The organism is Catellatospora chokoriensis (assembly GCF_011297315.1).
GTDB lineage: Bacteria > Actinomycetota > Actinomycetes > Mycobacteriales > Micromonosporaceae > Catellatospora > Catellatospora citrea.
In genome coordinates, this window is sequence record NZ_JAAOTI010000004.1 from 344,267 (window position 1) to 401,937 (window position 57,671).

Below are 57,671 nucleotides of genomic sequence, written 5' to 3' on the forward strand. Positions count from 1 at the left end.
ATTGGTCATGCGGACTCTCGCGACGGTGCTCGCCCCGGTGCTGGCCGGGGCGAGCTACCTGCTGTTGATCCCGTGGGACCTGCGCAACCGGCCAGAACACCCCGGTGAGCTGATCGAGACGACACCGGTGCGCACCTGGGCCGTGATCGTGTTCGTGCTGGTGCTGCTCGTGCTGGGGGGCTGGCTGGGCCGTGCCGGCGTGCCGCCGTGGCAGGCGATGCCGCTGGTCGCGGGCGTGCCGTCCGCGCTGCTGCTGGCGTCCTACCTGACGCATCGTGCGCCGGATGCGAACCCCTGGCCCCTGGCCTGGGTCTGCTTCACCGTGCTGATGGCGGTCGCGGCACTGCTCGCCGCGTTCGCGGGCCGGGCCTCGGTGCGATGACGGCGGCAGGATCGGCCGGTGCCGTACGCAGCGGGGGCCGGAGCCTTCCGGCCCCGGCCCCCGACAGCGGCGTAGCCGCCTACCGCAGTACGAACACCTTGCTCGCGGTCGCCGGGACGAGCACGGTCTTCGCGTGCTCACGGTCGGGCCCGCCGTACCAGTGCCACTCCGGGCCCTCGTTCCAGCGCACCCGCACGAGCTGCGGGCCGAGCACCCGGAACGTCGCGCCGTGCTCGAACGAGTCCTCCGACCAGATGCCGCCGGCGAAGTCGCCGGTGACCGCGTTCTCCATCGCCACGTAGCCGTTGCCCAGCTTGCCGGGCATCTTCACGGTGACCGCGGTGCCCCGCACCACGCGGTAGTCGTACCGGGTGGTGCTGCCGGTCTTGACCTTGACCTTGTCGGCGAGCAGGCGGTTGCCGGTGGTGCCGCTCCACTGCGGAGCGTGCCCGTCGACCTTGAAGAACAGCGGCCACTCGTACGGACCCAGGAAGTCGATCGTGTACCGGCCGTCGGCCTCGAAGCTCGCGTAGCCGAAGCCGCCGCCGGTGTTGTACGCCTCGTCGACCACCCGGATGGTGCCCCCGGACAGCGCTCCGGTCTCGCTGGTCACCGTGCCGGAGATGACGCCCGCCCGGTCCATCCGGATCGTCGGCGTCGTCGTCACGGTGCCCGCCGTGAAGGTGAACACCTGGGCGCGCGGCTGCACGCCGGTGCCGCCGTTGCGGCCGACCCACTGCGCGCCGTAGCCCTCGGCGCCTTCCGGGAACGCGAACAGCTGCCGCTTGCCCGACTCGACCGGGATGTCGACCACGCCCGAGGCGTCGGTCTGCTGGCAGCCGTCGCCGATGGTCGGAGCCACCAGTTCGAGCGCCAGCACGCAGACCCCGGCCAGCGGCTGCCCGGTCGCCCGGTCCACCACCGTGGTGTGGAGCCGGGCCATCGGGGTCAGGTCGAAGGTCAGCGAGGTTTCGGCACCCGCCGTGACGGTGATGGTGGCGGAGGTCGTGAGGTAGCCGTTGGCGAAGATGTTCGCCTGGTAGGTGTCGGCCCGGACCGCCGGCATCGAGATGACGCCGTTCTCCGCGTTCGGCGATTGCGCGCCGAAGGAGGCGTAGAACTGCTCGATCGGCTGACCGGTGATGGCGTCGCGGGCCCGCAGCGTCAAACTGCCGGTCGGCAGCCGTACGTCGTCGACGACCGCGTTCTGCCCGGCGGTCACGGTGATCCGGTCCGCGGCAGCCGCGGTGACCTTGCCACGCGCGTACTGGTCGACGCCCTGCGTGCCGTCGAAACGCACGATGTACTCGCCCGGTGCCAGCTCGGGGAAGGTATACCCGCCGTCCTCGCCGGTGTACGTCCACTGCCCGGTCGAATCGCCGTTGGAAAGCGTGAGGCCGACCTGGACCCCGCTGAGCCCGGCGCCCGCGGCATCGGTGAAGTGCCCGCTCATCGAGCCGGTGGCCAGCAGTTGCTGGTCGATCGGCAGCACCACGCCGGGCGTGACGGTGACGGTGGCGGCGTCCTTCTCGTTCCAGGTGTTCGGGTACCACTGGACCAGGCCGTTCTCGCGGGTCACCCGCAGCCGCCAGGCACCGCCGAAATCGGTGATGCGGTACCGGCCGTCCTGGTCGGTGATGGCGAGCGGGCCGCCCATGCCGTCCCGGTCGACCAGCTCGACCCGCACCCCGGGAGCCGGCGCGCCGTCCGCGGTGGTGATCTGGCCGGCCACGCTGCCGACCGGCAGCTGGGTCTCGTTCACGGTCACGGTCTGACCTGCGGAGATCTCGAACACGGTGGCGTCGTCGGCGCTGCGCGCACCCGGCGCCCACTGGGGCTCCTCGAAGTCCCGCATGAACTGCAGCCGGTAGCGACCGGGGAAGACGCCCAGCGTGTAGGTGCCGTCGCCGGCCCAGACGCCCGAGGTCTGCCCGGTGTCGCTGATGGCGCTGACGTTGACCGACAGGCCCTCGCCCGAGGCGTCGGTGAACCGGCCGGTGAAGGTGGCGTAGGGGAGCAGCTCGTCGTCGACGGTGGTGACGCCGCCCGCGGTCACCGGGATCTCGGCGGCCGAGCCCCAGTCGGTCGCGCCGTAGGCGAACTGCTCGGGCCGCCCGGGAGCCCGGAAGACCACCCCGTACGGGCCCGGGCTGAGCCCGGTGATCTCGTAGGCGCCGTCAGCGTCGGTGAGCGCGCTGCCCCAGGAGTCGCCGTAGGTGTCGACCTGGACGCCCGCGACGGGCTGGCCGTTCGAGGTGAGGTGTCCCTTGATGGTGCCGGTGTCGGGTTCGGCCTGCGCAGGCACGGACAATCCCAAGGTGGTGATCGTCACGGCGGCAAACACGAGCCCGAGCCGGCGCAGTGGTGTCCTGCGCATGTGTCCTCGGAGGGGTGAGAGGGATGGCTGAGCACGCTCCGGGGAGAGTCCCCGGTGTGCGACACGGTAACCGTTTTGCTCTAGGCCGTGGGGGCACGGTATTCTTCTGCGTCGGTGGTCAACGGGGCAACCCGCGGACCGCCATGGAGGCTTCGCCTAGTTCGGTCTATGGCGCCGCACTGCTAATGCGGTTGGGGTCTTAAAGCCCCTCCCGGGTTCGAATCCCGGAGCCTCCGCGCAGGACCACCTGAACGGTCGGGAAACCGGCCGTGTATGCTGATCCAGCACCAAGCGCCCGTAGCTCAATGGATAGAGCATCTGACTACGGATCAGAAGGTTAGGGGTTCGAGTCCCTTCGGGCGCACAGCTGAACGAGGGCCGGTCTTCCGTCACGGAAGACCGGCCCTGTCTCGTTTCCCGGCCCGAGCCGACGGCTGCGTCGGCGGTGGATCGCGGCGCAAGACCGAGGGAATGCCGTGGGCGCATACGCCGTCGCGCCCGCACCACCGTGGCGGCGCGGGCGTGCAGGCAGCGGCGGAGGGGGTCAGTCCTTGCGGTTGGGGTCCTTGACGAAGACTCCGTCCCCTTGGCGTCCCTCGATCAGGCCCTCAGCCTTGAGCACCAGCATCGCGCCACGGACCGATCCGTAGCTGATCTGGTACTCCTCTCGGATCTGGCTGATGGACGGTAGTTTGTCGCCCGGCTTCAGCTCCCCCGAGCGGATCTTCTCGCGGATGGCGTTAGCCAGCCGCTCGTACTTCGCGGTCATACCATCTCCCATGGCTCGCTTCAGTAGTAGATCACCGTCACTCGCCCCGAATCAACTCTTCAGCCGGATATCTAGACATAGTCAACTAGCTCGTTTATGGTGATGACGGTCTCTTCCCATGGCTCGCACCCCACGGGTCGAGACCGATGGTGTGCCGACTGCTGCGAGGGACGCGTAGGCGGTACGCCGGGCGCGGCGGCCGCATCCAGCGTGTGCCGTGAGCCGCCGCGCCCTCCACGACGCCGACGTCACCGGCTCGGCCGCGATGCTCGATGGTCGGCCGTCCATGTTCGACCGGGTCGTCGATCGGGTCCGGCCGTTCGGCTGATGGGTTCCGCCGGCGCAGATCGGCGTTATCAAAACGTTACTGATCAGCAAATGTCGACGCTGCGTGAGGCCGGACACCGGCAAGGCGGACAGTGCGTGTGAAAAACGGGGCCCCCGGCCACGGTCTGTCACCACAAATGATCGTGGCGACCACCCCCAGTTACTGGTCAGTAGCTTGACCCTTGTGGTCCGCGTCATAAGGCGGAAACATCGTCGGCACCCCGAGCGCGGTCTCACCCTGCGCACGGCGAAGACAGACCCCGCAGGCGGTGCGCCGCGGGGCAAACCCCATCGCGAGGAGGTCCCTGTGAAGGACTCGCAAGGCAATCTGGTACTGGGGCGTACCAGATGGCGGCGCTTCGCCGCCGTGGTGATCCCGGCGACCATCGCGGTCTCCGGCCTGATGGCCGGCGTGGCCAACGGCGCCGTCCCGGTCACCTTCCACGTCTCCGGGCAGACCGCCAAGATCTCGGCGGACGTCCTGGTGGCCGAGGGCTTCAGCCAGTACGGCGGCGTGGTCACCGAGAAGAACGGCACGCCGCACCCGGTGGCGATGTCGGCGATCAAGGACGCCACGCTGACCAACCTGTGCCAGTCGGTGACCACGCCGATCCCGGGCCTGGGCGCCGTCACGCTGTTCATCCGGGCCGGCCGCGAGAAGGGCGCGCCGGTGACGGCGGAGAACCTGCTCATCGGCATGGACAAGCTGGAAGGCGACGCCGTCTTCACCAACATCAACATCGGTGCGGACGCATCGGAGCTGACCGCCGGCGGTCCGCACCACGGCCAGGCCGGCCTGTTCGGCCAGGAGGCCGACCGCGCCGACATCGCGGGCGTCAAGCAGGTCGCGCGGCTGACCCAGGCCGGCACGTTCTCGCTGCACGGCCTGTCGCTGACGGTTTCCATGGACAGCACTGGCTGCTTCGCTGACTGAGCTGGTCGCGACCGGGGACGTGTTGGCTAGGCACGTTCCCGGTCACCTGGATTCTTGGAGGCACCAGTGACCCTGTGGCAACGGTTCACCGCTTGGCGGCGCAGCCGCCCGTTCTGGGGTGGTCTGCTGGCCGCACTGGCCGGCGTGGAGATCATCGCCAGCACGAAGATGACCCTCGACGGGGCCACTCTCAGCGTCGGCATCAACGGCTTCCAGGCGCTGCTCATCCCGCTGATGCTGGTGCTGGCGGGCCTGCTGGCCTGGTTCACGCCCGCGCAGCGGATGTTCTACGGCCTGATCGCCGTGTTCGTGGCGACATACTCGCTGCTCGCCGTCAACCTCGGCGGCTGGTTCGTGGGGACGCTGCTCGGCATCGCCGGCGGTGGCCTGATCTTCGCGTGGAACCCGGCCGACGGCGACCCGGCAGGCGACGGCGAACCGGAGTCCGGTGACGACGGTGACCAGCACGCGGACATGGACGGCCTGCTCGACGGGCCGATGACGGACACCCTGCCGCCCGCGGCGAACCCGCTGCGCGACGGAGTGCCCGCCCCGCGCCAGCCGGCCGAGGACCAGACGGCCGCCGACGAGCGGCACCACGGCGGCCCGCGTCACGCCGCCATGGTGATCGCCGTGGCGACACTGACGGCCAGCGCGCTCAGCCTGGTCGTGGCGCAGCAGCCCGCGCGGGCCGCGGACTGCGGCACGCAGTCCACGGCCCGGACCGGGCCGGTGCGCGAGGTCGTCGGCGGGATCCTCGACGCGGTCGGCGGCCTGCTCGGCGCCGACCAGGCGTCGCCGAGCCCGGCGGCCTCGCCGGAGCCGTGCCCCTCCCCGGAGGAGCCGGACCCGTCGCCGACCGGGGGTCCGAAACCGTCGGCCTCCCCGAAGCCGGAACCGTCCAGCAGCCCGGAGCCGTCCGGCAGCCCGATGCCGTCCGGCAGCCCGGCGCCGAGCGGGTCGGACTCGCCCGAACCGTCCGGCAGCCCGACCCCGTCACCCGCGCCGACCCTCAAGGCCGCCCGCGGCCAGCAGGCGGTCGCGGAGCGGCCGGGGCTGATGACCGGCAGCCGCGTGTCGATGGTGGGGCTCACCTTCGACGGGATCGTCGAGCTGCCCACGAAGGACGGCGGGACCGTACGGACCCTCCGCTTCTCCATGGACAGGTCGGACACCAACGACTTCCGGCTGCGGGTGTACGGCAAGGACGGTGCGGTCACCGACATCACCACGCCCCGACTCACGGTGGCGGGCGACCGGGTGTACTTCTACACCAGCCGGTTCCGGGGCAAGGCCCTCGGCGTGCTGGACGTCGACTACACGCCCGACGCGCCGCCGGTGCTGACGCCACCGCTGGTCTTCTTCACCGACCCGGTGATCGACCTGGTGTACGTCGACTCGCCCGAGCTGCGGGCACCCGACATGAAGATCGTCGAACACACGATCTGAACAGATCGAAGGCCCCCGGCCGCGGAGCGCTCCGCGGCCGGGGGCCTTGTCGTACGTGCGGTGGGGGTCAGGCGGCGACGACGGTGTCGAGCGCGATCTCGACCATCTGCGAGAACGTCTGCTCGCGCTCCTGCGCCGTGGTGGCCTCGCCGCGCTTGATGTGGTCGCTGACGGTGAGGATGGTCAGCGCGCGGGCGTCGTAGCGGGCCGCGATCGTGTACAGCGCCGCCGACTCCATCTCCACCGCGAGCACGCCGTAGTCGGCGAGGGTGTCGTACAGGTCGGGGCGGTCGGTGTAGAAGGCGTCCGCGGCCAGGATCGGGCCGACGCGCATGGTGACGCCGCGCTGCTCGGCCACCTCGACGGCCTTGCGCAGCAGCCCGAAGTCCGCCACCGGCGCGTAGTCGATCAGGCCGTCGAAGCGCATCCGGTTCATGTTCGAGTCGGTGCTCGACCCGATCGCGGCGACCACGTCGCGCAGGTTCAGCGACTCGGCCAGGGCTCCGCAGGACCCCACCCGGATCAGCGTCTTCACGCCGTACTCGTTGATCAGCTCGTGGGCGTAGATGGACGCCGAGGGCATCCCCATCCCCGAACCCTGCACCGAGACCGGGGTGCCCTGGTAGGTGCCGGTGAAACCGAACATGTTGCGGACCGTCGAGTAGCACTTGGCGTCCTCGAGGTAGTTCTCCGCGATCCATTTGGCCCGTAGCGGGTCGCCCGGCATGAGGACCCGGTCCGCGATCTCACCGGGCTTGGCGCCGATATGCGTACTCATAAGGGCGATCTTCCCACGCTGCGGAACGGCCCAGGCGGCAGATCACCACTCGGAGACGGGCTTCACGACCTCCACCTCGCCGCGCAGGGCGATGAACTCGGCACGCGCCGTCGCGGCGGCGGACCCGTACCAGAGGAGGGTCCCGACGCTGTCCTCGTCGGTCCAGGCGCACACGGCCGTGGCGTTGTGCTCGCCGCTGTTGACCTGCCCGCAGGCGGCGTATCCGCCCCGCGGCCCGGCGGGGCCTGTGCGAGCACAACGCTCCTTCGTCGGAGGGTGAGGCGCATCATAGGCGCGGCGCACCGTGTCCGGAGGCCCGAAAGTCCTGCGGGAAAAGGAGAACGCCCGGCTGTCCGTGGCGGACTGCCGGGCGTTGCACCGTTGGCGGTGGCGGAGGGATTTGAACCCTCGGAGGAGTTACCCCCTCACACGCTTTCGAGGCGTGCTCCTTAGGCCGCTCGGACACGCCACCGCCGAAGACTCTACACGAGGATTCAGCAGGCCCCGAAACCGGTATTGAAGAGGCGGGTCAGATACTCGCCGTAGCCGGCCACGGCCTTCTGGACGGTGGCTCCGTCGTGCAGGAACAGGTAGCCCCGATCACCCCGGGTGACCAGCAGCCCGTCGAAGCGGTGGCTGTCCGCGGGGGCCGCCAGCACCTCGGCATCCGGGTATGCGGTCCGGGCCTCCTGCAGCGAGCTGCCGGTGTGCACGCCCTCCGGGGTGCGCAGCGGCGCGTCGAACCACATCATCACCAGGCGGTCGTCGGCGGCGAAGACCAGGTTGCCCTGGGGCATGCCGGTGACCTGCGTGCTGCAGCCGGAGCGGGACCCGTCCAGGCGGGGCTCGAGGTCGGCGCGCTTGGTCCCGAACCGCACGTCCCGCACGCCCTGCAGGTGGACGATGTCCGGGCCCTGCGCGACCGGCGTGGCGCTGACGACCGCCCCCTGCTCGGGGGTGGCCGGCGTCTGGGTCGCCTGCGCGCACGCGGCACCCACCATCATGACGGTCGCGAGGGCGAAAGCTCCGCGCATGGCTGTCCCCCTAAAGACACCGGCCTGTGAGGCGACTCCCACCGGGGGTGAGGTCGTGCCCTCGACTATACGACTACATTCCGTGACTGCCACCTCACGCTGAGGCTTTCTCGGGTTGGTTGAGCAGCATATGCATCCGTTCCTGCACCGTTTTATGCATCGGAAATGCCCCAGGCGCGCATCATCGGAACATCTCGCCGCCGGTAAATTTCAGATCCGTCGCCCCGCTGCTGTGCGGAAGGCGCTGACCAAGGGACAACGGTCCGTCGGCGCCGACCGCTATGGCGTCGGCGTGCCCGGGAGCCGGACATCACCCTCGGGCGTACCCCGGGCGTGGGCGCAGGGCCCCGAAAACGACAGAAGCCCGGATCGTGGCGATCCGGGCTCCGGTACGTTACTGCTCGTGAGAGCGGAGGATACGAGATTCGAACTCGTGAGGGTTTTATCCCAACACGCTTTCCAATGCTGCCGAGTGCCGTACGGCGCGGTGTATAGCTGACGTTCTGGCAGGCCGGCCACCCCTGCGTCCATGTCCGAACGACTCCGTACGGCCACGAATGAGACCAAGACTGAGACCGAGACTGCGCTGGACCCCAGCCAGGGCTGAGTCAGCAGCTCCAGTCACCCCACCGCCAGACCTTCCACGTGGACTTCGGACGACCGTGATACTCGCGGCCGGCAGCGCCAGCGCTCTCCGTGCCGCTTCCGCCGACACCGCTCGTGCTGCGCCATGGCCTGGCGTAGGTCCCCAGTAGGGCACCGCACGACTTGACCGCGGCTCTAAATAGGCTTCGACCTGGTTGCTAGCCCGTGCTAGGTTCCGAATGCGCGTCTGCACCCCGAAATCCGGCAGCAGCCACACTCCTAAGAGCGGCGCGCAGAGAGGGCTAGCCATGCCCAGGGTTTCCTACCCGTACGATCTCCCGGCTCACCCCGTCGACTACGGCGTCGAGGTCGCTGTCGACAACCTGAAGATCGATACCGAGGCGCAGCGTTCGCTCAACGAGAAGCGAGCCCAGGCCATGCACGGAGAGCTTGTCCGCGAAGCCGTCGGAGCGATCATCGTCTCCCAGCGTGCCAACGGGGACATGTACATCGTCGACGGACAGCACCGTTGGCGCGCGTTCCAGCTCGCCGGCATCTCCAAGATGCACGCCGAGGTCCACCACGGCCTCAACCAGCAGCAGGAGGCCACGCTCTTCCTGATCAAGAACCGGGAGTCCTACAAGCCCAACCCGCTCGACCAGTATCGGGTCGGTCTGACGGCAGGGCTTCCGCTGTACGTCGACACCGAGGCGGTGCTCAAGAAGCACAGCCTCGGTCTCGGATCAACCTCTACGAACAGCGTCGGCGCAGTAGCTGGTGTGCTTCGAATCACGGAGATGTACTCCGCGGCCGTCCTGGACCGCACCCTCTGGGTCGCGGAATGGGCGTGGGACCGGAGCGCCGACGCGTGGGATGGCATGCTGCTCGGCGGGATCGGCACGTTCCTCGGCAAGCATGGTGATCTAGTTGATGACAAGATCCTGGCGACGAAGCTGCTGAAGGTCGGTGGAACGGCGCAGAAGTGGCGCGCGACCGTGTTGAGTAAGTCCTCCAGTGGCGGCTTCCACAACAGCGGAACCGGCTCGCGGATTTCGACCGCCTACCAGCTCGTTAGGGACTGCTGGAACCACGGGCTTAAGAAGAACAGGATCGAGGGCTAGCAGCCTGGCTGAGGCAGTGGGGTGCGGACCCAGTCGTGTCCGCACCCCACTGCCTCTTTGTGGTTTTCAAGACCAGATCATGAAACGGCACTGAGCTGCGGCAAGGTTGATCTACTCGACAATCTGTCCGTGCATAGTCCGGGAGTGATGCGAGAGCGGTCACGGTTGCCTGACTTTACGCGCGCATATAACCAAGTTGATTAAGTATCGCCCCTGTGCTCTACAGCCTTCAACCCATGCTGAAACACTTAGGGGGTTTCGCAGGCGTCGCGCCAGCTGGACACAACGCATCGTCGTGGGTGTTTCAGCGAGGGTGAACGCCTGGCCCAAGCCATCTGTCCCGGTTGTACGTGGCTAGCGCCGACCCGACCTGCATCAGAGCGTGTGGCAGCGAGCACCCACAATGGCCTGATGGGTATGAGGCCGAAGCGCTATGGTCCGGCATGGCGGAAGATCACCAAGCGACGACCGGCCAAACCGCAATCTCACTGGACGCAACATTGGGTCGCCGTAGGCGCGATCTTGCTCGCCATTGGCACAATCGCCGGCCCCTTGGTCGCCATCTACGCCATCACGCGCTCGGACGCCGCCAACCTCGAACAGCAGCGCATCGGGCTGGAGCAGCAGCGTCTAACGGAGAGGGGTCAGATCACCGACCGTTTCACCAGGGCAAACGACCAGCTCAGCTCCGATAAGCTTGAAGCTCGCCTTGGCGGGATCTACGCCCTTGAACAGATCATGAAGGACGCAACCGAAGTCTACGAAGACCCCACCATCGAGATCATCTCTGCTTACATCCGCAGCCACTCCCCCCGCCCCTCGGCGGGAACGGCCGAGCCCTCCGCAAGCCCTCGCCTCGCAGACGGACCAGTTGCGCGACCCGTCGATGTTCAGGCAGCTCTCACGGTGCTGAGCCGACGTCCCGGCCCTGACTCCCACCAGCGTATTGACCTCACAGGCGCGAACCTGGTCGGCGCCAATTTGTATAAGGGGAATCTCAGCCGGGCCTTACTGGTCGGCGCCGACCTGCGTTACTCGTTCCTGATCGACGCGGACCTCCACCACATCTCCCTGTTCGCGGCAGACCTGCGCTGGGCAAATCTGAGCGCTGCACTTCTGACGGGCGCTTTCATGGCTAAGGCGGACCTGCGCGACGCGGTGCTCAGCAACGCGGACCTGAACACCGCAGAACTGCTCGACGCGGACCTGAGCCGCGCGAACCTGAGGGCCGCGCACTTACGCGGAGCGAATCTGGCCGGTGCGAATCTGGCCGGTGCGGACCTGAGCAGCGCGGACCTGACCATCGCGGATCTGGCCGGCGCGGACCTACGCGGTGCGAACCTGAGCGGCGCGAACCTGGCCGGCGCGGACTTACGCGGTGCGAACCTGAGCGGCGTGGACATGAGCCGAGCAGATCTGACTGGCGCAGTCCTCACCTAAGACGGGAACGGCACGAGCGACAAGCAGAGCGCCCAGGGCGCTGCTCAGTGTTTCAGCAAGGGTGGAAGGCCGCGCCACGTCGCCGCGCAATCGACCGCGAAGCGTCCCGAAGGATGAGTCTCGCGAAGCGAGTCCCTTAAGCCCTTGCCTTGACCGTAGAACCAGCCCCGGCGGTGACACGGTGACAACCGCCCCCTCGCGGTCGCACCTGCCCAGCTCAGACCCCTCCGAAGCTGTCACCACTCGCCGGTGACAGGCGATGACAACGGTGACAGCGAAGATCACCCAGGGCGCGGGCGGTTGTTTGGTGGACATGAACGCTGGCCGGCCTCACCCCTGCTATCTTGATCGAACACATGTTCTAACGGCTCTTCCCCGCCGCCCGCCGAGCAGGGAGTCCGCCATGCCCGCACCAAGTTCACGCGCCGGAGTCAGGATCGCCGACGCTGCCGACGTAGGACGCGCGCTGTCGCTCGTCCGCGACAACGTTCCCGAGCGCGCGAACACCACGGACATGACTCACCCGGTCGCCCGCGCCGCCGGGCTGGACCAGACCCGCCTAGCTCCCGCGTTGCCCGTGCATGACGCGCTGCGCGGTCTGCTGCCCTCGCAGGGCCTGCGGCGCGGGACGGTGGTGTCGGTGGTCGGCTCCACGCTGCTGGCGCTGGCCATGCTCGGCGCAACGTCAGAGCAGGGCTCATGGTGCGCCGCCGTCGGGATGCCCGATCTCGGCCTGGCCGCCGCCGCAGAAGCAGGCGTGGAACTGAGCCGCTTCGTCCTGGTCCCACACCCCGGCCCGCAGTGGCTGGAGGTGGTCGGCGCGCTGCTGGACGGTTTCGAGGTGGTAGCGGTCCGGCCGCCGACGCGGCCGACTGATCGTGTGGCGTCGCTGCTGGCCGCTCGTGCCCGCCAGCGTGGTGCAGTCCTGCTGCCCGTAACAGCGGACTGGCCTACTAGCGACGTGACGCTGTCCGTCACCGCCCGGCAGTGGCACGGCCTGGGCCAGGGCCACGGCCGCCTGCGCTATACCGATATCACTGTCGACAGTCGCGGCAGAGGATCGGCGGGTAAGCCCCGAGGCGCTGTCGTCCGCCTGCCGTTGGGGGCCGGTCCACTCCTGGAGGAGGCCCCGACCGCCCCGCGGCACCTACGTGTCGTGTAGGTCGCCGGTGCCTGCTGTTCGCAACGCTCCACCTGCCGCAGCCGTGGCCAGCGCCGCTCGGAGTGGCCTCGCCGACGACTCCCACAGCATCCCGCCGCCGGACGCCTTGGGCATCCTCCCTGTGCGGGTCTCCTGTGGATAACTGCTCGCTTGTGGATAACTGCCTGATCAAGCTGTCGTCTGGTACATGCCGGGCGCGGTGACAGCGGTGACACGGTGACAATCGCCCTGCCGCACCGGTGTAACCGCATGTCATCCCGCCCAAATGCCTGTCACCGGGCTGCGGTGACAGGCAGTGACAACGGTGACAGGAGCAGATCGTTCGACTAGAGCTGGCCCAGTGAACCGCTGCTAGCCGCGACCGACCTATACAAAATTGACCTAGTCACTTATGCTAAACGCGCGAGCCATGGAAGAAGCCGTGCCCCGCCCTCAGGGAGGGCGGGGCATTGCTCGTTCCGGCAACAGGCGAAACTCCAACAATATGCACGACACACCCAAAATGACTGCTGTGCAATAGATTAAAAGAGAGGCTATGTTGCGCTGATGGTAGAGAAAGTCTCACTTGATCGCGCCACCTGGGAATTCTCCGAGCAGATCAGTGACCCGAGTGGCTTCGGTGCGGTGTATGCAGCCAGTTCGGATGTACTGACTAATGCGGTTCTAAAGTTTGTGCCCAAAGGCAGGGGCGCGGACAGGGAGTTGTTGTTCGTCAACCCTGTGGGCGTAAGGAATGTCGTGCCCATCGCCGACACCGGCGAGACTGATACACATTGGGTGCTGGCGATGCCGCGAGCAGAAAAGTCGCTGAAAGCCCACCTCGCGGAGCAGAGCGGCCCCCTCAATCTAGACTCCGTTATCGCAGTACTAGCCGACGTTACATCCGCGCTCATCGACCTTGAGCGCGCTCAGATCGTTCACCGCGATATCAAACCGGCGAATACCCTGCTGTTGGATGGCACGTGGTGCCTCGCAGACTTCGGGATCTCGCGCTATGCGGAGGCAACGACGGCACCCGACACTCACAAATTCTCTGCAACGCCCCAGTATGCCGCGCCAGAACGCTGGCGCAGCGAACGCGCTACATCTGCGTCGGACGTCTACTCTCTGGGGATTATGGCGTACGAGATGGTGGCCGGGCGGCTGCCATTTACCGGGGACGAGTTCGAAATTCGCAATGGACACCTTCACCTAGAGCCATCACCGCTGCACGGCGTCCGGAACTCGTTCGCCGCCTTGATCGAAGACTGCCTATCAAAGTCCCCTGGGGCACGGCCGACCCCAGAGAACCTGCTTAACCGCCTCGCTAGGGCCGCGGCTCCGCCGCCCGCAGGAGGACTCGCCCGCCTCGACGAGGCGAACCTGGCGGAGGTTAAGCGTCGTGCCGCAGTGGCGCGCGCGGAGTCTGAGGCAACGTCGGAGCTAGAGCGCCGCGTCACAATAGCGAAAGACGCCGCCAGGACGCTGCGCCGCATCAACGACGCCTTACGCGAAGCAGTGCTGGATGTCGCGACAGCGGCAACAATCGCCAACGAAGGGAACGGCCGCTGGACGATCTCCCTCAACCGCGCACATCTCACGTTTAGCGAGGTCGCCGAACTTCGCCAACGCCCGTGGGGAAATCGCCCCGCATTCGACGTCCTTGCCTACGCCTCCATAGGTGTCCGAATTCCAGGCAACTCCCGGGGATGGGAGGGGCGGAGTCATGCTCTCTACTTTTGCGACGCAAAGGAAGCCGATAGATTCGGATGGTTTGAGACCGCGTTCATGCACAACGCGTTCTCCCGATCCATGCCCTCGATAGACCCTTTCGCCCTTCCTCCCGATCAGGGAGCCGCAGCGCTCGGCGGCGGAATGGCAGGAATCCAGCTCGCGTGGCCATTCATGCCGGTCACCTACGACGATGTGGAGGAATTTGTCAATCGCTGGACCAGCTGGTTCGCGGAGGCCGCGACCGGTGTCCTGGGTAGGCCGGGAACAATGCCCGAACACCCAACGCAGGGGTCATACCGCACTAGTTGAAGATCAAAATAGGCGATCTTCCTACCGGCTTCAGCTCCCACGGATGTACGGCTCTGGCCGGCGTTCTACGGCTAGCCGTGGGCTAGCTTCCGCACCTTTACCCAGGCCATCGCCTGTGTCCTGCACGGCATCGGGCGAAGGCCAGTCCTTCAACAAACATGCCATAAGACTCGCAGCAACGCCGAACTGTTGGGAAGGGATGTGGCTGTGACAGAACAGCAGTTGACGATCGTTAATCGGAGTCCTCGGCCCCGGATGCTCATACGTGGATTCTATGAAGAGCCCGAATTGGTAGCTTCCATTTCAGAGCTCGCCCCGACATTCCAGGTTATCGAGGACTTTGGCGAGGTGAGGCAAGAGGAATGGGATATGGTCGTTACGGACCAGAACATTACCGACTGCAAGCCTCATCTGTTCGTAATCTACTTCGGCGGGTTGCAAGAGAGGGAGCTTGTCGACACCGGCTACTCGTGGGCAAATAACGTTGTTTGCGAGACGGGTTTTGTTTCACGTGAGTATGCGCGCGTAACGGGACTTTCTGAAGCTATTAGTGCGCTTGTGCACGAGCAGTTGGAGCCCGTGCTCAAGGCGCGTACTAGTCACATCGTCTTCACCGCAGAACCGAAGATGTCCTTTGCCTCCGGTATGGATTTTGGCCAGGGCCCGATGCCGAAGCGCGTGGAGCGGCCGAAGGTTGTTATAGATCCATTCATTCTGGCTGGAGACGGCGCGCAAATTCTGGCAGGCCGTTATAAGCGGATGTCTCAGCCTTCAGAAGTTTGGCTGGTGCCACAAGATGTTCCCGACTACCTCGTGTGGGTTCAGGGGGCAATGGCCGAGTGGTATCGGCTCGATTCAACGCGATTTCCCGGTGTTCCCGACTGGACCCGAGATTCGCGGTGGCTGACCTCTGCCGAGCTCGAAGTTCGTGAGCGCCAAACTCGCGTCACTGACCGCCGTACCAAACTCCTCGCGGAGTTGGAGGCCGAATTGACCGATCTCAAGCAAGAGATGGCTGAGGCTCGGGAACTTGCTGACAACTACGAGCGTGCATTGCTTACGACTCAGTCTGAACCTCTCGTTGAGGCAGTAGCAAAAGCTTTCACCGAATTAGGTTTCGACGTAGTGAACGCTGATGAAGCGGCCGAATCGCGCGACTTCCTGGAGGATCTTCACATCACAGATCCTGATGATCCAGGCTGGATCGCGATTGCCGAGGTTAAGGGATACACGAAGGGAGCCAAGACGGAAGCCCTGGTTCAGTTCGTGAGGTTCAATAATCGCTATCACCAACGTTACGGACGGCTGCCAACTGCATGTTGGTACGTCGTCAATCAGTTCCTCGCGCGTGACCCTGGCAGCAGGCAGCCCGTGCTCCACGGTAAAGACGACGACGTCAAGGCGTTCGGCGAGTCGAATGGTCTGGTCATTGATACAGTGATTCTCTTCGGCTTGCTGAGGTCAGTTCGGCAGGGTGCGTACACGGCAAGTCAAGCTCGGTCGGCTCTGCGTGCCAGCACTGGACGGCTTAGTGAAGCCGCTATTGAGCAAGCGTTGCCGAATTAGTCTCCCCAGGATTAAGGCGGCGCTGACGCGCCGCGCCGTGGCCGCTCGCCCTTTCCGCGCTCCGCCTTCGGCCGCGCGGGTAGGGCGGCGGCCCGCTCAAGGTGTTGTCTACGTTGCAGTTGAGGTTGTCGCACCGAACGGCTAGAAACCTTGGCATGGTGAGCACCCCCGCCCGAAACGCACCCGCCCACTGGTGGGTCAACCAGCGCCACACCTTCGATGCTGAGCGCGCCGAGGGGATCATGTGGGCGCCGAAGCTCAGCCAGAACGGGCGCCAGCAGTCGCACTGGGAGACGATGCGCGACGTACAACCCGGTGATCGGATCGTCCACTACGTCGACGGCGTAATCATGGCCGTCGGTGTAGCCGCGACCAGCGCTTTCGACTCGCGGCGGCCACCGGCGCTCGGCGACGAGCGATGGGAGGACGAGGGGCGGATGGTGCGGGTCAACTACACCACCCTGACTCGGCCGATAGGCATCGACGAAATCCCGGCCGAGCACCGCACGGCGTCGCCGTTCAACAGTGCGCATAAGGTCCTTCAGGGTTACCTGTTCCCCATCGACCCCGAGGTGCTGGCTTACCTGACGAGCACGTTCGCGGAACTGACGTGGGACGTGCCGTACGCCGCGCGCTACGTGCCTGACGAGGCCCGCGAGGATGCCGCCGAGCTGCTGAGAGGGCTATTGGGTGTTCAGCTGTGGACGCCGGCTGGACAGCCCAACACGATCCTGGAAATGGGCCCGGGCGACGTGCTCGTTGCCACGGGGCGCACGCCTTCAGGTACACGTGTTCCGATCAAGTGGGTTGCTGAAGCGCTGGAACGGCTCGCAGACGAAGGCGCCCTGACGATCTCCGTTGATGAAGTCGGCTATCGCAGCGCGTTCATCGGTGCGGTGCTGCGCACGTTGCCTGGCGCTCGACTCGTCGGGAACCCACCCACGATCACATTCGAGCCCGAAGACGGCGAGCCAGAGCCGGAAGCGCCCGCGGCCGAACCGAGCGGGCCGCCCGCCGGAGCCGGCTACGAGGGACCGCTGAACAAAGCTGTCAGCAGCACCGCGCGAGCCGAGCAGCCAAAGCTGCGAGCCAAGCTGCTGGGCGCTGCCAAGCAGGCCAGTTGCGCCATCTGCGATGTCACCTACCCCGTGAAGTTCGTCTGGGCAGCCCACATTAAGAAGCGGGCGAACTGCACCGAAGACGAGGCACGCGACCTCGACCACATCGCGATGATTGCCTGCCTCTTCGGATGCGACGTCCTCTACGAGGCAGGGCTCATCGCCGTCAACGGCCAAGGCCGAGTCATCACCAGCCCTACCGTGCAGGACAGTTCACCTCTCGGGCAGCAACTCGCCCCACTGCGGGGGCGGCTGGTGGCAGCTTTCACCGACACCAGCCGCAAATACTTCGAATGGCACCGAACGAACACATTCCTCGGACCAGCCTGAGCGATCGCGGACAAACGTCGCAGGCTGGTCAGTCGCCGACCAGCCTGCGACGTCATCGGCGTGAGCTTTGCCGTGACCGTGGGCCAGGCTCCTGTCGAATGTCGGTCGGCCTAGGGTCGGCACCCGCGGGGCCGGAGGCGAAGCGATCGTTGCGGGTGCGACGCGCTCAGGCTAGCTGGACCAGCGTTCGATGAGCGCCTGCATGATCTCCTCCATGCTTGTCACCACGACGTCCGCTCCAGCCGCAGCAAACCGGGTTGCCTTGTGTCGTCGGTTGGCGTAACCGATCACCGGTACGCCAGCCGCACGGGCGCCCTCGATGTCGGCGATTGAGTCGCCGATAAGCACGCAGTCTGCCGGCGCGACACCAAACGAGCGCACGGCGCGAAGAATCGGCGCTGGATTGGGCTTCATCAGGTCCGGCTCAGCGAACGCCCGACCGACAATCGAGAGAACGTAGTCATCTAGCTGACGTTTTTCAAGATATGCATATATCGCGGCCGCTGAGTTGTTGCTCACGATCGCAATCCGCAGTCCGAGATCAAACGCAGCAACGAGCACCTCGCGGGCGAACGGAGTTTCTTCCGCTGACTCGACTGCCTGCATCTCAGCAGCACAAAGAGCCTCCTCGACGGTGCGAACTTCGGATGGCGTGCCGTTCGCGCCAACCCAGCGAAGAACCTCCAGAGGATCACTTTCTTCCGCCAGGGACTCTGGGACAACCAGCGGCGTCTGACGGACCAGCGATACCAGTTCGTTCGCGATGGTAGGTGCCGGGTACCCAGCAAAGATGCTGCACACCGGCCCGTCAAAATCCAGCAGTAGCCGCCGACTCGGCGCCAGTAGGTTGGCGAGCCCACCCGGCCCTGTCATTGGGTGTACCCGTAGGCAATGGTGCTCCACATCGAGTCGAACCACGCCTTGGACGACTCCACGAACTGCGTTCCGTGTGAGGCGTCTTCGTCCGTGACCGCATAGTGGAACAGAGGCACGTCCTTGCCCAACAGGTCGAAGATCGAAATCGGCTCGCCCTGGATCGAGACGGCGCGCTCAACCACGGGGTAGTAGCCGAAGAACACCTCGTCCGAGTTGAGCACATAGAGCTTGAAGAGCGGTGCAGCGCCGTGCATCCGGACTTCCACGGTTGCAGAGCGGACAAGCCCGAGGTCACCGACTTCGGTCACTTGTTCCACTATCGCGTCCACGACGCGCCGCGTGATGCGCTCTGCACGCTCGCGTACTGCAGGATCATCTGCCTTCGTCTCCGCGCGTGCTGGCAGCGCCATGGGCACGCTCATATCAGAGATCAGTAGCCGGACCGCGATCGTCTCAGGTGCGATGCTGCCATCGCGGATCTTGTCCAGCGCTCCGGCGATGGCGTTTCGTAGGGTCTCGCCTGAGAACCCCGCAAAGTCCACGGTCACATGCGGCCGGCCGAAGGCTTCCTCGATATGCGGTCCCAGCTCCCTGGCCTTTTGCGTCTGGGCGCGAACATAAGCACCGCTTCCCTGTCGGCTCACGATCAAGCGTTCGCTGCGCAAGATCTCCATCGCCCGCTTCACGGTCTCCCGGGCTACTCCGTAGCGCGCTGATAGCTCTGGCTGAGACGGCAGCTTGTCGCCGGGGGTCAGCCGGCGGGTGAGGATCGCGGCCCGCAGCTTGTTCGCGATCTGCTGCGACGACTGCGTGGGGTCATCGGGGTCCAGCTCGCCGAGAAAGTCAAGGTTCTTCGCCACCCCAGAACCATAACGCTGACTAGCCAAGTTAGGAAAGTTCCTTCGGGTGGGTTGACTTGGCTAGCCAGGCTCCCCTACGGTCTTTCTTGACCGACATGGCTAGCCAGGTTGGTCGCTAGCTCGGCAGAGTCCGGACTGCGGGGTGGCCTCGGCTGCGCCGTGCGCGACGACGAACCGCTGCGACTTGTGCCTTGAGAACTTCATAGCGACAGGAAAAGGCGCTGGCTACGGCCGCTCCGAGACTCCCTGCCTTGAGCCACACGGTGGCCGACCCCGGTAGATCCCGGGCGAGCGGGGCGAACGAGCGGATAGCGAGCGCTGATTGCACAGCTCATCTGGCCGCTTGTCGGTCGAGTGTTTCGGCTTGTCCGGGGCGTGGTCCACGCGCCCGCGCCCCGGCTGGCACTTGTCCCCGTACCGCATCTGATCTGGAAAAGGTGGACGTGATGACCCTCGCCGCGTGTGTTCGTGTCTCGATCCGTTCGTCGGCCGCGTGGCGTGAGTGCCAATGCGGCCGCCTGGTAACGCAGCCCGCCGACGACGGTCGCTGCGACGACTGCCGTAAGCCCCGGTCCCGCCGGGTTCGCGTGCGCTGACGGTTTCCGTGCGGCCCCGGGCATCTGCCCGGCCCGCGCGGTGGCCGCCAGACAGGCGGACAGCAAGTGGCCCCAGCGGGCTTGCCTCCCGCTGGGGCCTTCGCACCCATCCCACCTGTGGAAAGGAAGTCAGCGATGCCTGTTCAGGCTATCGCGTCGGCCCCTGCCGACGAACCGGCACACGACCGGTTGACCATCGCCCACCCCCTGGCCGCCGTCGCGGCCCGCAACTGCGCCGACCACACCCACGACCTGGCCGACCTGGTCGGCGGTGTCGCCTGCGGCGCGGCCTGGGCACAGGCGCTGCACGACGACTTCATGTTCGCCCTGGAATGCGGCCTGCCCCTCGACCTGGAGGCGGACCCGTCCTACGTCGACGAGGTCGCGGTGCGCCGGGCGATGCGCGGTGAGGCGCTGGAGCTGACCGAGCTGGAGCGCGCGGAGGTCAAGCGCCGCCTGGCCGAGATCACGCGCCGCCGCAACCAGCCCTACCGGTTCGCATGCTCCCGCGCCGCAGCAGCACGCCGGGCGGCGGCGCGGTGAACGGGCAGCTTGACCTGTTCACCGGCGCGGCCACCGACCGGGCCGCTGCACCGCCGAAGGTGCGGCGGGCGGTCAAAGCCCCGCTGGAGCGCGGGCAGGTCCGCTACGCCTCGTTCGGCGGGCAGCGCGACTGTGACGACTGCTGGCAGACCCAAGCCGCCGCGAACGCGGCCGGCACGCCCGTGCCGCTGCGACGCCGGGCCAGCAGCAGCCGCGAGACCACCGCTGGCAAGGCGTACCTGTGCGAGCCGCACAAGCTGGACCGCCAGGCCTCCGACACGGAGGTGCAGGTCTGATGCCCCGCACCCGTGTAGGCCGTGCCATCGGTGACATCGCCCGCCGCGCCGCCCGCGGAGAGCTGAGCGCCGCCCAGGCCGCCGCGCTGATCGCACGGCTGCGCGCCGGGCAGCGACACGCCCTCTACCGCGCCGCCCTCGACTCCCTGGCCGCGCCGGGCGAACCGGTGCAGGTGCGGCTGATCGGCCCCACGGCAGATGTGGCCAACCTGCTGACCGTCCTGGACGACGCCACCACGCTGACCGGTGTCTCCGACCCCTACCCGACATCCCGGCCCGGTGTGGTGCGCGTGTACGCGACCGCCGAGCGCCGCCACCCACTCACTGGAGGCTCGAAATGACCGCACCCACCAGCGTCTACCCGCCCGCTGTCGCCGCCATGATCGACGACTTCACCGCGTGGGCTGCCGAGCTGGGCACCGCCCCGTCGCGTAACGCCACGATGAAGCGGTTCCGCATCGGTGACGAGAAGGCCAAAGCGCTCCTGGCCACCCTCGCCGCGCCCGCGCCGGACGAGCGCCTGACCACCGGCCCGGCCCCGCAGCAGCAGCCCGAGCCGACCGGCCCGGACCTGGAGCCGGAGATCACCCCGGAGCCGATCACGGTCGAGCCGTCGCCGCTGACGGCGGTTGACGTGGCCCCGGAGCCGAAGATCGCCGCCGGGCCGGTCGAGCGGCCCGCCGCCGACCCGATCCCCGTCGCGGCACCGCCGCTGCCCGTCACCGCGTCGGCCCCGGTGCCCGCACCGGTCCGGCGCAAGCTTCAGATCCGGACCTGGCCGATCCTGGTCGTGGGTCTGGGCGCGTTCATCGCGATCTGGGCCGGGTGGGTCGAGCTGGGACGGCTGACCGGGTTCGGTGTCGTGCACCCCCTGCCGGGCATCTGGGACAGCTTCAAGATTGACACCGCGATCACGCTGCCGCTGGGCATGGACGCCTACGCCGCATTCGCGCTCAAGGTGTGGTTCACCCCCGGCATCTCGGCCCGCGCCCGCAAGTTTGCCCGCTGGTCGACGATCGTGTCCCTGCTGGTCGGCATGTGCGGGCAGGTCGCCTACCACCTGATGGAGGCGCAGGGCATCACCACCGCCCCGTGGCAGATCACCACCGCCGTGTCCTGCCTGCCCGTCATCGTGCTCGGCCTGGCCTCCGGCCTTGTCCACCTAGTCCGCGCCGACATCGAGGAGGACGAGCAGTGACCTGCTAACGGATTGAGCGTGTCAGTTCCGCGGTCCGTTGCCTGATCGGCGGCTACGCAGTTGCCGCTGAATCCACGGGATGACCCAGGCCCACAGGCCCCCGAAGATTGCGAACACAGTCAGCCAGTACCGCCATCCGTCCTCACCTGGATAGATGAGGCTGACGCCGAGTTGGACGGCTAATCCCGTGAGCATCATGCCTAGCAGCTCGCCCAATCCTGGCCGGCTTCTGGAGCCTTCCTGCCCGCTATCGGGCATCACCCCTCCTCTCCTCGTTGTGCCGGAACTGTAGTGCGCGCTGCCAAGCGCACTGAACATGCGCCCGGCAGGGCACACCGCTGCCTGGCCCTCAGAACGTGCCATCACGCCGCTGACCGTCTCCGTGCGGGCCAGGGCTCATCACCCCTGGCCCGTCGCGGTGGCCGCCAGACCGGCGACCAGCTCACGCGGGACACGGCCCGGCTTCTCTACGGACAGGCCGCGCCCCGCTACCCCTCACAGAAGGAGCGCACCAAGTATGTCCAGCACCTTCACCCCGAACGTTGGGGGTCGCGCGTGAGCGACGGGCAGCCGTGCGGGCAGTGCCCGATGCTGCACGCCGAGATCGTCCGCCAGCGTGCCCTGATCGACCAGCTTCAGCAGATGTGCACGTGGCTGAGCAACCGCCTGGCCGAGCTGCGCGGCGCGGTCGCCGCTGCTGAGGCGCTGATGCGCGCCGAGGCTGAGCGGCCCACGATGCCGCCTGGCCGGCTGCTGACCCAGTTGCACGAACGCTTGATCACCGCCCTGTTCGACGCTGACCGGAGGTAGCACGATGGCACTGACCCCTGTCGTTTTCAGCGACGACGACGAGCCCACCCGCGTCACGGTGCCCGCCCCGGGCGGCCCGGTCGACGCTGAGTCGTACACCGTCTACAAGCCCGACCAAGGCGTTCCTGTTGACGCGCCGGACACTGCGGCCACGCTGACGTGGTCGGACGTGTCCAGCGGCGACGCGCGCCGCCGGGTGCCGCTGGTGCCCGCGTGGCTGGTGTCGGCGCACACCCGGCGCGCGACGCTGCGCGCCCTGGCTGACAACGTCGGCTACTTCGCCGCGTTCCACGCGCTGCGCGGCCCGAAGTACGCCATCAAGACGGCGCTGTACGCCCCCCGCGGCGCGGCCCGCATCGTCGGGCGGATGCTCTGGTGGGCCAGCGCGGAAGAGGGCAACTGGTCGCTTCGCCAGCACGCCGCGACCAGCAACGACGCCTACACCTGGCAGTCGCTCAACCGCACCCGGTCCAAGGAGTCCAAGCCCCGATGGATGCTGGTCGGCGCTGCGGCCCTCGCGGCGTGCGGCGGGGGTTCGGCCCTGGCGGTGTCGGACGCGGTCCCGCCGATCGGCTGGTACGCCGCCCTCACCGCCGCGGTGCTGCTGGCGGCGCGGGTCGGCCGACCGGCAGACAAGCCGATCACCGACCGCGTCAGCACCTCACCGCGGTTCACCCGCCTGACCGCTGACCAGGTGCGGGCGGCACTGGTGTCGCTGCGCCTGCCCGGCCTCACGGAAGGCTCGCAGGTCGAGTTCGTGCACCCGGGCATCCACCGCGACGGACCAGGCTGGCTCGCGCGGGTGAACCTGCCCGCCGGCATGGAGGCCGTGCGGGTCCTGGACCGGCGAGGCAACCTGTCGTCCGCGCTGCGCCTGCCGGTCGACCAGGTCTGGCCGGGCGCTGGCCCCGACCACGCCGGGCAGCTCGACCTGTGGGTCGGCTACCAGCCCGCGTCCAAGATGGGCACCCCGCGGTGGGCGCTGGTCGCCTCGAACGCGCAGACCAGCGTGTTCAAGGAGGAGGAGTTCGGCTCCGACGAGCGTCAGCGGCCGGTCAAGACCAGCCTGTTCGCCCGGTCGTTCCTGATCGGCGGGCAGCCCGGTTCGGGCAAGAGCTACGCTGCCCGGGCGCTGGCGCTGATGGCGGCGCTCGATCCGACAGTGGAGTTCAAGATTGCCGAGTTCAAGGGCACTGGCGACTTCATCGACTTCGAGCCGCTGTGCTCCACCTACGTGGTCGGCGTTGACGACGACGCGATCCGGCAGGGCGGGGCGATCCTGGCGTGGGCGCTGGGCGAAGCCGAGCGGCGCGGTAAGCGCATCCTGGCCGCCAAGCAGGCCGGGCTGGCCCCGGAGGGCAAGGTCACGCCCGAGCTGGCGCGCAAGCGCGGGTCCGGGCTGCACCCGATCCTCATCGTCATCGACGAGGCGCACGAGCTGTTCGCCGCCGACAAGGACGCCGCCGACGCGGCAGAGCGCCTGATCAAGCGGGCGCGGGCGCTGAACATGGTCGTCATCCTGGCGACCCAGATCCCGGACAAGACCAGCCTCCCGCCCAACATCACCCGGTGTGTCACCAACCGCTGGTGCCTGTCGGTCGCTGGGCAGGTCGAGAACGACATGATCCTGGGGACCGGGGCGTACAAGCGCGGGATCACCGGCACCGTGTACCGGCCAGTGGTTGACGCGGGCTGGGGCGTCATGACCGGCGGCCCGACCCCGACCGCCGTGCGGTCGCAGTACCCGACGCCCGACCAGGCCGCCGCGATTCTCGCCCGGGCGCTGCTGCTGCGCGGCGGCAGCCGGCAGGCCACCACGGCGCAGGCACCGGCCCGGGATCTGCTGGCCGACCTGGTTGACGTGGCCGCCGGCAACGGCCAGCACTGGACCGCCGCCGCCCCGGCGCTGGTCGAGCGCTGGCCCGAGGCGTACCCCGGGCTGACCCCCGACGCCCTGTCGGAGATCGCCCGGTCTTTGGGCGTCGCGTCGGTGGACGTGAAGGTCGGCGGGAAGGTCCTCAAGGGCTACCGCCGGACCGACATCGGCAAGATCCTCGCCGCGCGAACCGGCCCGGACGGGCGGTAGCGCGACAGGTAGCGGCACACGACCGGGTAGCGCTGGCGCTACCCGGTCCGCTACCTCCCATCCGGCCCACTACCTGCGACGACGCGACCAGGTAGCGGGTAGCGCCATGCCCGAAACCAGCCCCGAATCGGCCTGGGGAGGCCCCTCGTGACACCGGAACTGATCGCTACCTTGATCCTCGCCGCCGTGACAGTCGTCTATGTCTGGCTCTGTTGGGCGCTGCCGTTCGGTCGCTGCCGCTGGTGCTCGGCAACGGGCACCGCCAAGACCCTGATCATGCGCAGGCTCCGCTCCTGCCGGATGTGCGGCGGCTCCCGCAAGCGCCTGCGCATCGGACGCCGGATCTACAACGCCGTCCACAACGCCAACACCGACGCGGCCCGCGCCGCCCGCGCCAAGAACCGCAACGCGTCATGACACGCGCACTGACCGATGGACGGCCCCGTCGCGTCAAGCGCGACGAGAGCGCCGGACACCCCGAGTGGTGCGAGGGCGGCCACCACTGCACCGCGTTGACCATGCCGACCGGCGAGCACGTCTCCCGCCCGGAGATCTGGATCACCGATGTCGGTCGCTTCGTCGGCACCCGCCGCCGCGACCGGCACGGCAACGACCGCATGGAACTGCGCGTCCTGCTCGACCTCGCCGACGACGAAGACATCGCCCAGGCCCAGGCACGTCACCTGCTGGCCGTGACCCGCGTGGTTGTCGATCGGGTGTTCAGCCACGGCGACCTGGCCGCGGGAGGCCCGCGGTGAGCGCAATCCGTTCCGCCGTGGCGGAGCACGACGCGTCGCGCCCAGCTGGACACGACGCCTACGAGCCGTCGCGTGACACCGGCGTCACGCGACGGCTGTGCGCCTGGTGCGAACTGGCGATCCCGCCCAGCGCGCGCCGGGACGCGGTGTGCTGCTCGACCAGGTGCCGCCAGGCCCGGCACCGATTCGCCCGCACGGTCGGCACGCCGGCCGTAGCCGTCGACCCCGGCCGCCCACTACGGCTGGCGTACGCCGATCCGCCGTATCCGGGCAAGGCCTGGCTCTACCGCGACCACCCCGACTACGGCGGGGAGGTAGACCACGCTGAGCTGATCGCTCGCCTGACCGGCTATGACGGATGGGCGCTGTCCACCTCCGCCCGCGCCCTGCCCGCCGTGCTGGCCCTGTGCCCGCCTGGCGTGCGGGTCGCGGCCTGGCACCGCGGGGAGCGGCCCACCGCCAGCCGGTGGCCGCTCAACGCCTGGGAGCCGGTCATCTACCACGGCGGACGACCCGCCAACCCCGACGACCGCGGGCCACGGCGCACGGACTCCCTGGTGCATGGGGTCGCGCCGATGACGACGCTGCCCGGACGCGTGATCGGCGTGAAACCAGCCGCGTTCACGCGCTGGATGTTCGACCTGCTCGGCGCGGCCCCCGGTGACAGCTTCGATGACCTGTTCCCTGGTTCCGGTGCGGTCGCCCGCGCCTGGACCGCGTTCACCGATCCGTCGCGCGTCGACGCGCGACGGCTGGCCGCAGAGTCGTCGCGTGTCGACGCGGCGCTGCAGACACGACGGCTCACCGCCGACCCGTCGTGCGAGGCCTCACACGACGCGTCGCGACAGACGTCGCCCGCGACACCTCACCATGGGAAGGAGCACGCCTGATGACCAGCACCAACACCGCCGCGCGGCTGCTGGACGCCGCGCTGACCGCCGCCGAACACGGGTGGCGGGTGTTCCCCGTGACCCCCGACGACAAGACCCCCGCCGTCCGGGCGTGGGAGCAGCGCGCCACCACCGACCCCGACCGCATCCGGCGCTGCTGGTCGGCCGGTCCGTTCAACGTCGGTCTGGCGACCGGCCCGTCCGGGCTGGTCGTGGTCGACCTGGACAAGCTCAAGGGAGGGGAGCTGCCCGCGCCGTGGGAGTGCTGCGTGCACGGCGGTGAGATCCTGGCCGAGCTGGAGCGCCGCGCGGGTGTCTCCCCGGTCCGCACGTACACCGTGACGACCGGCAGCGGCGGCGCGCACCTGTACCTCCGCCACCCCGACCAGGGCGAGCAGATGCGCAACACCGCCGGGAAGCTGGGGCCGCTGATCGACACCCGCGCCCATGGCGGCTACGTGCTGGCCGCCGGCAGCGTCGTCAACGGCCGCCCGTACCAGGCTGTATCTGAGGTTCCGGTCGCTGACCTGCCGGAATGGCTGGTCACGGGGCTGGCTCCGGCGCCCTTGCCGGAGCAGGCCCCGGTGACAGTCACGCTGGGCGCTGACCGGGTGGGCCGGTACGTGGCCGCCGCGATCGACTCCCAGTTGTCGCACCTGGCGAAGGCCGCCAAGGGCGGGCGCAACGCCGCCCTGTACGCCTCCGCCGTCGCGCTGGGACAACTCGCCGCAGGCGGCGCGGTCGCGGCGCAGGACGTAGAAGGTCTGCTGACGCAGGCTGCCTACCAGGCCGGCCTGCGGCCGGCAGAGACCGCCCGCACGATCGCTTCCGGCCTGCGCGCCGGAGCGGCCCGCCCCCGGACGGTGGCCGCATGACCGCGCAGGTTCGCCACCTGGCCGCCGTCCCCGCCGACCAGGCCGCACGGGCAGGCTGGGACGTGCCCGTACCGGTCGGTACCAACACCGCCTCGCCGCCGCCGTTTCCCCTCGACGTGCTCCCCGGTTGGGCGCGCGACATGGTGGAAGGCGTCGCGACGTTCACCCAGACCGATACCGCCATGGGCGCGGGTGTGTTCCTGTCCGTGCTGTCGACGTGCGGGGCGCGCCGCCTGGTCGTGGAGGGCAAGCCCGGCTGGCGCGAGCCGGTCAACAGCTACGTGGCCACCGTCGCCGCGCCGGGTGAGCGCAAGAGCCCGGTGCATGGGGCGCTGGTCCGGCCGCTGTACCAGGCTCAGCAGCAGATGGCCGACCAGGTCCGGCCGCTGATCGAGCAGGAGGCGGCGCGGCGCGACATCGCCCAGCGCGCCGCCGAGCAGGCCCGCGCCAGCGCCGCGAAGGCCGACGCTGACAAGCGCGACGCGGCCACCGCCGAAGCCCTGGCCGCGGTGATGGCCGTGGAAGAGATCACCGTGCCGACGCTGCCACGGCTGATCTGCGACGACCACACCCCCGAAGCCCTGGTCAGCATGATGGCCGCCAACGGCGGACGCATGGCAGTGATCAGCGATGAGGGCGGCATCTTTGACACCCTCGCCGGCCGCTACTCCGGCACGCCCAACCTGGACCCGTACCTGAAGGGCTACAGCGGCGGGCACCTGTCCACCGACCGGCAGACCAGGGCAGGCGAGACCATCGAAGACCCCGCCCTCACGGTCGGTGTGATGACTCAGCCGGCCGCACTACGCAAGTTCGGCAGCAACGCCGAACTGTTCGGCCGTGGGCTGCCCGCGCGGTTCTGGTTCATCCTGCCGCGCAGCCTGGCCGGATACCGCGACCAGGACTCGCCGTCCGTGCCGGTCTCCGTGGCCGCGCGGTATGAGTCCACCGTGCGCATCCTGGCCACGACCCTGGCCGAGTGGGACGGGCCGCGCGTGCTGACCCTCACCGACGAGGCCAGCCGCGTCCGCGCCGCCGCCGCCGAAACCATCGAGGAGCAGCTACGCCCTGGTGGCGCGCTGCACGACGTGCGCGAGTGGGCCAACAAGCTGTTCGGTGCGATGCTGCGCCTGGCCGGCCTGCTGCACCTGGCCCACTACCCCACCGACGCATGGGAGCGCCAGATCAGCGGCGAGACCATGAGCCAGGCGGCGCAGGTCACCGCGTGGCTGATCGCGCACTACACAGCCGCCCTCGCCCTGGTCCACGGCGACCCCGCGGGCGAGACCGCTCATGACGTGCTGGCCGTACTGGTCACCAAGGACATGCGCACCTTCACCCGGCGCGAATTGCACCGCCGCGTGCAGCGCAAGCTACCGCGCGCCGAGCAGGTCATGACAGTCCTGGCCACCCTCGCCCAGCACGGATGGGTCCGCACCACGGCGGAAGGGGACTACGAACTACACCCCGACGCGCCGGACTACGTCACCAGTGCTGCGCCGAACGGCCGTTGATCTTCCCTGTCACCGTTGTCACCGCCTGTCACCGCAGGGCGGTGACAGCATTTCTGGCCCCCTGAGCAGCGCAGACATTCGCTCAGGGGGCCGATTGTCACCGTGTCACCGCTCCCGCGGACACGTTCGACCAAGCCAGGCGTCCGGGAGCGAGTTTGAGCGGGCACCAACATAGAGACATGGACATTGCTGAGATCAATCCTGGTTCAGGAACGCTCTCAGGCTGCTTTTCGAGGGAGGAACGGAGCATGACCACCCCTACCGCCATCGACCCGAGCAAGTTGCTGCTCAAGCCCGAGGAAGCCGCCGCCGTGCTCAGCATCGGCCGGACATCGCTCTACGCCCTGGTGCGCGAAGGGCTCATTGAGTCAGTCCAGGTCGGGCGACTGCGTCGCTTCCGGCGCGGGGACCTGGAGACCTACGTCGCTCAGCTCTGATCATCGGCCAACAGGAGGAACGACAGAATGCCCAGGAAGCGCGCGGAGGGCACCCGCGCACCGAACATGGCGGCGACCATCTACCAGGGCAACGACGGCAGATGGCACGGCCGCGTGACCATGGGAACGCTGGACAATGGCAAGCCCGACCGGCGGCACGTAAGCGCCAAGACTGAGGCCGAGGTCTTGCAGAAGGTGCGCGGTCTCGAACGTGACCGCGACGCCGGGCGGGTGGTACGTCCGGGCAAGGGCTGGACCGTTGAGAAGTGGCTCAACCACTGGTTGGAGCACATCGCAGCACCCACGGTGCGCGCGAACACGCTCAGCGGGTACCGCGTCGCCGTGCGGGTGCACCTGATTCCCGGCGTCGGCGCTCACCGCCTGGACAGACTCACGGCTGAGCACCTGGAAAAGCTCTACGCCAGGATGCAGGCCAGCGGCAGCGCCGCCGCCACCGCTCACCAGGCGCACAGAACGATCCGCGCTGCTCTCAACCAGGCGGTGAAGCGGCAGTATCTGGCGCGCAACCCGGCGACGTACGCGACGGCACCGCAGCTCGACGAGGAAGAGGTGGAGCCCTACACGATCGAGGAGGTACAGCGCTTCCTCGCCGAAGCGGGCAAGCATCGCAACAGCGCCAGGTGGGCCATCGCGCTTGCGCTGGGACTGCGGCAAGGCGAAGTGCTGGGACTTCAGTGGCCAGACCTCGACCTGGACAGGGGAGAACTGCGGGTGCGACGTAGCCGCCTGCGGCCAACGTACGCGCACGGCTGCGGCGGCACCTGCGGCCGTTCGCCCGGCTACTGCCCGCAGAAGCGGCAGACCAACGCGGCGACCGACAAGACGAAGTCGCGCGCTGGCCGGCGCAGGGTCGGCCTGCCTGCTGAACTCGTCGAACTGCTTGAAGCCCACCGCCAGGAACAGGACAAGGAACGGATCACGGCTGCCCAGCTCTGGCACGACGAAGGGTGGGTGTTCGCCAGCCACACGGGCAGGCCGCTCAGCCCGAACACGGACTACCGGGAGTGGAAACGGCTGCTGGCCGCAGCCGGGCTGCGAGACGGTCGCCTCCACGACGCTCGCCACACAGCCGCGACGGTGCTCCTGATCCTGGGAGTGCAGCAGCGTGCTGTGATGGGTCTCATGGGCTGGTCCAGCGCGGGCATGGCGGCGAGGTACCAGCACGTCACCGACTCGATCCGCCGGGACGTGGCCGACCAGATCGGGGGAGCGATCTGGAAGCGGACGAGCGAGCAGGAACGGCGCACGGGGGACGAGGGGGACGACGGCACCAGCGCCGTTCCGGCCCTGGTCTAGCGGGTGATTGAGACCAGAACTGAGACCACAGACAAACAGGGGGCCAGCCCGGTTCGGGCTGGCCCCCTGTTGTTTACTGCTCAGAGAGCGGAGGATACGAGATTCGAACTCGTGAGGGTTTTATCCCAACACGCTTTCCAAGCGTGCGCCCTAGGCCTCTAGGCGAATCCTCCGTCGAGAAGGATACATACCGGGGTCGGGGTCGGCACGTGCACCCCCGCCGGGTACAGTTGCGTAGCCCCCGTGCGGCGGCACCCTGTGAACCTCCCCAGGGCCGGAAGGCAGCAAGGATAAGCAGGCAATACCGGGTGCACGGGGGCCCTTTCATGCCCGCGCGCGCCCGCCCGACGCCGCACATCCTCATGATCAATGACGGTGACGGTGGCGGGGACTACGCTGAGGGCGACATCCGACGGGTGACTGGTAGGGGAGTGCGGCGATGCGGCCGGGTGGACAGCCGAACATGCAGCAGCTGATGAAGCAGGCGCAGAAGATGCAGGCGCAGCTCGCCTCGGCGCAGGCGGCGCTGGCGGAGGCCGAGGTCACCGGCACGGCCGGGGGCGGCCTGGTCACCGTGAAGATGACCGGATCCGGCGAGTTCCGCAGCATCTCCATCGACCCCAAGGCGGTCGACCCGGAGGACGTGGAGACCCTGGAGGACCTGGTGGCCGCCGCGTTCACCAACGCCGCCGACGAGGTGCGCAAGCTCACCGAGCAGAAGATGGGTCCGCTGTCCGCCGGTCTCGGCGGCATGGGCCTTCCCTTCTAGGCCCGGCCGACCGTGTACGAAGGCGCGATCCAGGACCTCATCGACGAGCTCGGCCGGCTCCCCGGAGTGGGGCCCAAGAGCGCCCAGCGCATCGCGTTCCACGTGCTCTCGGCCGATCCGACCGACATCAAGCGGCTGGCCGCCGCGCTCTCCCGGGTCAAGGAGCAGGTGCGCTTCTGCGTGCTCTGCTTCAACGTCGCCGAGGAGGAGCAGTGCCGCATCTGCCGCGACCCGCGGCGGCGTGAGGACGCGCTGTGCGTGGTGGAGGAGCCCAAGGACGTCGTCGCGATCGAGCGGACCAACGAGTTCCGCGGTCGCTACCACGTGCTCGGCGGGGCGATCAACCCGCTGGAGGGCATCGGCCCCGACCATCTGCGCATCCGTGAGCTGATGGCCCGGCTCGCCTCGGGGCAGGTGACCGAGCTGATCCTCGCCACGGACCCGAACACCGAGGGCGAGGCGACGGCGACGTATCTCGCGCTGCTGGTCAAGCCGATGGGCATCACGGTGTCCCGGCTGGCGAGCGGCCTGCCCGTCGGCGGCGACCTGGAGTACGCCGATGAGATCACTCTCGGTCGTGCTTTCGAGGGCCGACGGACCCTCTGAGCGGCCTCCCCGTTCGACAAAGATTCGCATAACTCGATGTCTTCTTAGCTTTTACCTGCGATTTTCTTCGTACCCGGCGTCCCATTTTTATAACGCCCTCATCACGGACCGGCCTGAACTTGGTTACAGGCACCCTGTGAGCTTGACGCCGGGCGAACTTGCGAAGAATGCTCTGATCATGCGGTGGCGTGCACCACACCCCACCGCTGTCGCCCTGTCATCCGACCGCCCCCACGGTGGACAGAGGGTCGGGCGGCGCGAATCACGCAGGTAACAACCGAGCGGATGTCGCGCGCGGCGCACCGCCACCCGCCCGTCCGGGCAGACCGGTGCGACGTCGTCGCCTCCGCAGGGAGGCAGCCGGTATATGGCCACGCGAACCGACACCTCGGCCCCTGAGGGGACCAAGGCCCCCGCGAAGGCGATCGAGGGACGCTCCCTCGGCCGCATCGCCTGGACGCGCCTCAAGCGCGACAAGGCGGCCATGGCCGGCGGCATAGTGGTGATCCTGCTGATCCTGATGGCGGTCTTCGCCCCGCTGATCGTGGGCTGGCTCGGCCACCCCCCGAACGAGTTCCACCAGGACAACAGCCTGCTCGCGGCGGAGCTGGGCGGCCTGCCCCGCGGCAACTTCCTGTTCTTCGAGAACAGCGGCATCAGCGGTGACTTCCTGTTCGGCCTGGAGCCGCAGAACGGCCGCGACCTGTTCAGCGAGATCGTCTACGGCGCCCGGGTCTCCCTGCTGATCGCCTTCCTCGCCACCCTGGTGTCGGTGCTGATCGGCTCCGCCATGGGCGTCATCGCCGGCTTCTTCGGCGGCATCGTCGACACCGTGATCAGCTTCCTGATGAACGTCTTCCTGGCGTTCCCGCTGCTGCTGTTCGCGATCGCGCTGGTCGGGGTGCTGCCCGACAGGGCGTTCGGGCTGTCCGGCAACTCGCTGCGCATCGCCCTGCTGATCTTCATCATCGGCTTCTTCAACTGGCCGTACATCGCCCGCATCGTGCGCGGCCAGACGCTGTCGCTGCGCGAGCGCGAGTTCGTCGACGCCGCCCGCAGCCTGGGCGCCCGCGGGCCGTACATCATCGTCAAGGAGATGCTGCCGAACCTGGTGGCGCCCATTCTCGTGTACGCCACCCTGCTGATCCCCACGAACATCCTGTTCGAGGCGGCGCTGTCCTTCCTCGGCGTCGGCGTGCAGCGCCAGGTCGTCGGCGAGCCCGGCGTGACATGGGGCGGCCTGCTCGCGGACGCGGCACGCAACTCGGTGGTCCACTTCATGTTCTTCCCCGGCATGGCGATCTTCATCACCGTGCTGGCCTTCAACCTGTTCGGCGACGGACTCCGCGACGCGCTCGATCCCAAGAGCAAGCGCTGACCCGAGCCACGCAACACCACCCACAGCGCGGTTCGAGACACGAACCGTTCCCCCCAGGGAGGAAGTTAGTGAGAAACAAGGGAAGGGTGCTGGCGGCGGCCTCGGCCGTCTTCGCACTCGCGGTCACCGCAGCTTGCGGTTCCGGTGAGGAAACTCCGAAGACCCAGGAGGTGAAGCCGGAGTTCAACGCCGCGCTCACCTCGGTGTTCAACCCGTCTGACAAGACGGGTGGCACGCTCAAGATGGCCATCTCGTCCGACTGGGACTCTGTCGACCCCGGCGACACCTACTACGGCCTCTCCTGGAACCTGCTCCGCCTGTACGGCCGGTCGCTGGTCATGTTCAAGCCGGCTCCGGGCGCCGCCAGCGGCGAGCTCGTCCCGGACCTCGCCGAGAGCCTGGGCGTGCCCAGCGACGGCGGCAAGACCTGGACCTACAAGCTGCGCGCCGGCGTCAAGTTCGAGGACGGCACGGCGATCACGGCCAAGGACGTGAAGTACGGCGTCATGCGGTCGATGGACAAGGAGGTGCTGGTCAACGGCTACACCTACTTCAACGACTCGCTGGCCCTCGAGGCCGACTACAAGGGCCCGTTCAAGGACAAGGCCGCCGACACCAAGTCGATCGAGACCCCGGACGAGCGCACCATCGTCTTCCACCTGAAGCAGCCGTTCGGTGGCTTCGACTACTTCGCGATGCTGCCGGCCACCGTGCCGGTGCCGGCCGCGAAGGACACCGGTGTGAAGTACAAGGAGCACGTCGTCTCCTCCGGCCCGTACATGTTCGACAAGTACGAGGCGGGCAAGGGCTTCACGCTCAAGCGCAACCCGAACTGGGACAAGGCGACCGACCCGAACCGCAAGGCGCTGCCGGACGCGTACGACGTCAAGATCGGCCTGAACGCCGACGACATCGACAACCAGCTGATCTCGGGTGACCTGCACGTCGACATCGCGGGCACCGGTGTGCAGCCGGCCGCGCTGCCGAAGGTGCTGCAGGACGCCGACAAGAAGGCGTACGCCGACAACCCGTCGGTCGCCCGCCTCTGGTACACCTCGATCAACCCCAAGGTCGCTCCCTTCGACAAGAAGGAGTGCCGCGAGGCTGTCATGTACGCGATGGACCGCACGTCGTACCAGGCCGCCTTCGGTGGCGAGTTCGCCGGTGGCCAGATCGCGACGAGCATCATGCCGCCCCAGATCCCGGGCTACGCGCCGACCAACGTCTACCCGGCGGGTGCGGACAACAAGGGTGACCTGGACAAGGCCAAGGCTTCGCTGCAGGCCTGCGGCAAGCCCACCGGCTTCGACGTGACGATGGGCTTCCGGGCCGAGCGTCCCAAGGAGAAGGCGACCGCCGAGGCGTTCCAGCAGGCGCTGGCCCGCGTGGGCATCAAGGTCACCCTGAAGGGCTTCCCGGTCGGCGACTACTTCTCGCTGTACGCGGGCAAGCCGTCCTACCGCAACAGCCCGTCCACCGGCCTGGGCCTGATGGTCAACGGCTGGGGCGCGGACTGGAACGACGGCTTCGGCTTCCTGTCGCAGATCGTGGACAGCCGGGTCATCCGCGACTCGGGTGGCTCGTCCAACCTCTCCGTCATGATCCCCGAGGTCGACGCCCTGATCGACCAGGCCGTCGCCGAGACCGACGTCAAGAAGCGCGAAGCGCTCTGGGCGCAGGTCGACAAGCGCGTCATGGAAGAGGCGGTCATCCTGCCGGGTGTCTGGGCCAAGGCTCTGACGCTGCGCGGCAAGGGCGTGACCAACGTCTTCGTCAACGAGGCGTTCGGTCAGTACGACTACCTCTCCATGGGTGTGGCGCAGTAAGCAGCACACCTGCTCCAACCCACCTGGCAATCATCAAAGGTAGGTGAAGGCGCAGGGTGGCCGGTCCGGCCGGGTCAGTTTGCCCGGCCGGACCGGCTGCCCAAGCCGATATCGTGGTCACTTTCTTCATCCGCCGGACCATCGGCGCGATCCTGATGCTCTTCGTGGTCAGCATCTCGACGTTCCTGATCTTCTTCGGGCTGCCCCGCCTCGCGGGCGCCACGCCTGAGACCTTCGCTGCGCGATACCTCAGCCGGACCGCCGACGCGCACGCTCAGCAGGTGTTCGCCGAGAAGCTGGGTTTCTACGACCCGCTCTGGCTGCAGTACTGGAACTGGATCAAGGCTGTCTTCGTCGGCACGAACTACGACTACGGCACCGGCATCGAACACTGCGCCGCACCCTGCTTCGGCTACTCCTTCCGCACCAACCACGCGGTCTGGGACGACCTGGTGGACCGGCTTCCGGTCACCGTCTCGCTGACCGTCGGTGCGTCGATCCTCTGGCTGCTCACCGGTGTCGCGGTCGGCGTGCTGAGCGCACTGCGCAAGGGCAGCTTCTTCGACCGAACCGCGATGACGGGCGCGCTGGCGGGTGTGTCGCTGCCCCCGTACTTCACCGGCCTGATGTTCCTCTACTTCTTCAGCTACCAGTTCGACCTGACCGCGCCGGGTGGCACCTACGTCAACTTCACCGACGACCCGGGCGAGTGGGCGTTCAGCCTCATCCTGCCCTGGATCACGTTGGCGATGCTGAACGCGGCGGCCTACGCGCGGTTCACCCGGGCGGGCATGCTCGACACGATGGGCGAGGACTTCATCCGCACCGCGCGGGCCAAGGGCCTGCACGAGCGGGTGGTGGTCACGAAGCACGGCCTGCGTGCCGCGCTTACCCCCATCATCACGATCTTCGGCCTGGACGTCGGCCTGCTGCTCGGCGGCGCGATCCTCACGGAGAGCACCTTCGGGCTCAAGGGCCTCGGCTACTTCGCCATCGACGCCATCAACAAGCAGGACTTCCCACAGATCATGGGCGTGACGATGTTCGCGGCGTTCTTCGTCGTCGTCGCCAACCTGATCGTCGATATGCTCTACGCGGTGGTCGACCCGCGGGTGAGGCTGTCATGAACACTGTGATCTCTCCTCGGCAGGATCCCACCGCGCGGCCGTTCCTCGAACTGCGCGATCTGAAGATCCATTTCCCGACCGACGACGGCGTGGTCAAGTCCGTGGACGGGCTGAGCTTCTCCCTGGAGCGGGGCAAGACACTCGGCATCGTGGGCGAGTCCGGCTCCGGCAAGTCGGTGTCCAGTCTGGGCATCCTCGGCATCTACCACCGGGGCAACGCCAGGATGTCCGGCGAGATCTGGCTGGACGGCCAGGAACTGGTCGGCGCGTCGCCGGAGACCGTGCGCGGGCTGCGCGGCAAGCGGATGGCGATGATCTTCCAGGACCCGCTGTCGGCGATGCACCCCTACTACACCGTCGGTGACCAGATCATCGAGGCGTACCGGGTGCACCACAAGGTGTCCAAGAAGGTCGCCCGCAAGCACGCGATCGACCTGCTGGCCCGGGTCGGCATCCCGCAGCCGGACAAGCGCGTCGACGACTACCCGCACCAGTTCTCCGGCGGCATGCGGCAGCGCGCGATGATCGCGATGGCGCTGTCCTGCGACCCGGAGCTGCTGATCGCCGACGAGCCGACCACGGCGCTCGACGTGACGGTGCAGGCGCAGATCCTCGACCTGGTGCGCGACCTGCAGCGGGAGTTCAACTCCGCGCTGATCATCATCACGCACGACCTGGGTGTCACCGCCGAACTCGCCGACGACGTGCTGGTCATGTACGGCGGCAAGTGCATCGAGTACGGCGCGGCCACGGAGATCTTCGACAACCCGGAGCACCCGTACACCTGGGGTCTGCTCGGCTCGATGCCGCGGCTGGATCAGCCGGTCACCGAGCGGCTGCTGCCCATCAAGGGCACCCCGCCGTCGCTGATCAACGTGCCGTCCGGCTGCGCCTTCCACCCGCGCTGCGCCTTCGACGGGCGCACCGGCGGAGCCAGCGACACGGTCGTGCCGGAGCTGGAGCTCACCGGCACCAGCGGTCACCGGGTGCGCTGCCACATGCCCGCGCACGTGCGTCAGCAGATCTGGCTCAACGAGATCAAGCCGACCCTGGAGGGCACCGGCGGGCTCGCGGTGGCGGACATGTCCGCCCTGCCTTCCGCCTCTGAAGAGCACAGCGAGGAGACGGCATGAGCGAGCGTAGCGAGCGAATCATGTTTGCTGCCGATGCCGCCGACGAGCGAAGCGAGGAGAAGGCATGAGCACCCCGGACAACGCCCTGCTGTCGGTGCGCGGCCTGACGAAGCACTTCCCGATCCACAAGGGCGTGCTGCGCCGCAAGGTCGGCGCGGTGCAGGCCGTCGACGGGCTCGACTTCGACGTGCTGCCGGGCGAGACGCTCGGCCTGGTTGGCGAGTCGGGCTGCGGCAAGACGACCACCGGCCGGCTGCTGACCCGGCTCATCGAGCCGACCGGCGGCAGCATCCACTTCGACGGCCGGGACATCTCGCACATGTCGCAGGGGCGGCTCCGCCCGTTCCGCCGCGACCTGCAGATGATCTTCCAGGACCCGTACTCGTCGCTGAACCCCCGGCACACGGTCGGCGCCATCGTCGGCGCACCGTTCCGGATCCAGGGTGTGAAGACCGAGCACGGCGTCAAGCGCGAGGTGCAGAAGCTGCTGGAGCTGGTCGGCCTCAACCCCGAGCACTACAACCGCTACCCGCACGAGTTCTCCGGCGGCCAGCGCCAGCGCATCGGCATCGCCCGTACGCTGGCCCTGAAGCCGAAGATGATCATCGCGGACGAGCCGGTCTCGGCACTCGACGTGTCCATCCAGGCCCAGGTGGTCAACCTGCTGGAGGACCTGCAGACCGAGCTCGGGCTGACCTACGTGGTGATCGCGCACGACCTGTCGGTGGTGCGCCACATCTCCGACCGGGTCGCGGTGATGTACCTGGGCAAGATCGTCGAGGTCGCCGACCGGGAGTCGCTGTACCGCGCGCCGCGTCACCCGTACACGGCCGCGCTGCTGTCGGCGGTGCCGGTGCCCGACCCGCGCCGGCGCGAGAGCGGCCAGCGTGAGCGGATCCTGCTCACCGGCGACGTGCCCAGCCCGATCAACCCGCCGTCGGGTTGCCGGTTCCGCACCCGGTGCTGGAAGGCGCAGGACATCTGCGCCACCACGCCGCCGCCGCTGGTCCGCCACGGCGACGACAACGCCGGTCACCTGGCCGCCTGCCACTTCCCGATGGCACTCGGCGAGAAGCGCTGACCCGTCCCGCACACCCGAAGAGGCCCCGAGGTGCACGCACCTCGGGGCCTCTTCGTCGGCTTTCTGGTCCGCAGCTTCGGGGAAACTGCGGTATCGGACTCCCGGATACCAGCAGTTTCCCCGAAACTGCGGATCATCGCGCGCGGATCAGTCGAGTTTTTCGAGGTTGAAGCTGCGGCGCAGGGACTCGACGGCCGCCTGCTCGGTGGTCTGCCGGGCGACGGCCGCGTCGACGATCTCGTCGGTGGGCTCGTCGCCGGGGTCGAAGCCCTCGATCGTGCGCGGCGGCGGGCCGTCGTACTCGGGATCGTAGGGCGGCTCCTCCAGCGGGGGGCCGTCGTCGACGACCGGTGCGCGCCGTCCCGTGGGCTGCGGGGGAGCAGCGGCCGGTGCGGCGCCGCCGACCCGGGCCGGGGTCGGCCAGTCGTCGCCGGCGGGCGCGGGCGGGCGGGCCGGGGCGGCCGCCTTCTGCGGCGTGTTTCGCGGCGGCGCGGAGGCCGGGGCCACCGACGCGGCACGCGACGAAGCGGCGCGGGGGTCCCCGCCGACCTCGCAGCGCAGCTGCCACGTGCCGCCGAGCACCTGGTGCACCGCCTCCATCAGCGGTGCGGGGTCGTTCTCCACCCCGTTCGCGTGGATTTTGTGCTTGAACAACAGGACCAGCGTGTTGCCGTCGATGTCGCGCACCACCGCCTCGCGGGCGAACGCCGCCGCCTTCTTGCTGCTGCGGCCGACCATCCGCACGATCTCGTCCCAGGACCTGCGCACCGCCGCCGCGTCCCCCGTGGCGGCCGCCGGGACGGCGGGAGCGGGCGTCCGGGTCGGTTCGGCGGCGCGGGCGGGTGGTGCGGCGCGCGTGGGCTCGGGCGCGCGGGCCGGTTCGGCCGAGGTCCAGGGGTCGGCGGCCGGGGGGCCCGAGTCGACGTCCGGCTGCGCAGCGGGGTGCCGGGCCGGGCCGCTGTTGTCGGGCGCGGCCGCCCGCGCTGCCTCGCGGCCGGAGCCGGCCCTGTCGTGCGCCGCCGCGCTGGCCGCGGCGGCCCGTGCGGCCTCCCGGCCGGTGGCGGCGCTCGGCGCATCCTGGGCGGCCCGCTGGGCCGGGCCGGTGTCGCGCTGGGCGTGACCCGCCTCAGCCTGGGGCCGGACCGGGGCGTCGGCGGCCGGGCGGGCGGCCGTGCCGGGCACGAATCCGGTTTCCAGCCGCTCCAGCCGCTGGAGCAGGGCGGTGCCGGACTCGTCCGCGGCGGGCAGCAGCATGCGGGCCGCGATCAGTTCGAGCAGCAGCCGTGGCGACGTCGCGCCGCGCATCTCCACCAGGCCGTTGGCCACGATGTCGGCGCAGCGGGACAGGGTCGCCGGGCCGAGCTGGGCCGCCTGCGCCTGCATCCGCGTCAGCTGCTCCTCCGGCACGTCGATCAGGCCCTTGGCGGCGGCGTCCGGCACCTGCCGCAGGATGATCAGGTCGCGCAGCCGCTCCAGCAGGTCGTTGGCGTATCGGCGGGAGTCGTGCCCGGCCTCGGCGACGCGGTCGATGGCGCCGAACGCGGCCGCGCCGTCGCCCGCCGCCAGCGCGTCGATCATCTCGTCGATCAGCGCGTTGTCGGTGACCCCGAGCAGCGACACCGCCCGGGCGTACGTCACGCCGTCCGGACCCGAGCCCGCGATGAGCTGGTCGAGCACCGACAGGCTGTCCCGGGCCGAGCCGCCGCCCGCCCGCACCACCAGCGGCAGCACCAGGGGCTCGACCGCGACGCCCTCGCGCCCGCACAGCTCCTCCAGGTACGGCCGGAGGACGCCGGGCGGCATGAGGCGGAACGGGTAGTGGTGGGTGCGCGAGCGGATGGTGCCGAGCACCTTCTCCGGCTCGGTGGTGGCGAAGATGAACTTGACGTAGTCCGGCGGCTCCTCGACGAGTTTCAGCAGCGCGTTGAAACCGGCCGACGAGACCATGTGCGCCTCGTCGATGATGTAGATCTTGTAGCGGCTGATGGCGGGCGCGAAGAACGCGCGCTCGCGCAGCTCCCGGGCGTCGTCGACACCGCCGTGGCTGGCCGCGTCGATCTCGATCACGTCGATCGAGCCGGCCCCGTCGGGCGCCAGCGCCTTGCAGGACTCGCACTCCCCGCACGGGTCGGGCGTCGGGCCCTTGGCGCAGTTCAGCGAGCGGGCCATGACGCGCGCGCTGGTGGTCTTGCCGCAGCCGCGGGGCCCGGAGAAGAGGTAGGCGTGGTTCAGCCGGCCGCTTTTGAGCGCCTGGATGAGCGGCTCGGTGACATGCTCCTGACCGATCACCTCGGCGAAGGTGCGAGGCCGGTACTTGCGGTACAGCGCCAGGGCCACGGGGCGTACACCTCCTACGAACGTCGCCCGCTACCGTACCGCGCAGGTATGACCACCGGCCTGCTGGACCGGCGCGTGCTGCGGCGCGGTCGGGCGATATGTCGCGCACTGTCCGGCCCGAGAACGGACAACGGTTCGGTATCAACTCCCCGCTCATGCGTGCCACGACACATCGACCGCCGTTAGGGTCGGCCTCGGGTGACCCTGTGTCGTCGAGTAATCACGCATATAGGACAGAGGTGGCCGCGATGCGCACGCGACGGTGGCGGATCTGGTCGGCGGCGGTCTCGGCGGCGGCACTGCTGCTCGCCGCGGGCTGCACCGGCGACAAGGGCGGCCCGCCGGTCACCGCGTCCAGCCCGCCACCGGCGGTGAGCACCGAGGACACCCTGGTCTTCGCCATGGGGCAGATCCGCATCCTGGACCCGGCCCTGTCGCCGGACGCCGAGTCGCTGCGCGTCACCCGGCAGGTGCTGGAGACCCTGGTGCAGGCGGAGCCGGGCGGTGCGGTGGCGGCCCCGGGCCTGGCCGAGACCTTCTCCGTGGACGGCACGGGCACGGTCTGGACCTTCCGCCTCAAGCGGGGGGTGACGTTCCACGACGGCACCGCCCTGGACGCCGCGGCGGTCTGCGCCAACTTCGACCGGTGGTACCGGCTGCCCGCCGCGCTGCAGGCCGGCGACATCAGCGCGGCCTGGCAGGCGGTCTTCGGCGGGTTCGCCAAGAACGCGTCCAGCCGGCTCGGGGCGAGCCTGTTCAAGTCCTGCACGGCCCGTGACCCGGCCACCGCGGAGATCGCGCTGACCCGGGCCAGCAGCCGCTTCCCGGCGGCCTTCACGCTGCCCTCCTTCGCGATCTCCAGCCCCCAGGCGCTGCGCGAGCAGGCGGCCGACAAGCCCGCCGGGGGCAGCCGCTACCCGGCGTACGGGAACAAGCCCGTGGGCACCGGCCCCTACCGCTTCGTGTCGTGGGACAAGGCGGCTCGCAAGGTGGAGCTGGAGGCGTTCGACGGCTACCACGGCACGGCCGCCAAGGTGCAGCACCTGATCTTCCAGACGGTCGAGGCGGGGCTGCGCAAGCAGGCGCTGCTCGACGGGAAGATCGACGGGTACGACCTGGTCGCGGTCGAGGATCGCAAGCCGCTGGCCGAGCAGGGCTTCCACGTGCTCACCCGGCCCGCGTTCAACACCCTGTACCTGGGCATCAACCAGCGCGGCAACCCGGCCCTGGCCAAGCCCGAGGTGCGCCAGGCGATCGCGTACGCCGTCGACCGGCAGCGGCTGGTCGCCGAGGCCTTCCCGGACGGGGCCAAGCTCGCGCTGAACTTCCACCCCGAGCTGCTCCCCGGCTGGAACCCCGACGTCGCGGCCTACCCGCACGACCCGGCGAAGGCGAAGGAGCTGCTGGCCGCGGCGGGCTACGGGAGCGGGCTGAAGCTGCGCTTCCACTACCCCCGCAACGTCACCCGGCCCTACCTGCCCGACCCGAAGAAGATCTTCGAGTTGCTCGCCGCCGACCTGCGCGCGGCCGGGATCGAGGTCGAGGGGGTCGAGCTGCGGTGGACGCCGGACTACCTCAACGCGGTCGCCAAGGGCACCGCCCACGACCTGCACCTGTACGGGGTGACCGGCAACTACGGCGAGGCCTACGACTTCATGGGCCAGCTGTTCGCCGCGCCCAACGCCGAGTTCGGCGTCACCGACGCCGACCTGTTCGCGCGGCTCAAGACCGTCGACGGGATCGGCGACCCGGTCCAGCGCCGCCCGCTGTACGAGCAGCTGAACGCGCGGCTGCTGGAGCTGCTGCCCGCGGTGCCGCTGGTGCACGGGCCGGACGCGCTGGTGCTGGACAAGAACCTGACCGGTATCACGCCCAGCCCGCTCACCGACGAGGACTTCGCCGCGGCGCTGTTCACCTGACCTGGGCCGGTCCGACTCCGGCGCGGGAACGCCGCGTGTCGCATCGGGTGGAATGTCCGCTTCTGGAGGGATAAGCGGTAGCCTGCCACCTTGCCAGAGCAAATCGACCCGCGTCGCGCGGGCCGGCGCTGCGCGCACGGGCGCCGTGCCGCGCTCGATGGGGGAATCGTGGTTCGTGGTTGGATGACCGTCGCCTTCGGAGCCGCGCTCGGACTCGCCGCCGGCCTGCCCGCGGCCGCCGCGCCGACCGGGCCCGGGATCAAGCTCGACCTGCCCGCCGCAGCCGGAGCCACCGCGCTGGGCGGCGGCGACAACGTCGTCGGCCTGACCAACACCACGGGCCACGACCTGAGCAAGGTCGTGCTGCAGGTGCGGTTGACCGGGGGGCTCGCCCAGCGGGTGGAGCTGGCCTCGGCGGACTGGTGCGACCACACGAAGACCACGGCCACCTGCAAGGTCGACCGGATCAGCCCCGGCCAGGGCTTCACCATCCGGCTGGACCTGCGGGCCCGCGAGAAGGCCCCGCTCGGCGCGGGCGGCACGGTGTCGGTCAGCGCCCGCGCCGTCGGCACGACCGCCGCGGTGGGCACGTTCGGCGTGGCGGTCTCGCCGCCGCCGTACACCGACGTGGCGGCGATCGTCGAGCAGGAGCGGGTGGACCTGCACACCGGGGACACCGCGACGTTCGGCGTGCTCTACCGCAACACCGCCGCCGTGCCCGCCCGGCTGCGCGTCGCCGACCCGGTCGCGGCCGGTTTCGACGACGTGACCTGGCTCGACTGCCCCGAGGACGACGGCGACGCCTGCCTCGTCCAGCTGCCGGCGGGGGAGTCCCGCCGGCTGGCCTTCACCATGCGGCTGACCGGGCCGGCGCCGGCGGAGCCGCACGTGGCGATGACGGTCGAGGGCGCGTACGACCGGATCGTCACCGACAACCTGGCCGTCTACATGGTGTGCGTGTACGACACCGGCCGCTGCACCAGGCACCTGCCCGGCACCCGGAGCGACGTGTTCGCGCCGCCCGCGCCGCGGGCCGTGCCGGCCGACCCGGCCCCGGTCGCCGACGGGCCGGACGCGGAGAACCAGGCGGTCGCCCTGACCCAGCCCGAGCACATGCCGGTCGCGGTGCAGGAGGACCTGGCCGACGAGGAGCCGTACAGCTTCCTCGACGAGGTGACCGGGATCCTGCTGTACTCCCTGCTGGGCCTGCTCATCGTCGGCACCAGCATCGCCCTCGCCCTGCGCAAGCGCGCCGCCGACCGGGGCTGACGCCCGGCGTCAGCCCTCCGGGCGGTTCAGCAGGCCCACGGCCAGCGCATGCAGCGACGCGGCCTGGGCGGGGTCGGTGACCGGCACGGTCGCGCCGGTCACCGTGTACCACTCCTCGGCGCCCAGGTACTGCACGCGGAGCCGGGCGGTGCCGTCGCCGACCGGCTCCGTGGCGAGCGTCAGCTCACCGGTGACCACACCCACCTCGTCGGTCATGACTCCGCCAGGCCCGGCGACGATGTTCGTGGTCAGCTCACTCATGCCACGAACCCGCTCCGCGCGTTCGCGGCATGAGGTCCGGCGGTCATGATTCGCTCGCTGCGCTCACTCATACACAAGTCCCCAGCATGTCCGTCAGGGCGGCCTTCTCGGCCGTGGTCACGGTGAGTTTCCAGTAGGTCTTCACCGTGATCCATTGTTGCGCATAAGTGCACCAATAGTCCTTGCTTGGCGGCTTCCACGTCGACGGGTCCTGGTCGCCCTTGGACCGGTTGCTGGTCGCCGACACCGCGAACAGCTGCGGCCGCTCCAGGTCGTTGGCGAACTGCGAACGCTTCTCGTTGGTCCAGTCGTCCGCGCCGGAGCGCCATGCGTTGGCCAGCGGCACCATGTGGTCGATGTCGACCTTGAGCGGGTCACTGGTCTTGAGGCCGTCGTACACGCTGGACCACTCGCCGCCGGTGACGTTGCAGCCGTTCAGCTTGATGTTCTTGCCGTCGCGGGCGAGCACGGTGTCGCGCACGTCGCAGTTGGACCCGGCCTTGTTCCAGTGCGGGAACTTCTCCCGCGTGTAGCCGGTCATCGGCCGGGCGGTGGCGACCTTCAGGCTGGACAGCGAGGCGAGCGCGTTGCCGCCCGCGTTCGGGTCGACGTTGACGCCACCGGGCCCCGCCGGGTTGCCGGGAGTGCTGTCGACCGGGTCGCACGCGGTGGTCGCGGCGGCCGCGACGGCCGCCACCAGGAGTAGGAGAATTCTGGTACGTCTGGGGGGTTTGGGGGATCGCACCCGCTCACCATACGAGCAGTCCTCACCATCACCTCGTATCCCTCACCTTCGCGTTCCCCGGCGCGGCGGGCGCGGCGGCGACGAGAATGGAGCGAATGGAGACGACCGGACTGCGCCTGAGCAGCGCCGCAGGGCGGGGCACGCTCGCCGCGGCGGTGCTGGCCTCCGGCATGGCGTTCCTCGACTCCACCGTGGTCAACGTCGCGTTGCCGACGCTCGGGCGCGAGCTCGGCGCGAGCCTGGCCCAGCTGCAGTGGGTGATCAACGGCTACACCCTGACGCTGGCCGCGTTCGTGCTGCTCGGCGGGGCGCTGGGGGACCACCTCGGACGGCGTCGGATCTTCGTCACCGGCGTCGTCTGGTTCACCCTGGCCTCGCTGGTGTGCGGCATCGCCCCGAACGTCGAGACGCTGATCGCCGCCCGTGTCGTGCAGGGCGTGGGCGGGGCGCTGCTGGCACCGGGCTCGCTGGCGCTGCTGCAGTCGTCGTTCCGGGAGTCCGATCGGGCCCGTGCCATCGGCGCCTGGTCCGGCCTGGCCGGCACGACCACGGCGCTCGGCCCGTTCGTCGGCGGCGTGCTCATCGACCAGGTGTCCTGGCGCTGGATCTTCCTGATCAACCTGCCGCTTGCGGTGGCCGTCGTCTGGCTGAGCAAGGTGTACGTCCCGGAGAGCCGGAACACCGCGACGGCCCACCACTTCGACGTGGCCGGGGCGCTGCTGGGCGCCGCGGCGCTGGCCGGGGTCACCTACGCCCTGATCGCCTGGCCGGAACGCGGCTTCGTCTCGCTCCCGGTGCTGGGCGGCTTCGCGGTCGGGCTGGCCGCGGCAGTCGGCTTCCTGCTGGTGGAACGGGCTCGCGCGATGGCCGCGATGATGCCGCTGCGGCTGTTCAGCTCACGGGTGTTCTCGGTGCTCAACGTGTACACGGTGCTGACCTACGGTGCGTTCGGCGGCTTCTTCTTCCTGCTCGTCATCTACCTGCAGACCGGTCTCGGCTACGACGCCCTGGAGGCGGGCCTGGCCACGCTGCCGATGACGCTGGTGATGCTGCTCGGCTCGGAACTGTCCGGCGCGGCGGCCACGAAGTTCGGCCCGAAGGTGCAGCTGACGCTCGGCCCGCTGTGCTGCGCGGTCGGCATCATGCTGATCCGGGAGATCACTCCCGGGGTGAGCTACTGGACCGGGATCCTGCCCGGCGTCCTCGCCTACGGCGTCGGGTTGACGCTGATCGTCGCGCCGCTGACCGCGTCCGTGCTGTCCGCCGTCGAGGTGCGCTTCGCCGGGGTCGCCAGCGGCGTCAACAACACCGCGGCGCGGGCCGGCTCACTGCTCGCCGTGGCGGCGCTGCCGCTGGTGGTGGGCCTGTCGGGCGAGGAGTACGAGAACGGCGCGGCGCTGGGCACGGCGTTCTACGACGCCGGGATGTGGTGCGCCGGGGCGATGGTGGTCGCCGCCGCGCTGGCCCTGTTCGTCTGCGGCAAGGTCCACCTGGACCGCCCCGACCGCAAAGTCGCCCCCGAGCAGCGCGAAGGCCACCTCCCGCAGGTCCTCCAACGCGGCCGCTGCCCCTGACGGGCAGAAGGAAGGGCACCTTCCACACGGACGTCCGTGTGGAAGGTGCCCTTCCTTCGTGTCGGTCAGTGGCGGTTGACGGCGCTCGCCACGGCCTTCAGGGAGGCGGTCACGATGTTCGCGTCGATGCCGACGCCCCAGCGGGTCTCGCCGTCCACGTCGCACTCGACATACGCGGCGGCCTGCGCGTCACCGCCGGAGGTCAGCGCGTGCTCGGCGTAGTCCAGCACCCGTACGCCGACCGAGTGGTCGCTCAGCGCATGGATGAACGCGTCGATCGGGCCGTTGCCCACGCCGGTCAGGCGACAGGCGGTGCCGTCCAGATCGGCCTCGGCGACCAGCTCCACCTTGCCGTCGACGGTGGCCACCGAGTAGGAGCGCACCGCCAGGCGGCGGTCGGTCAGGTACTCGTCGGCGAACGCGGCGTACATCTCGGCCGGCGTGACCTCGCCACCGGCGTCGTCGGTGCGGCGCTGGATGACGCCCGAGAACTCGATCTGCAGGCGGCGCGGCAGGTCCAGCTGGTGCTCGGACTTCATGATGTACGCGACGCCGCCCTTGCCGGACTGCGAGTTGACCCGGATGACCGCCTCGTACGAGCGGCCCAGGTCCTTCGGGTCGATCGGCAGGTAGGGCACCGCCCACTCGAACTGCTCGACCGGCACCCCGGCCTTGCCCGCCTTGCGGGCGTGCGCGTCCAGGCCCTTCTTGATCGCGTCCTGGTGCGAGCCGGAGAACGCCGTGTAGACCAGGTCCCCGGCGTACGGGTGGCGCTCGTGCACCGGCAGCTGGTTGCAGTACTCCACGGCGCGCTTGACCTCGTCGATGCCGGAGAAGTCGATCTGCGGGTCGATGCCCTGGCTGAACAGGTTCAGGCCGAGGGTGACCAGGTCGACGTTGCCGGTGCGCTCGCCGTTGCCGAACAGGCAGCCCTCGATCCGGTCCGCGCCGGCCAGCAGGCCCAGCTCGGCCGCGGCGACGCCGGTGCCCCGGTCGTTGTGCGGGTGCAGGCTCAGGATGACCGAGTCGCGCCGCGGCAGGCGGCGGTCCATCCACTCGATCGAGTCGGCGTACACGTTCGGCGAGGCCATCTCGACGGTGGCGGGCAGGTTGATGATCAGCGGGCGGTCCGGCGTCGGGTCGATGACGTCGATGACCGCCGAGCACACCTCCAGCGCGTACTCCAGCTCGGTGCCGGTGTAGGACTCGGGGGAGTACTCGTACCGGATCTCGGTGTCCGGGGTGATGATCTCGGCGTACTTCTGGCACAGCCGCGCGCCGTCCGTCGCGATCGCGGTGATGCCGTCCTTGTCCAGGCCGAACACCACCTCGCGCTGCAGCGTGGAGGTCGAGTTGTAGAAGTGCACGATCGCCCGCTTCGCGCCGCGCAGGCTCTCGAAGGTGCGCTCGATCAGGTGCTCGCGGCACTGGACCAGCACCTGGATGGTCACGTCGTCCGGGATCAGCTGCTCCTCGATGAGCTGCCGTACGAACGAGAAGTCGGTCTCGCTGGCGGCCGGGAAACCGACCTCGATCTCCTTGTATCCCATCCGTACCAGCAGCTCGAACATGCGGCGCTTGCGGTCGGGGGACATCGGGTCGATCAGGGCCTGGTTGCCGTCGCGCAGGTCCACCGCGCACCACTGCGGGGCGGCCGTCACGCGGCGGGTCGGCCAGGCGCGGTCCGGCACCTCGACCTGGAACTGTTCGTGGTAGCCGCGGTAACGCTGGTACGGCATCTTGCTGGGGCGCTGAGCAGCAGCAGACATGGCTTCCATGCTCCTAGACATCATGTGTTTCGCGCGTAATCCAGCGGCGGATTGTGCCCAACGGAACATCGGCCGCTATCAAGATTCGTTGAATCGGCAACTTCTGCCGGCAACCGGGAGATGTGAGGGACCAGCGGGCGAGCACACGTCGCTACTCCGCGACGAGGTGCCGGTCGGTCAGACCTCGTCGCGGCGGCGAAGCAGGAGGCTCACGCAGCACATGATGTCGGCCACTGTACGCCCATCGACCCCCGTCCGGGCCCGATGTCCACGAAATGGGACAGCGTGTCCCGTCAGGCAGGCACCGGGGCCGGCACGCTGGGCAGTTGCTCCCGGGAGCGGGCCGCCTGCCGGGCCACCGGCCCGATGAGCAGCGCCGCACCGAGGAACAGCCCCGCGATGGCGAACCAGCCCCAGCCTCCGGAGGTCACCGCGAGCGCGATCAGCGAGGCAGGAGCGATCATGGACTGGGCGGAGCCGCCCATCCGGAACGCGCCGATGTACTCACCGCGCCGATCGGCCGGCGGCAGTTCCGCCATGAACGTCCAGGAGCCCGCCGAGTGCCACAGCTCCGCCATGGTCAGCAGGATCGTCGCCACCACCAGCAGCACCATGGTGAGGACCCCGCTGGTGGCCCCGGTGAGCAGGTAGACCGGGCAGCCCAGCGCGGCGACCAGGCCCGCCCGGCGCGAGGCCGCCGCGGCCCCGCCGACGGTGTGCGCGCCCCGCGTCACCGCGACCTGCAGCGTCGTGGCCATGAGCGTGTTGGTCACCGTCATCACGCCCAGCCACCATTTCGGGGCGTCCGTGCGGTGCAGCAGCCACAGCGGGGCCACCTCCATCAGCACGGTCATGTAGCAGGTCAGCACGGCGCAGACCGCGGTCACCGCGAGGAACGGCCGGTCCGCGAAGACCGCGCCCACCCGCCGCCGGGCCGTCCCGGCCGCGGCCCGGGGCACCTGCGGCAGGCGGCTGATGAAGTACGCGTTGGCCAGCAGCAGCGCGCTGTTGAGCAGCACCAGCGTGTAGTACGCGGGCACGGTGTCGATCGCCAGCGCCAGCGCGGCCAGCCCGGCGCCCAGCGACCAGCCGACGTTCAGCCAGGAGCGGGAGAACGCCTGCGTGCGGACCCGTGTCTCCGGATCGAGCGCCTCGATCAGGTACACGTTGCGCCCGGCCTGCCCCACCGTGGCGACCAGTTCCAGGCAGGCGATGACGAGCAGGAAGCTCCAGAAGCCCCGGGCGAACGGCCACGCGGCGAACAGCAGGCCCTGGGCGACGACACCGCCCGTCCACATCCGGTGCGCGCCGAACCGGTCGGTCAGCGCGCTCAGCGGCACCGCGGTGGCCAGCGCGATCGCGGCCGCCAACGAGAGCCCGATGCCGATCTCGTGCGGCCGCAGGCCCACCACGCGGGTGAAGAAGACCGCGCTGCCGGTGAGGAAGGTGCCCGCACCGACTCCGAAGAGGAGGTTCTGCGTGGCGAGGCGGCGGGGGAGTCCGGGCGGCGGGATGAGGTTGTCGCGTAGGGCCATACCCCCGATTCCAGCCGGAGCCGGCCGGATCTCTCCAGCCGATATCCACGATCCGGCGCTTTCCTTCACACGATCCGCACAACGCCGGGCACGGGACAGCGGGCCGCGTCCGCTTCTGCTAGGGCGGGTCAGGCCTTCGGCGACGGCGACGCGGACGGGCTGGCGGAGGGCTTCGGCGACGGCGGCGCGGTCAGCGGAAGCGGCTGGCCGGGCACGACCGGGCCGGGCAGCTGCACCGACGGCGGGGCGAGCCCGGGGGTGCCCTCCAGCAGCAGCGTGCCGAAGGCGACCTTGACAGCGGTGAGCGTGCCGTCGATCTCGTAGCAGTAGATGCCCGCGTCCAGCGGCAGCTTCATGCTGGCCGCGGACGACTCCACCGAGTAGCACTTGCCGCGCGCCCCGGGCAGCGGGGCGACCTCGGCCACGGCGATCGCGAGCCGCCGGTCGGTGAGCAGGTTCTGCCAGTCCGTGATCAGGTGCTGGATCTTCAGGTCGGCCTTGGCGGGCAGCGCGCCGGTGATCCGCACGCAGCCCGAGTACGGGTGGTTGCCCGCGGCCAGCGCGCACTGGTGCAGCGAGTTGGCGGCGAAGACCAGCGCGATGTCGACCGCGCCGCTGTGCGCCCCGCCGGGCACGTCGATGCGCCAGGTGCCGTCGACGGCCCGGGTGACCACCACGCGCCGGTCCGGCCGTTTCGGGCTCTTGAACGTGTAGGCGGCCACCTGGCGCAGGTCCTTGGCGGCGGCCGCGCGGGCGGCGAGCTGCGCGCGGGGTTCGTTCGGCATGGCCGCGACGGTGGACCGCGGGGCGGCCGACGTCGGCGCCGTCTCCGGCGTGCCGCCACCGCAGGCGGACACCGACCAGCAGGCGGCGATGACACATAGGGAGAGGACAGCCCGGCGCACGCGCCCATTCTGACCCCTGGGTGCGCCATCTCCGCCCATGACGCGCCCCGCGTCGGCGCATGATCGGTACTCGTCCAGGCAGCCCTCGGTCTGTGGTGCGCGTCACAGGCGTTAAATCCTGCGGCGGCGATGCGGCGGAGGCGGGTGACTGCACGGCGCGGGCGGCCGTACGAAAGAGGATCTCGGACTTCTCGTGCCACGCTGCCCGACAGCTGGGATCGACCTGACCGGGGCGGCGGGAGCCGCCGCTAAGCTGAAGCGTCCTTAGTCCCTGAGGTGGAGAGGAGCCGTGCAACCGTGGCCCTCGTGGTGCAGAAGTACGGCGGCTCGTCAGTCGCCAACGCTGAGCGGATCAAGCGGGTCGCCGAGCGCATCGTCGCGACGCGGAAGGCCGGCAACGACGTGTGTGTCGTCGTCTCCGCGATGGGCGACACGACCGACGAGCTGATCGACCTGGCGCACCAGGTCAGCCCGCTGCCGCCCGGCCGCGAGTTCGACATGCTGCTGACCGCCGGCGAGCGCATCTCGATGGCGCTGCTGGCCATGGCCATCCACAACCTGGGCTACGAGGCGCGCTCGTACACCGGGTCGCAGGCGGGTGTCATCACCACCTCGGTGCACGGCCGGGCCCGCATCATCGACGTCACCCCGGGCCGCCTGCGCGGCGCGCTCGACGAGGGCGCGATCGTGATCGTGGCCGGCTTCCAGGGCGTCGCCCAGGACACCAAGGACATCACCACGCTCGGCCGCGGCGGCTCGGACACGACCGCGGTGGCGCTGGCCGCCGCGCTGAAGGCCGACGTCTGCGAGATCTACACCGACGTCGACGGCGTGTACACCGCCGACCCGCGCATCGTGCCCAACGCGGCCAAGGTCGACCAGATCACCTATGAGGAGATGCTCGAACTGGCCGCCTCTGGGGCCAAGATCCTGCATCTGCGCAGCGTGGAGTACGCCCGCCGGTTCGGGCTGCCGATCCACGTCCGCTCGTCGTACTCGAACAACACCGGCACCCTCGTGACGGGATCAATGGAGGACCTTTCCGTGGAGCAAGCACTCATCACCGGCGTCGCGCACGACCGCAACGAAGCGAAGATCACCATCGTCTCGGTGCCGGACGAGCCGGGCGAGGCCGCGTCGATCTTCCGGGCGCTCGCGGACTCCGAGATCAACATCGACATGATCGTGCAGAACGTCTCCACCGAGGCCTCCGGCCGCACCGACATCTCCTTCACGCTGCCCAAGGACGACGGCCCCACGGCGATGGCCGCCCTGCAGAAGATCCAGGAGCGGGTCGGCTTCAAGGGCCTGCTCTACGACGACCACATCGGCAAGATTTCCCTGGTCGGCGCGGGTATGCGCTCCAACCCGGGCGTCACCGCCACCTTCTGCGAGGCACTGGCCCGGGCCGGCGTCAACATCGAGATCATCTCCACCTCCGAGATCCGCATCTCGGTGGTCTGCCGCGACACCGACCTCGACGCCGCCGTGCGCGCCGTGCACGACGCGTTCGAGCTCGGCGGCGACGAAGCGGCCGTGGTGTACGCCGGGACCGGCCGGTGACCATGAGCGAGCACAGCGAGCGAATCGGGCAGCACAGCGGCTGTGCCGCCGGCGAGCGCAGCGAGGAGAAGGCATGAGCCATAAGCTGCCCACCCTCGCCGTCGTCGGCGCCACCGGCGCGGTCGGCACGGTGATGCTCGACATCCTCAGCAACCGCCGCAACGTGTGGGGCGAGATCCGGCTGATCGCCTCCGCGCGCTCGGCGGGCCGCCGCCTGCACGTGCGCGGCGAGGAGGTCGAGGTCGTCGCGCTCACCGAGGAGGCGTTCGACGGCGTCGACGTCGCCATGTTCGACGTGCCCGACGAGGTCTCCGCCTACTGGGCGCCCATCGCGGCGGCGCGTGGTGTGATCGCCGTCGACAACTCCGGCGCGTTCCGGATGGACCCGGACGTCCCCCTGGTCGTCCCGGAGATCAACCCGGCGCAGATCCGCAACCGGCCCAAGGGCATCATCGCCAACGCCAACTGCACCACGCTGGCGATGATCGTGGCGATCGCCCCGCTGCACAACGCGTACGGCCTCAAGGAGCTGGTGCTGGCCTCGTACCAGGCCGTGTCCGGGGCCGGCCAGCTCGGCGTGGACACCCTGCACGACCAGATCGCCAAGGTCGCCGGGGACCGGGTGCTCGGCACCCGGCCCGGCAACGTCCGCAACGCCGTCGGCGACGACCTCGGCCCGTTCGCCGCGCCCGTCGCGCTGAACGTGGTGCCGTTCGCCGGCTCCCTCAAGGACGGCGGCTGGTCCAGCGAAGAGCTGAAGATGCGCAACGAGTCCCGCAAGATCCTGGGACTGCCCGACCTGAAGGTCAGCGCGACCTGCGTACGCGTCCCCGTGGTCACCGGCCACTCGGTCGCCGTGCACGCGGTCTTCGGCTCCGAGGTCGACGCCCCGGGCGCCCGCGAGGTGCTCCAGGGCGCACCCGGCGTGATCGTCGTCGACGACCCCGCCGCCGGGGAGTTCCCCATGCCCATCGATGCCGTCGGCACCGACCCGTCCTGGGTCGGCCGCATCCGCCGCGCCGTCGACGACCCCCGCGCCCTCGACTTCTTCGTCACCGGCGACAACCTGCGCAAGGGCGCCGCCCTCAACACCGCCCAGATCGCCGAACTCCTCGCCGCCGAACTCCGTCACTGACCGGAAAAAGGAAGGGCACCTTCTCAACGCGCCGCGTCTTGGAAGGTGCCCTTCTCCATGTGCGGGCGACTGCTACGGGGCGAGGCGGACGCCGTTGCGGCCGTTGCGCTTGACGGCGTAGAGGGCCTGGTCGGCGCGGTACATCGCGGCCTCCGGCGGCTCCAGCTCGCCCTGCACCGCCACGCCCACGCTGATCGTGCGCCCGGTCGCGCGAGCCGCCGCGACCAGGCGCTCGGCGACCAGCAGCGCCTCCGCGGCGCTGGGCACGTCGATCACCGCGACGAACTCGTCCCCGCCGACCCGGAAGAGCTCGTCCCCGAGCCGCAGCGCCTGCTGCAGCGCGCTGGACATCTGCACCAGCACGCGGTCGCCCGCGGCGTGGCCGAGCGTGTCGTTGACCGCCTTGAACTGGTCGATGTCGATCGCGAGCAGCGCGGTCCGGCCGGGCGTGGCGTTGGCTAGGCGGTCGCCGAAGGGCCCACCGTGGCGCAGCCCCGTCAGCGGGTCGGAGCTGGCCTGCACGTGCAGGCGGCGCAGCGTGGTCAGCTTCTCCAGGCAGGTGCTGGCCTGTGCGGCCAGCAGTTCCAGCAGGTTCACCAGCGCGCTGTCCGGCACGATCGCGGTCTCGTCCAGCACCACCAGCGCGCCGACCGAGGAGGACACCACGGGCGTGCCGGCCCCGAGCGGGACGGCGATCATGGTGCGCACCCCGGCCGCGGTGAGCGCCTCGAAACCGCGGGCGTCGAGCACCGCGGGATCACCCAGGGTGTACGAGGCTCCGTACCGGCAGGCCTCGTCGAGCAGCGCGGCGAGCCGGTCGGGATCGATCTGCGCCAGCCGGGCGACGAGTGGCCGGTCGCGGGGCTCCGGCGAGCTGGCCGCGACGACCACCCGCAGGTCCTGCTCGTCGGGCAGCAGGTCCGGGGCCGGGCGCAGCAGCACGGCGGCGGCCAATCCGGTCACCTCGCGCGCCGCGCGACAGGCCCGGACCAGCACGTCGGCGTCGGTCTCGGCGTTGGTGAGCGCGAGCGCGTGGCGCAGCAACTGCTCGCTGCGCGTCTCGGCCGGCGGGCCGCCCAGCTCGCTCAGGCGTGCGCCGAGCAGCCGACCAGCCTCGGTGAGGGTCTCCTCCCAGCCGTCCAGCGGCTGCGCCTCGGCCCACTCGGCGTTGATCACGCCGACCGGGTGCCCGGTGCGGTCGATGATGGGTGTGCAGATCTCGGAGGTGATCGGCGGCCCGAGCCGGATGTAGTCCGGGTCGTTGGCGACGTCGAGGATGGTGACGGGCTTGCCGCTGGCGTAGACCCGGCCGACCACGCCGTGGCCCAGTGGGACCGCGGAGAACACCTGCCAGGCGCCGCTCGCCGAGACGCACCGGAGCTGGTCCTTCACATGCAGCAGCGCCTCGATCAGGGCGGGGGTGTGCCGGCTGAGCACGGAGACCGTGGCATTGCAGGCTTCTACCGCGCTGCGGGAGGTTCGCAGTGCTGCGGAAACATCATCAATGATGCGAGGAAGGGGCACGGGGCAGGATTTTCGCTCTTTGTCCGGGGTGAGGGGCTTACGGCGGTCAAGCTTACTCACCGTAGGCGGGTACAGCGGCCATTATGAAAATCGTTCGCCGGGCGTGACCATCGGATGAGTGGGTATCCCTGCGCTGCTCACCGGTCCAGGCCTGACGTGATCCACGCATCTCCGTCCCATACACCGGGACATCGGTGACCATATGGGCCGATCATCGACATGGCGCGATGTTCGACGGTCTGTCACCAGGCGTGATCGACAACATGGGTTCACTCGTTCGAGTGACAGCGATCAGGGGCGCTGGGATGCTCAGTCACCGGTTTCGGTGATCTCGGTGAAGTGGGTGCTGCGCCACATCTCGTGGTCGCGCAGCAGCAGCGCGAGCGCATGCACCGCAAAGTTGATCAGCCCGATGGCGACCAGCACACCACCGAGCGCCAGGCCCACGGGGGCGAGACCGGTGTCGTGCCCGGATGACACCGCGGCGACGCAGGCAAGGCCGAACAAGGTGAAAGTGACCGCGACATAGAAGAATCGGCCGGTCTGTGCCGGATGGCGCACGTCGCCTCCTCGGGGCGGGAACTGCGCGCAGCGTACGACGGCACGGCCAGTCGCGGGGGGCGTCAGCCGGCCGCGACCGCGGCCCGCACTCGCCACTCGCGGTCCAGCACGGCGAAGACGAGCTGGTCGGCCCATTCGCCGCCGAAGAGGTAACTCTCGACGTGGTGCGCCTCCTGGCGCATGCCGAGCCGGCCCATCAGCCGCGCGGAGGCCTCGTTGCGGCCGTGGCACCGGGCGAAGACCCGGTGCAGCCCGAACTCGCCGAAGCCCCAGTCCAGCACCGCCGCGGCAGCCTCCGTCGCCAGCCCGCGACCCCCGTGGTCGGGGTGGAAGACGTAGCCGAGTTCGGCCGTACGGTCGACGTCGCTGCGCCAGACCAGCTCCACGGTTCCGATCACCCCGGCGTCGGTCGTCACGGCCAGGGTCAGGCAATCGCCCACCGCGCGCAGCGCGTCCTCGCCCGCCATGGCGGTCACCGACGACAGCGACTGCTCCCGGGTGCGCGGTCCGGCGCCGAGCATCCAGCGGACGACGTCGGGCCGGCTCTGGAACGCGTAGACGTCGTCGAGGTCGTCCAACGTGACCGGGCGCAGGGTGAGGCGCGGCGTGCGGATCGGGTACGTCGGCTGGGACATCAGGCGATCCTAGGGGAGGCCGGGCCCGCGCCACCGGGCATTTGCGGCTTGCGGGGGAGGCCGGGCGACGGGCGCGGGCATCGCTGAACCCTGCCTTGGTGTCAGCCGCAGCCAGGTTCTTGCCCCCGTGCCGGGCACACGGTCAGCGAGTTGTCGAACTCCTTCACGTAGGAGCGTCCGCCCACGTGGTAGTGGACGCGAATCTTGTCGATGCTCGCAGCCTGGGTGGGCGGACCCACCTCTATGACGATCTCCGGACCGATGGCCTGCTCGCTGCCGGCCGGCGCGTCGGCGGGCATCGGCGGGATCTCGTAGCCTTTGACTGGGTGCTCGGGTATAGACGCCCATTCCGTCGGGAGGGGCAGCTGGTAGGCGACGAGCGATCGGGAGTTCGCTATGGCGAGCCGGTCCGCTCCCCAGATGTAAGGTTCCCTGATCAATGCCAGGTCTCCGTGGCCGTGTACCGCCTCGATCCTGTCGAGCACGATCATTTCCCCTGAGTGGTTGTACAACTCAAGGTTGCCCCAGGCCACCCCGGTGTCGCCGGGCCGGACCGGGATGGTGACCGCCAGCCCGGCGTCGCCCTCCAGCGGCCCCTCGTCATGGAGACGGGTGACGACCAGCACGATCAGCGCTGCGACGATGAGAAGGATTGCGACGATGGCTGCGGTCCAGGTTCGCCGCTTGCCGGATGCGGGGGCGGGTACCCGGCCGGCGGCCGGGTACCCGTTCTGTGCTGCATCGCTCATGTCTGCCGGGTCCGTGAAACGGCGTACGGGTACTTGGCCCCGTCACCGCACAGCCCGTAGCTGGTCGTGGCGTTGATCGCCTTGTACTCCACGGCTGCGGAACTGGTCCACTTCTGCTGAGCCTTCATGCTCACTCCTCCGGTGGTGAAGGAGCCGGTCTTCGTAACGGTCTGGTCTTTCGCCACCTTCACCTCGGCACCCGGTCCCAGCGTCGACTGGTTCGCCGTGTTGCAGGTGAACGGGGTCCAGGTGCGGCGCGATGCCCCGCCGTCGGGACGCCATGGCCGGTACTCGGTGTACTGCGACCACCACTGAGCCCCGGTGGGACTGCCGCACCAGATGTCGTAGAGGTTGAACTCGAATCCCACATACCACTCGGCATTCGTGCTCGCCGGAGAGGGCAGGCTGATGGTCATCGCGGTCGTGGTGCCTTTCATCATGCCGACCGACGCGACGAACGATCCGCTCGTGGTCACAGACGCCTCAAGGCTGGTCTCCACCGAGGAGGTATAGGTGAACTTTCCCGTGGTCTTGCTCGCCGTGGCCTGGTTCATGAGGGTGACGTTGCGCCCGGCCGTTCCATCGACCTTCTTGTACCACCAGTAGTTGCCGCTACACCACGCATTCGGGTCGAAGCCCAGGGTCGTGACGGATCCGGGGGCGGTGGTCTTGGCTACGGGAAGCGGGGTGAGACGCAACTGGGGGATCCCGTTGGTCACACCGGTGGTTCGAGACTGCCTGTTCTCGCGCCCCTCCTTGCGCAGTTGCGCGATGTTGTCGGCGCTGGTGTCGCCGTCGGCATCGGGCTGGTAGGCGACGA

At 69.1% G+C, this 57,671-nt stretch carries 51 protein-coding genes, 4 tRNA genes, 1 other RNA gene and 1 pseudogene (1 of these 57 cut by a window edge); 37 read left to right on the forward strand and 20 right to left on the reverse strand.

Annotated elements, in window-relative coordinates:
* Positions 1–7: 7 nt before the first annotated feature.
* Complete coding sequence (locus HAV39_RS08790; RefSeq protein WP_191838644.1) at positions 8–382, forward strand: hypothetical protein; 375 nt, start codon at positions 8–10, stop codon at positions 380–382.
* Between the two features lie 79 nt (positions 383–461).
* Here the strand turns inward: HAV39_RS08790 and HAV39_RS08795 are convergent, their stop codons facing one another.
* The gene (locus HAV39_RS08795) at positions 462–2,687 is read right to left on the reverse strand and encodes an MSCRAMM family protein (protein WP_191838645.1); all 2,226 of its coding nucleotides are present in this window, start codon (positions 2,685–2,687) and stop codon (positions 462–464) included.
* A gap of 217 nt (positions 2,688–2,904) precedes the next feature.
* Between HAV39_RS08795 and HAV39_RS08800 the strand changes: the two genes are divergently transcribed.
* Positions 2,905–2,995, forward strand: a tRNA-Ser gene (locus HAV39_RS08800).
* 55 nt (positions 2,996–3,050) lie between these two features.
* A tRNA-Arg gene (locus HAV39_RS08805) sits at positions 3,051–3,123 on the forward strand.
* 180 nt (positions 3,124–3,303) lie between these two features.
* Here HAV39_RS08805 and HAV39_RS08810 read toward each other — a convergent pair.
* Positions 3,304–3,528: a winged helix-turn-helix domain-containing protein gene (locus tag HAV39_RS08810; protein ID WP_144119775.1), complete on the reverse strand. Its 225-nt coding sequence runs from the start codon at positions 3,526–3,528 to the stop codon at positions 3,304–3,306.
* 634 nt (positions 3,529–4,162) lie between these two features.
* Here HAV39_RS08810 and HAV39_RS08815 point away from each other — a divergent pair.
* Both HAV39_RS08815 and HAV39_RS08820 read left to right on the forward strand, forming a co-directional pair.
* Entirely contained in the window at positions 4,163–4,789 is a 627-nt protein-coding gene (locus HAV39_RS08815; protein ID WP_191838646.1) for a DUF6230 family protein, read from the forward strand.
* 66 nt (positions 4,790–4,855) lie between these two features.
* Complete coding sequence (locus tag HAV39_RS08820; protein WP_191838647.1) at positions 4,856–6,238, forward strand: DUF6114 domain-containing protein; 1,383 nt, start codon at positions 4,856–4,858, stop codon at positions 6,236–6,238.
* Between the two features lie 67 nt (positions 6,239–6,305).
* On the opposite strand, the gene deoD is transcribed toward HAV39_RS08820, so the two are convergent.
* The 4 genes from deoD to HAV39_RS08835 form a co-directional block, all read right to left on the reverse strand.
* Entirely contained in the window at positions 6,306–7,016 is a 711-nt protein-coding gene (gene deoD / locus HAV39_RS08825) for a purine-nucleoside phosphorylase (RefSeq protein ID WP_191838648.1), read from the reverse strand.
* Between the two features lie 42 nt (positions 7,017–7,058).
* Complete coding sequence (locus HAV39_RS43225; protein ID WP_275413963.1) at positions 7,059–7,190, reverse strand: hypothetical protein; 132 nt, start codon at positions 7,188–7,190, stop codon at positions 7,059–7,061.
* 208 nt (positions 7,191–7,398) lie between these two features.
* Positions 7,399–7,488: transfer RNA gene (locus HAV39_RS08830), tRNA-Ser, on the reverse strand.
* 22 nt (positions 7,489–7,510) lie between these two features.
* Complete coding sequence (locus HAV39_RS08835; RefSeq protein ID WP_191838649.1) at positions 7,511–8,050, reverse strand: hypothetical protein; 540 nt, start codon at positions 8,048–8,050, stop codon at positions 7,511–7,513.
* Between the two features lie 893 nt (positions 8,051–8,943).
* On the opposite strand from HAV39_RS08835, the gene HAV39_RS08840 reads away from it, so the two are divergent.
* From HAV39_RS08840 to HAV39_RS08865, 6 genes are all read left to right on the forward strand, one after another.
* Entirely contained in the window at positions 8,944–9,756 is an 813-nt protein-coding gene (locus HAV39_RS08840) for a ParB N-terminal domain-containing protein (protein WP_191838650.1), read from the forward strand.
* A 411-nt stretch (positions 9,757–10,167) separates the two neighbouring features.
* Positions 10,168–11,196, forward strand: coding sequence for a pentapeptide repeat-containing protein (locus HAV39_RS08845; protein ID WP_191838651.1), 1,029 nt, complete (start codon positions 10,168–10,170; stop codon positions 11,194–11,196).
* Between the two features lie 403 nt (positions 11,197–11,599).
* Complete coding sequence (locus HAV39_RS08850) at positions 11,600–12,358, forward strand: hypothetical protein (RefSeq protein WP_191838652.1); 759 nt, start codon at positions 11,600–11,602, stop codon at positions 12,356–12,358.
* Positions 12,359–12,904: 546 nt separating this feature from the next.
* The gene (locus HAV39_RS08855) at positions 12,905–14,380 is read left to right on the forward strand and encodes a serine/threonine-protein kinase (protein WP_191838653.1); all 1,476 of its coding nucleotides are present in this window, start codon (positions 12,905–12,907) and stop codon (positions 14,378–14,380) included.
* Positions 14,381–14,587: 207 nt separating this feature from the next.
* Positions 14,588–15,946, forward strand: coding sequence for a hypothetical protein (locus HAV39_RS08860; RefSeq protein ID WP_191838654.1), 1,359 nt, complete (start codon positions 14,588–14,590; stop codon positions 15,944–15,946).
* A 155-nt stretch (positions 15,947–16,101) separates the two neighbouring features.
* Complete coding sequence (locus tag HAV39_RS08865; RefSeq protein ID WP_191838655.1) at positions 16,102–17,394, forward strand: hypothetical protein; 1,293 nt, start codon at positions 16,102–16,104, stop codon at positions 17,392–17,394.
* 171 nt (positions 17,395–17,565) lie between these two features.
* On the opposite strand, the gene HAV39_RS08870 is transcribed toward HAV39_RS08865, so the two are convergent.
* Together HAV39_RS08870 and HAV39_RS08875 are read right to left on the reverse strand one after the other, a co-directional pair.
* Entirely contained in the window at positions 17,566–18,267 is a 702-nt protein-coding gene (locus HAV39_RS08870; protein ID WP_191838656.1) for an HAD family hydrolase, read from the reverse strand.
* Positions 18,264–19,130: a winged helix-turn-helix domain-containing protein gene (locus tag HAV39_RS08875; RefSeq protein ID WP_191838657.1), complete on the reverse strand. Its 867-nt coding sequence runs from the start codon at positions 19,128–19,130 to the stop codon at positions 18,264–18,266. Before HAV39_RS08875 ends, HAV39_RS08870 begins: the two co-directional genes overlap by 4 nt.
* Positions 19,131–19,861: 731 nt before the next feature.
* On the opposite strand from HAV39_RS08875, the gene HAV39_RS08880 reads away from it, so the two are divergent.
* The 13 genes from HAV39_RS08880 to HAV39_RS08940 all read left to right on the forward strand — a co-directional run bounded on the left by HAV39_RS08880 (position 19,862) and on the right by HAV39_RS08940 (position 30,450).
* Positions 19,862–20,269, forward strand: coding sequence for a hypothetical protein (locus HAV39_RS08880; protein ID WP_191838658.1), 408 nt, complete (start codon positions 19,862–19,864; stop codon positions 20,267–20,269).
* Positions 20,266–20,565 (forward strand): hypothetical protein, encoded by a 300-nt coding sequence (locus HAV39_RS08885; protein ID WP_191838659.1) that lies wholly within the window; start codon positions 20,266–20,268, stop codon positions 20,563–20,565. Before HAV39_RS08880 ends, HAV39_RS08885 begins: the two co-directional genes overlap by 4 nt.
* Positions 20,565–20,906 (forward strand): hypothetical protein, encoded by a 342-nt coding sequence (locus HAV39_RS08890; protein ID WP_191838660.1) that lies wholly within the window; start codon positions 20,565–20,567, stop codon positions 20,904–20,906. The genes HAV39_RS08885 and HAV39_RS08890 overlap by 1 nt, the downstream gene beginning before the upstream one ends.
* Positions 20,903–21,763 carry an ABC transporter permease gene (locus tag HAV39_RS08895; protein ID WP_191838661.1) on the forward strand — a complete coding sequence of 287 codons (861 nt, stop codon included), beginning with the start codon at positions 20,903–20,905 and terminating at the stop codon, positions 21,761–21,763. The genes HAV39_RS08890 and HAV39_RS08895 overlap by 4 nt, the downstream gene beginning before the upstream one ends.
* A gap of 588 nt (positions 21,764–22,351) precedes the next feature.
* Positions 22,352–22,573, forward strand: coding sequence for a hypothetical protein (locus HAV39_RS08900; protein ID WP_191838662.1), 222 nt, complete (start codon positions 22,352–22,354; stop codon positions 22,571–22,573).
* A gap of 4 nt (positions 22,574–22,577) precedes the next feature.
* On the forward strand, positions 22,578–24,659 hold the full coding sequence (locus HAV39_RS08905; protein ID WP_191838663.1) for an AAA family ATPase: 2,082 nt from the start codon (positions 22,578–22,580) through the stop codon (positions 24,657–24,659).
* A 147-nt stretch (positions 24,660–24,806) separates the two neighbouring features.
* Entirely contained in the window at positions 24,807–25,076 is a 270-nt protein-coding gene (locus HAV39_RS08910) for a hypothetical protein (RefSeq protein ID WP_191838664.1), read from the forward strand.
* Positions 25,073–25,417 carry a hypothetical protein gene (locus HAV39_RS08915; protein WP_191838665.1) on the forward strand — a complete coding sequence of 115 codons (345 nt, stop codon included), beginning with the start codon at positions 25,073–25,075 and terminating at the stop codon, positions 25,415–25,417. The genes HAV39_RS08910 and HAV39_RS08915 overlap by 4 nt, the downstream gene beginning before the upstream one ends.
* Positions 25,414–26,307: a hypothetical protein gene (locus HAV39_RS08920; RefSeq protein WP_191838666.1), complete on the forward strand. Its 894-nt coding sequence runs from the start codon at positions 25,414–25,416 to the stop codon at positions 26,305–26,307. Before HAV39_RS08915 ends, HAV39_RS08920 begins: the two co-directional genes overlap by 4 nt.
* A complete protein-coding gene (locus tag HAV39_RS08925) occupies positions 26,307–27,182 on the forward strand; it encodes a bifunctional DNA primase/polymerase (RefSeq protein WP_191838667.1) in 876 nt (291 codons plus the stop codon). Before HAV39_RS08920 ends, HAV39_RS08925 begins: the two co-directional genes overlap by 1 nt.
* Positions 27,179–28,696 (forward strand): YfjI family protein, encoded by a 1,518-nt coding sequence (locus HAV39_RS08930; protein WP_191838668.1) that lies wholly within the window; start codon positions 27,179–27,181, stop codon positions 28,694–28,696. The genes HAV39_RS08925 and HAV39_RS08930 overlap by 4 nt, the downstream gene beginning before the upstream one ends.
* 248 nt (positions 28,697–28,944) lie before the next feature.
* On the forward strand, positions 28,945–29,133 hold the full coding sequence (locus tag HAV39_RS08935) for a helix-turn-helix domain-containing protein (RefSeq protein WP_191838669.1): 189 nt from the start codon (positions 28,945–28,947) through the stop codon (positions 29,131–29,133).
* Between the two features lie 27 nt (positions 29,134–29,160).
* Complete coding sequence (locus tag HAV39_RS08940; protein ID WP_191838670.1) at positions 29,161–30,450, forward strand: tyrosine-type recombinase/integrase; 1,290 nt, start codon at positions 29,161–29,163, stop codon at positions 30,448–30,450.
* A gap of 88 nt (positions 30,451–30,538) precedes the next feature.
* Here HAV39_RS08940 and HAV39_RS08945 read toward each other — a convergent pair.
* A tRNA-Ser gene (locus HAV39_RS08945) sits at positions 30,539–30,623 on the reverse strand.
* A 59-nt stretch (positions 30,624–30,682) separates the two neighbouring features.
* Here HAV39_RS08945 and ffs point away from each other — a divergent pair.
* The 8 genes from ffs (at position 30,683) to HAV39_RS08985 (ending at position 38,370) form a co-directional block, all read left to right on the forward strand.
* An RNA gene (gene ffs, locus HAV39_RS08950) (signal recognition particle sRNA small type) lies at positions 30,683–30,778 on the forward strand.
* 135 nt (positions 30,779–30,913) lie between these two features.
* Positions 30,914–31,219 (forward strand): YbaB/EbfC family nucleoid-associated protein, encoded by a 306-nt coding sequence (locus tag HAV39_RS08955; protein WP_223124405.1) that lies wholly within the window; start codon positions 30,914–30,916, stop codon positions 31,217–31,219.
* Between the two features lie 12 nt (positions 31,220–31,231).
* Positions 31,232–31,825 carry a recombination mediator RecR gene (gene recR, locus HAV39_RS08960; RefSeq protein ID WP_191838672.1) on the forward strand — a complete coding sequence of 198 codons (594 nt, stop codon included), beginning with the start codon at positions 31,232–31,234 and terminating at the stop codon, positions 31,823–31,825.
* A 367-nt stretch (positions 31,826–32,192) separates the two neighbouring features.
* Positions 32,193–33,203 carry an ABC transporter permease gene (locus tag HAV39_RS08965; RefSeq protein WP_191838673.1) on the forward strand — a complete coding sequence of 337 codons (1,011 nt, stop codon included), beginning with the start codon at positions 32,193–32,195 and terminating at the stop codon, positions 33,201–33,203.
* Positions 33,204–33,271: 68 nt separating this feature from the next.
* A complete protein-coding gene (locus HAV39_RS08970; protein ID WP_191838674.1) occupies positions 33,272–35,029 on the forward strand; it encodes an ABC transporter substrate-binding protein in 1,758 nt (585 codons plus the stop codon).
* A gap of 113 nt (positions 35,030–35,142) precedes the next feature.
* On the forward strand, positions 35,143–36,156 hold the full coding sequence (locus tag HAV39_RS08975) for an ABC transporter permease (RefSeq protein WP_191838675.1): 1,014 nt from the start codon (positions 35,143–35,145) through the stop codon (positions 36,154–36,156).
* Positions 36,153–37,289, forward strand: coding sequence for an ABC transporter ATP-binding protein (locus tag HAV39_RS08980; protein WP_191838676.1), 1,137 nt, complete (start codon positions 36,153–36,155; stop codon positions 37,287–37,289). Before HAV39_RS08975 ends, HAV39_RS08980 begins: the two co-directional genes overlap by 4 nt.
* Before the next feature lie 64 nt (positions 37,290–37,353).
* Positions 37,354–38,370 carry an ABC transporter ATP-binding protein gene (locus HAV39_RS08985; protein ID WP_191838677.1) on the forward strand — a complete coding sequence of 339 codons (1,017 nt, stop codon included), beginning with the start codon at positions 37,354–37,356 and terminating at the stop codon, positions 38,368–38,370.
* A gap of 147 nt (positions 38,371–38,517) precedes the next feature.
* On the opposite strand, the gene HAV39_RS08990 is transcribed toward HAV39_RS08985, so the two are convergent.
* Positions 38,518–40,707: a DNA polymerase III subunit gamma and tau gene (locus HAV39_RS08990; RefSeq protein ID WP_191838678.1), complete on the reverse strand. Its 2,190-nt coding sequence runs from the start codon at positions 40,705–40,707 to the stop codon at positions 38,518–38,520.
* 248 nt (positions 40,708–40,955) lie between these two features.
* Here HAV39_RS08990 and HAV39_RS08995 point away from each other — a divergent pair, with 248 nt between their 5' ends.
* A complete protein-coding gene (locus HAV39_RS08995; RefSeq protein ID WP_191838679.1) occupies positions 40,956–42,626 on the forward strand; it encodes an ABC transporter substrate-binding protein in 1,671 nt (556 codons plus the stop codon).
* A 183-nt stretch (positions 42,627–42,809) separates the two neighbouring features.
* Positions 42,810–43,895, forward strand: a complete 1,086-nt coding sequence (locus HAV39_RS09000) for a hypothetical protein (RefSeq protein ID WP_191838680.1) — start codon at positions 42,810–42,812, stop codon at positions 43,893–43,895.
* A gap of 9 nt (positions 43,896–43,904) precedes the next feature.
* Here HAV39_RS09000 and HAV39_RS09005 read toward each other — a convergent pair.
* Positions 43,905–44,144 (reverse strand): annotated as a pseudogene (locus HAV39_RS09005) (hypothetical protein); the annotation flags it as partial.
* A gap of 79 nt (positions 44,145–44,223) precedes the next feature.
* Positions 44,224–44,856 carry an HNH endonuclease family protein gene (locus HAV39_RS09010; RefSeq protein ID WP_373311890.1) on the reverse strand — a complete coding sequence of 211 codons (633 nt, stop codon included), beginning with the start codon at positions 44,854–44,856 and terminating at the stop codon, positions 44,224–44,226.
* Positions 44,857–44,996: 140 nt separating this feature from the next.
* Between HAV39_RS09010 and HAV39_RS09015 the strand changes: the two genes are divergently transcribed.
* Complete coding sequence (locus tag HAV39_RS09015; protein WP_191838681.1) at positions 44,997–46,475, forward strand: MFS transporter; 1,479 nt, start codon at positions 44,997–44,999, stop codon at positions 46,473–46,475.
* Between the two features lie 65 nt (positions 46,476–46,540).
* Here the strand turns inward: HAV39_RS09015 and leuA are convergent, their stop codons facing one another.
* The 3 genes from leuA to HAV39_RS09030 form a co-directional block, all read right to left on the reverse strand.
* Positions 46,541–48,244 carry a 2-isopropylmalate synthase gene (leuA, locus tag HAV39_RS09020; RefSeq protein WP_373311889.1) on the reverse strand — a complete coding sequence of 568 codons (1,704 nt, stop codon included), beginning with the start codon at positions 48,242–48,244 and terminating at the stop codon, positions 46,541–46,543.
* Positions 48,245–48,537: 293 nt separating this feature from the next.
* Positions 48,538–49,779 (reverse strand): MFS transporter, encoded by a 1,242-nt coding sequence (locus HAV39_RS09025; protein ID WP_191838682.1) that lies wholly within the window; start codon positions 49,777–49,779, stop codon positions 48,538–48,540.
* A 128-nt stretch (positions 49,780–49,907) separates the two neighbouring features.
* Positions 49,908–50,684: a hypothetical protein gene (locus tag HAV39_RS09030; RefSeq protein WP_191838683.1), complete on the reverse strand. Its 777-nt coding sequence runs from the start codon at positions 50,682–50,684 to the stop codon at positions 49,908–49,910.
* A 297-nt stretch (positions 50,685–50,981) separates the two neighbouring features.
* Between HAV39_RS09030 and HAV39_RS09035 the strand changes: the two genes are divergently transcribed.
* Entirely contained in the window at positions 50,982–52,247 is a 1,266-nt protein-coding gene (locus HAV39_RS09035; protein WP_191838684.1) for an aspartate kinase, read from the forward strand.
* Between the two features lie 73 nt (positions 52,248–52,320).
* Positions 52,321–53,382: an aspartate-semialdehyde dehydrogenase gene (locus HAV39_RS09040; protein WP_191838685.1), complete on the forward strand. Its 1,062-nt coding sequence runs from the start codon at positions 52,321–52,323 to the stop codon at positions 53,380–53,382.
* Between the two features lie 72 nt (positions 53,383–53,454).
* Here the strand turns inward: HAV39_RS09040 and HAV39_RS09045 are convergent, their stop codons facing one another.
* The 5 genes from HAV39_RS09045 to HAV39_RS09065 all read right to left on the reverse strand — a co-directional run.
* Complete coding sequence (locus HAV39_RS09045; protein ID WP_120317457.1) at positions 53,455–54,906, reverse strand: diguanylate cyclase; 1,452 nt, start codon at positions 54,904–54,906, stop codon at positions 53,455–53,457.
* Between the two features lie 309 nt (positions 54,907–55,215).
* Positions 55,216–55,467 carry a hypothetical protein gene (locus HAV39_RS09050; protein ID WP_191838686.1) on the reverse strand — a complete coding sequence of 84 codons (252 nt, stop codon included), beginning with the start codon at positions 55,465–55,467 and terminating at the stop codon, positions 55,216–55,218.
* Between the two features lie 62 nt (positions 55,468–55,529).
* Entirely contained in the window at positions 55,530–56,102 is a 573-nt protein-coding gene (locus HAV39_RS09055; protein WP_191838687.1) for a GNAT family N-acetyltransferase, read from the reverse strand.
* 101 nt (positions 56,103–56,203) lie between these two features.
* Complete coding sequence (locus tag HAV39_RS09060) at positions 56,204–56,851, reverse strand: hypothetical protein (RefSeq protein WP_191838688.1); 648 nt, start codon at positions 56,849–56,851, stop codon at positions 56,204–56,206.
* Positions 56,848–57,671, reverse strand: the 3' portion of a protein-coding gene (locus HAV39_RS09065; RefSeq protein ID WP_191838689.1) for a hypothetical protein. 409 nt of this gene lie beyond the right edge of the window; only the last 824 of its 1,233 coding nucleotides appear in the window; the start codon falls outside the window, past its right edge; its stop codon occupies positions 56,848–56,850. The genes HAV39_RS09060 and HAV39_RS09065 overlap by 4 nt, the downstream gene beginning before the upstream one ends.

Coding starts and splice junctions, on each gene's coding strand:
- HAV39_RS08980 (WP_191838676.1), top strand. CDS start 36,153: ATGAACACTGTGATCTCTCCTCGGCAGGATCCCACCGCGCGGCCGTTC.
- HAV39_RS08840 (WP_191838650.1), top strand. CDS start 8,944: ATGCCCAGGGTTTCCTACCCGTACGATCTCCCGGCTCACCCCGTCGAC.
- HAV39_RS09060 (WP_191838688.1), bottom strand. CDS start 56,851: ATGAGCGATGCAGCACAGAACGGGTACCCGGCCGCCGGCCGGGTACCC.
- HAV39_RS08870 (WP_191838656.1), bottom strand. CDS start 18,267: ATGACAGGGCCGGGTGGGCTCGCCAACCTACTGGCGCCGAGTCGGCGG.
- HAV39_RS08925 (WP_191838667.1), top strand. CDS start 26,307: ATGACCAGCACCAACACCGCCGCGCGGCTGCTGGACGCCGCGCTGACC.
- HAV39_RS08865 (WP_191838655.1), top strand. CDS start 16,102: ATGGTGAGCACCCCCGCCCGAAACGCACCCGCCCACTGGTGGGTCAAC.
- HAV39_RS08955 (WP_223124405.1), top strand. CDS start 30,914: ATGCAGCAGCTGATGAAGCAGGCGCAGAAGATGCAGGCGCAGCTCGCC.
- HAV39_RS08855 (WP_191838653.1), top strand. CDS start 12,905: ATGGTAGAGAAAGTCTCACTTGATCGCGCCACCTGGGAATTCTCCGAG.
- HAV39_RS09055 (WP_191838687.1), bottom strand. CDS start 56,102: ATGTCCCAGCCGACGTACCCGATCCGCACGCCGCGCCTCACCCTGCGC.
- HAV39_RS08810 (WP_144119775.1), bottom strand. CDS start 3,528: ATGACCGCGAAGTACGAGCGGCTGGCTAACGCCATCCGCGAGAAGATC.
- HAV39_RS08935 (WP_191838669.1), top strand. CDS start 28,945: ATGACCACCCCTACCGCCATCGACCCGAGCAAGTTGCTGCTCAAGCCC.
- HAV39_RS09000 (WP_191838680.1), top strand. CDS start 42,810: ATGACCGTCGCCTTCGGAGCCGCGCTCGGACTCGCCGCCGGCCTGCCC.
- HAV39_RS08915 (WP_191838665.1), top strand. CDS start 25,073: ATGACACGCGCACTGACCGATGGACGGCCCCGTCGCGTCAAGCGCGAC.
- HAV39_RS08965 (WP_191838673.1), top strand. CDS start 32,193: ATGGCCACGCGAACCGACACCTCGGCCCCTGAGGGGACCAAGGCCCCC.
- HAV39_RS08895 (WP_191838661.1), top strand. CDS start 20,903: ATGACCGCACCCACCAGCGTCTACCCGCCCGCTGTCGCCGCCATGATC.
- HAV39_RS08930 (WP_191838668.1), top strand. CDS start 27,179: ATGACCGCGCAGGTTCGCCACCTGGCCGCCGTCCCCGCCGACCAGGCC.
- HAV39_RS09040 (WP_191838685.1), top strand. CDS start 52,321: ATGAGCCATAAGCTGCCCACCCTCGCCGTCGTCGGCGCCACCGGCGCG.
- deoD (WP_191838648.1), bottom strand. CDS start 7,016: ATGAGTACGCATATCGGCGCCAAGCCCGGTGAGATCGCGGACCGGGTC.
- leuA (WP_373311889.1), bottom strand. CDS start 48,244: ATGTCTGCTGCTGCTCAGCGCCCCAGCAAGATGCCGTACCAGCGTTAC.
- HAV39_RS08900 (WP_191838662.1), top strand. CDS start 22,352: ATGCTGCACGCCGAGATCGTCCGCCAGCGTGCCCTGATCGACCAGCTT.
- HAV39_RS08940 (WP_191838670.1), top strand. CDS start 29,161: ATGCCCAGGAAGCGCGCGGAGGGCACCCGCGCACCGAACATGGCGGCG.
- HAV39_RS08995 (WP_191838679.1), top strand. CDS start 40,956: ATGCGCACGCGACGGTGGCGGATCTGGTCGGCGGCGGTCTCGGCGGCG.
- HAV39_RS08845 (WP_191838651.1), top strand. CDS start 10,168: ATGGGTATGAGGCCGAAGCGCTATGGTCCGGCATGGCGGAAGATCACC.
- HAV39_RS08790 (WP_191838644.1), top strand. CDS start 8: ATGCGGACTCTCGCGACGGTGCTCGCCCCGGTGCTGGCCGGGGCGAGC.
- HAV39_RS08890 (WP_191838660.1), top strand. CDS start 20,565: ATGCCCCGCACCCGTGTAGGCCGTGCCATCGGTGACATCGCCCGCCGC.
- HAV39_RS08905 (WP_191838663.1), top strand. CDS start 22,578: ATGGCACTGACCCCTGTCGTTTTCAGCGACGACGACGAGCCCACCCGC.
- HAV39_RS08880 (WP_191838658.1), top strand. CDS start 19,862: ATGCCTGTTCAGGCTATCGCGTCGGCCCCTGCCGACGAACCGGCACAC.
- HAV39_RS08850 (WP_191838652.1), top strand. CDS start 11,600: ATGCCCGCACCAAGTTCACGCGCCGGAGTCAGGATCGCCGACGCTGCC.
- HAV39_RS09025 (WP_191838682.1), bottom strand. CDS start 49,779: ATGGCCCTACGCGACAACCTCATCCCGCCGCCCGGACTCCCCCGCCGC.
- HAV39_RS08985 (WP_191838677.1), top strand. CDS start 37,354: ATGAGCACCCCGGACAACGCCCTGCTGTCGGTGCGCGGCCTGACGAAG.
- HAV39_RS09015 (WP_191838681.1), top strand. CDS start 44,997: ATGGAGACGACCGGACTGCGCCTGAGCAGCGCCGCAGGGCGGGGCACG.
- HAV39_RS08835 (WP_191838649.1), bottom strand. CDS start 8,050: ATGCGCGGAGCTTTCGCCCTCGCGACCGTCATGATGGTGGGTGCCGCG.